This is a genomic window from Streptomyces sp. NPDC058701 (assembly GCF_042715295.1).
Taxonomy (GTDB): domain Bacteria; phylum Actinomycetota; class Actinomycetes; order Streptomycetales; family Streptomycetaceae; genus Streptomyces.
Genome location: NZ_JBHXSY010000019.1, coordinates 56387 through 113813, shown reverse-complemented (window position 1 = coordinate 113813; position 57427 = coordinate 56387). Strand labels below are relative to the sequence as shown.

At 72.9% G+C, this 57427-nt stretch carries 47 protein-coding genes and 2 pseudogenes (2 of these 49 cut by a window edge); 14 read left to right on the top strand and 35 right to left on the bottom strand.

Annotated features, from left to right (window positions below):
* On the top strand, positions 1-70 hold the end of the coding sequence (locus ACFWW8_RS21605) for a class I SAM-dependent methyltransferase (RefSeq protein WP_386530553.1). It extends 560 nt beyond the left edge of the window; 70 of the gene's 630 nt are visible here — the last part of the coding sequence; its start codon lies beyond the left edge, outside the window; its stop codon occupies positions 68-70.
* 48 nt (positions 71-118) lie between these two features.
* On the opposite strand, the gene ACFWW8_RS21600 is transcribed toward ACFWW8_RS21605, so the two are convergent.
* Complete coding sequence (locus tag ACFWW8_RS21600; RefSeq protein WP_386530583.1) at positions 119-1651, bottom strand: MFS transporter; 1533 nt, start codon at positions 1649-1651, stop codon at positions 119-121.
* A 98-nt stretch (positions 1652-1749) separates the two neighbouring features.
* Here ACFWW8_RS21600 and ACFWW8_RS21595 point away from each other — a divergent pair, with 98 nt between their 5' ends.
* A complete protein-coding gene (locus tag ACFWW8_RS21595; protein WP_386530552.1) occupies positions 1750-3912 on the top strand; it encodes a prolyl oligopeptidase family serine peptidase in 2163 nt (720 codons plus the stop codon).
* Between the two features lie 84 nt (positions 3913-3996).
* Here ACFWW8_RS21595 and ACFWW8_RS21590 read toward each other — a convergent pair whose 3' ends face one another.
* Genes ACFWW8_RS21590 through ACFWW8_RS21570 form a run of 5 tightly spaced genes read right to left on the bottom strand, consistent with a single transcriptional unit; the run spans position 3997 to position 9730 of the window.
* The gene (locus ACFWW8_RS21590; RefSeq protein WP_386530551.1) at positions 3997-5016 is read right to left on the bottom strand and encodes an ABC transporter ATP-binding protein; all 1020 of its coding nucleotides are present in this window, start codon (positions 5014-5016) and stop codon (positions 3997-3999) included.
* Positions 5013-6023 carry an ABC transporter ATP-binding protein gene (locus ACFWW8_RS21585; protein WP_386530550.1) on the bottom strand — a complete coding sequence of 337 codons (1011 nt, stop codon included), beginning with the start codon at positions 6021-6023 and terminating at the stop codon, positions 5013-5015. The genes ACFWW8_RS21590 and ACFWW8_RS21585 overlap by 4 nt, the downstream gene beginning before the upstream one ends.
* Complete coding sequence (locus ACFWW8_RS21580) at positions 6023-7009, bottom strand: ABC transporter permease (protein WP_386530549.1); 987 nt, start codon at positions 7007-7009, stop codon at positions 6023-6025. The genes ACFWW8_RS21585 and ACFWW8_RS21580 overlap by 1 nt, the downstream gene beginning before the upstream one ends.
* Entirely contained in the window at positions 7006-7956 is a 951-nt protein-coding gene (locus tag ACFWW8_RS21575) for an ABC transporter permease (protein ID WP_386530548.1), read from the bottom strand. Before ACFWW8_RS21575 ends, ACFWW8_RS21580 begins: the two co-directional genes overlap by 4 nt.
* Positions 7957-7984: 28 nt before the next feature.
* Positions 7985-9730 (bottom strand): ABC transporter substrate-binding protein, encoded by a 1746-nt coding sequence (locus ACFWW8_RS21570; RefSeq protein ID WP_386530547.1) that lies wholly within the window; start codon positions 9728-9730, stop codon positions 7985-7987.
* Between the two features lie 349 nt (positions 9731-10079).
* Between ACFWW8_RS21570 and ACFWW8_RS21565 the strand changes: the two genes are divergently transcribed.
* Positions 10080-11003, top strand: coding sequence for an NADP-dependent oxidoreductase (locus ACFWW8_RS21565; protein WP_386530546.1), 924 nt, complete (start codon positions 10080-10082; stop codon positions 11001-11003).
* 72 nt (positions 11004-11075) lie between these two features.
* Here the strand turns inward: ACFWW8_RS21565 and ACFWW8_RS21560 are convergent, their stop codons facing one another.
* The 9 genes from ACFWW8_RS21560 to ACFWW8_RS21520 all read right to left on the bottom strand — a co-directional run bounded on the left by ACFWW8_RS21560 (position 11076) and on the right by ACFWW8_RS21520 (position 21436).
* Positions 11076-11786: a GntR family transcriptional regulator gene (locus ACFWW8_RS21560; RefSeq protein ID WP_386530545.1), complete on the bottom strand. Its 711-nt coding sequence runs from the start codon at positions 11784-11786 to the stop codon at positions 11076-11078.
* Positions 11787-11827: 41 nt separating this feature from the next.
* Positions 11828-12793 carry an ornithine cyclodeaminase family protein gene (locus ACFWW8_RS21555; protein ID WP_386530544.1) on the bottom strand — a complete coding sequence of 322 codons (966 nt, stop codon included), beginning with the start codon at positions 12791-12793 and terminating at the stop codon, positions 11828-11830.
* Positions 12790-13824: a proline racemase family protein gene (locus ACFWW8_RS21550; RefSeq protein ID WP_386530582.1), complete on the bottom strand. Its 1035-nt coding sequence runs from the start codon at positions 13822-13824 to the stop codon at positions 12790-12792. The genes ACFWW8_RS21555 and ACFWW8_RS21550 overlap by 4 nt, the downstream gene beginning before the upstream one ends.
* Complete coding sequence (locus ACFWW8_RS21545) at positions 13812-14816, bottom strand: proline racemase family protein (RefSeq protein ID WP_386530543.1); 1005 nt, start codon at positions 14814-14816, stop codon at positions 13812-13814. Before ACFWW8_RS21545 ends, ACFWW8_RS21550 begins: the two co-directional genes overlap by 13 nt.
* A 17-nt stretch (positions 14817-14833) precedes the next feature.
* Complete coding sequence (locus ACFWW8_RS21540) at positions 14834-15760, bottom strand: dihydrodipicolinate synthase family protein (protein ID WP_386530542.1); 927 nt, start codon at positions 15758-15760, stop codon at positions 14834-14836.
* A 146-nt stretch (positions 15761-15906) separates the two neighbouring features.
* Positions 15907-17466: an NAD(P)/FAD-dependent oxidoreductase gene (locus tag ACFWW8_RS21535; protein WP_386530541.1), complete on the bottom strand. Its 1560-nt coding sequence runs from the start codon at positions 17464-17466 to the stop codon at positions 15907-15909.
* The gene (locus ACFWW8_RS21530) at positions 17447-17758 is read right to left on the bottom strand and encodes a (2Fe-2S)-binding protein (RefSeq protein ID WP_386530540.1); all 312 of its coding nucleotides are present in this window, start codon (positions 17756-17758) and stop codon (positions 17447-17449) included. Before ACFWW8_RS21530 ends, ACFWW8_RS21535 begins: the two co-directional genes overlap by 20 nt.
* A complete protein-coding gene (locus tag ACFWW8_RS21525) occupies positions 17758-18936 on the bottom strand; it encodes an NAD(P)/FAD-dependent oxidoreductase (protein WP_386530539.1) in 1179 nt (392 codons plus the stop codon). The genes ACFWW8_RS21530 and ACFWW8_RS21525 overlap by 1 nt, the downstream gene beginning before the upstream one ends.
* Before the next feature lie 103 nt (positions 18937-19039).
* Complete coding sequence (locus ACFWW8_RS21520; protein ID WP_386530538.1) at positions 19040-21436, bottom strand: collagenase; 2397 nt, start codon at positions 21434-21436, stop codon at positions 19040-19042.
* A 239-nt stretch (positions 21437-21675) separates the two neighbouring features.
* Here ACFWW8_RS21520 and ACFWW8_RS21515 point away from each other — a divergent pair, with 239 nt between their 5' ends.
* Positions 21676-23055, top strand: a complete 1380-nt coding sequence (locus tag ACFWW8_RS21515; protein ID WP_386530581.1) for an aminopeptidase P family protein — start codon at positions 21676-21678, stop codon at positions 23053-23055.
* Between the two features lie 106 nt (positions 23056-23161).
* Here the strand turns inward: ACFWW8_RS21515 and ACFWW8_RS21510 are convergent, their stop codons facing one another.
* Positions 23162-23560, bottom strand: coding sequence for a RidA family protein (locus ACFWW8_RS21510; protein ID WP_386530537.1), 399 nt, complete (start codon positions 23558-23560; stop codon positions 23162-23164).
* Positions 23557-24777 (bottom strand): acyl-CoA dehydrogenase family protein, encoded by a 1221-nt coding sequence (locus tag ACFWW8_RS21505; RefSeq protein WP_386530536.1) that lies wholly within the window; start codon positions 24775-24777, stop codon positions 23557-23559. The genes ACFWW8_RS21510 and ACFWW8_RS21505 overlap by 4 nt, the downstream gene beginning before the upstream one ends.
* Positions 24778-24921: 144 nt before the next feature.
* On the opposite strand from ACFWW8_RS21505, the gene ACFWW8_RS21500 reads away from it, so the two are divergent.
* The 3 genes from ACFWW8_RS21500 to ACFWW8_RS21490 all read left to right on the top strand — a co-directional run bounded on the left by ACFWW8_RS21500 (position 24922) and on the right by ACFWW8_RS21490 (position 28338).
* On the top strand, positions 24922-26544 hold the full coding sequence (locus tag ACFWW8_RS21500) for an AMP-binding protein (RefSeq protein ID WP_386530535.1): 1623 nt from the start codon (positions 24922-24924) through the stop codon (positions 26542-26544).
* A 4-nt stretch (positions 26545-26548) separates the two neighbouring features.
* The gene (locus ACFWW8_RS21495) at positions 26549-27349 is read left to right on the top strand and encodes a PaaX family transcriptional regulator C-terminal domain-containing protein (RefSeq protein WP_386530534.1); all 801 of its coding nucleotides are present in this window, start codon (positions 26549-26551) and stop codon (positions 27347-27349) included.
* Positions 27350-27498: 149 nt separating this feature from the next.
* Positions 27499-28338, top strand: a complete 840-nt coding sequence (locus ACFWW8_RS21490) for a GNAT family N-acetyltransferase (RefSeq protein WP_386530533.1) — start codon at positions 27499-27501, stop codon at positions 28336-28338.
* Between the two features lie 37 nt (positions 28339-28375).
* Here ACFWW8_RS21490 and ACFWW8_RS21485 read toward each other — a convergent pair whose 3' ends face one another.
* The gene (locus tag ACFWW8_RS21485; protein WP_386530532.1) at positions 28376-30724 is read right to left on the bottom strand and encodes a bifunctional salicylyl-CoA 5-hydroxylase/oxidoreductase; all 2349 of its coding nucleotides are present in this window, start codon (positions 30722-30724) and stop codon (positions 28376-28378) included.
* A 4-nt stretch (positions 30725-30728) separates the two neighbouring features.
* A complete protein-coding gene (locus ACFWW8_RS21480) occupies positions 30729-31556 on the bottom strand; it encodes an enoyl-CoA hydratase family protein (protein ID WP_386530531.1) in 828 nt (275 codons plus the stop codon).
* Between the two features lie 241 nt (positions 31557-31797).
* Between ACFWW8_RS21480 and ACFWW8_RS21475 the strand changes: the two genes are divergently transcribed.
* Positions 31798-32268 carry an ATP-binding protein gene (locus ACFWW8_RS21475; protein ID WP_386530580.1) on the top strand — a complete coding sequence of 157 codons (471 nt, stop codon included), beginning with the start codon at positions 31798-31800 and terminating at the stop codon, positions 32266-32268.
* Positions 32269-32359: 91 nt separating this feature from the next.
* Here ACFWW8_RS21475 and argF read toward each other — a convergent pair whose 3' ends face one another.
* The 4 genes from argF to ACFWW8_RS21455 form a co-directional block, all read right to left on the bottom strand.
* Positions 32360-33379 (bottom strand): ornithine carbamoyltransferase, encoded by a 1020-nt coding sequence (gene argF, locus ACFWW8_RS21470; RefSeq protein WP_386530530.1) that lies wholly within the window; start codon positions 33377-33379, stop codon positions 32360-32362.
* Between the two features lie 83 nt (positions 33380-33462).
* Positions 33463-34689 (bottom strand): arginine deiminase, encoded by a 1227-nt coding sequence (locus ACFWW8_RS21465; RefSeq protein WP_386530529.1) that lies wholly within the window; start codon positions 34687-34689, stop codon positions 33463-33465.
* A gap of 55 nt (positions 34690-34744) precedes the next feature.
* Positions 34745-35248: a hypothetical protein gene (locus tag ACFWW8_RS21460; protein ID WP_386530528.1), complete on the bottom strand. Its 504-nt coding sequence runs from the start codon at positions 35246-35248 to the stop codon at positions 34745-34747.
* 192 nt (positions 35249-35440) lie between these two features.
* Positions 35441-37987: a polynucleotide kinase-phosphatase gene (locus ACFWW8_RS21455; RefSeq protein WP_386530527.1), complete on the bottom strand. Its 2547-nt coding sequence runs from the start codon at positions 37985-37987 to the stop codon at positions 35441-35443.
* 372 nt (positions 37988-38359) lie between these two features.
* Between ACFWW8_RS21455 and ACFWW8_RS21450 the strand changes: the two genes are divergently transcribed.
* From ACFWW8_RS21450 to ACFWW8_RS21435, 4 genes and pseudogenes are all read left to right on the top strand, one after another.
* Positions 38360-38908, top strand: a complete 549-nt coding sequence (locus ACFWW8_RS21450; protein ID WP_386530526.1) for a hypothetical protein — start codon at positions 38360-38362, stop codon at positions 38906-38908.
* Positions 38905-41085, top strand: a complete 2181-nt coding sequence (locus ACFWW8_RS21445; RefSeq protein ID WP_386530525.1) for an ATP-binding protein — start codon at positions 38905-38907, stop codon at positions 41083-41085. Before ACFWW8_RS21450 ends, ACFWW8_RS21445 begins: the two co-directional genes overlap by 4 nt.
* A gap of 11 nt (positions 41086-41096) precedes the next feature.
* Positions 41097-43241 (top strand): hypothetical protein, encoded by a 2145-nt coding sequence (locus ACFWW8_RS21440; RefSeq protein WP_386530524.1) that lies wholly within the window; start codon positions 41097-41099, stop codon positions 43239-43241.
* Positions 43242-43265: 24 nt separating this feature from the next.
* Positions 43266-43363, top strand: a pseudogene (locus tag ACFWW8_RS21435) (IS5/IS1182 family transposase); the annotation flags it as partial.
* A gap of 126 nt (positions 43364-43489) precedes the next feature.
* Here the strand turns inward: ACFWW8_RS21435 and ACFWW8_RS21430 are convergent.
* The 8 genes and pseudogenes from ACFWW8_RS21430 to ACFWW8_RS21395 form a co-directional block, all read right to left on the bottom strand.
* A complete protein-coding gene (locus tag ACFWW8_RS21430; protein WP_386530523.1) occupies positions 43490-43903 on the bottom strand; it encodes a hypothetical protein in 414 nt (137 codons plus the stop codon).
* A complete protein-coding gene (locus tag ACFWW8_RS21425; RefSeq protein ID WP_386530522.1) occupies positions 43900-46047 on the bottom strand; it encodes an integrase in 2148 nt (715 codons plus the stop codon). Before ACFWW8_RS21425 ends, ACFWW8_RS21430 begins: the two co-directional genes overlap by 4 nt.
* On the bottom strand, positions 46044-47696 hold the full coding sequence (locus tag ACFWW8_RS21420) for a hypothetical protein (protein ID WP_386530521.1): 1653 nt from the start codon (positions 47694-47696) through the stop codon (positions 46044-46046). Before ACFWW8_RS21420 ends, ACFWW8_RS21425 begins: the two co-directional genes overlap by 4 nt.
* Before the next feature lie 77 nt (positions 47697-47773).
* A complete protein-coding gene (locus ACFWW8_RS21415) occupies positions 47774-49306 on the bottom strand; it encodes a site-specific integrase (RefSeq protein WP_386530520.1) in 1533 nt (510 codons plus the stop codon).
* Positions 49290-49637 (bottom strand): annotated as a pseudogene (locus ACFWW8_RS21410) (AAA family ATPase); the annotation flags it as partial. The gene ACFWW8_RS21415 and the pseudogene ACFWW8_RS21410, both read right to left, overlap by 17 nt.
* On the bottom strand, positions 49634-51211 hold the full coding sequence (locus tag ACFWW8_RS21405; RefSeq protein ID WP_386530519.1) for a 3' terminal RNA ribose 2'-O-methyltransferase Hen1: 1578 nt from the start codon (positions 51209-51211) through the stop codon (positions 49634-49636). The pseudogene ACFWW8_RS21410 and the gene ACFWW8_RS21405, both read right to left, overlap by 4 nt.
* A 42-nt stretch (positions 51212-51253) precedes the next feature.
* Positions 51254-52162 (bottom strand): homocysteine S-methyltransferase, encoded by a 909-nt coding sequence (mmuM, locus tag ACFWW8_RS21400; protein ID WP_386530518.1) that lies wholly within the window; start codon positions 52160-52162, stop codon positions 51254-51256.
* Positions 52163-52178: 16 nt separating this feature from the next.
* Positions 52179-53102 carry an LLM class F420-dependent oxidoreductase gene (locus tag ACFWW8_RS21395; RefSeq protein ID WP_386530517.1) on the bottom strand — a complete coding sequence of 308 codons (924 nt, stop codon included), beginning with the start codon at positions 53100-53102 and terminating at the stop codon, positions 52179-52181.
* Positions 53103-53302: 200 nt separating this feature from the next.
* On the opposite strand from ACFWW8_RS21395, the gene ACFWW8_RS21390 reads away from it, so the two are divergent.
* Positions 53303-53545 (top strand): hypothetical protein, encoded by a 243-nt coding sequence (locus tag ACFWW8_RS21390; protein ID WP_386530585.1) that lies wholly within the window; start codon positions 53303-53305, stop codon positions 53543-53545.
* 75 nt (positions 53546-53620) lie between these two features.
* Here ACFWW8_RS21390 and ACFWW8_RS21385 read toward each other — a convergent pair whose 3' ends face one another.
* The 4 genes from ACFWW8_RS21385 to ACFWW8_RS21370 all read right to left on the bottom strand — a co-directional run bounded on the left by ACFWW8_RS21385 (position 53621) and on the right by ACFWW8_RS21370 (position 56608).
* Positions 53621-54106, bottom strand: a complete 486-nt coding sequence (locus ACFWW8_RS21385; RefSeq protein ID WP_383922555.1) for a DUF6099 family protein — start codon at positions 54104-54106, stop codon at positions 53621-53623.
* A gap of 123 nt (positions 54107-54229) precedes the next feature.
* Positions 54230-54613: a nucleotide pyrophosphohydrolase gene (locus ACFWW8_RS21380; protein WP_386530516.1), complete on the bottom strand. Its 384-nt coding sequence runs from the start codon at positions 54611-54613 to the stop codon at positions 54230-54232.
* Positions 54610-55830 (bottom strand): ATP-binding protein, encoded by a 1221-nt coding sequence (locus ACFWW8_RS21375; RefSeq protein WP_386530579.1) that lies wholly within the window; start codon positions 55828-55830, stop codon positions 54610-54612. The genes ACFWW8_RS21380 and ACFWW8_RS21375 overlap by 4 nt, the downstream gene beginning before the upstream one ends.
* A gap of 382 nt (positions 55831-56212) precedes the next feature.
* The gene (locus ACFWW8_RS21370) at positions 56213-56608 is read right to left on the bottom strand and encodes a cell division protein SepF (RefSeq protein ID WP_030012729.1); all 396 of its coding nucleotides are present in this window, start codon (positions 56606-56608) and stop codon (positions 56213-56215) included.
* Positions 56609-56778: 170 nt separating this feature from the next.
* Here ACFWW8_RS21370 and ACFWW8_RS21365 point away from each other — a divergent pair, with 170 nt between their 5' ends.
* A protein-coding gene (locus ACFWW8_RS21365) for a DUF2470 domain-containing protein (protein WP_386530578.1) crosses the window boundary here: on the top strand, positions 56779-57427 show its 5' portion. 86 nt of this gene lie beyond the right edge of the window; the window shows 649 of its 735 coding nt (coding positions 1-649); its start codon is at positions 56779-56781; its stop codon lies off the right edge, out of view.

Sequence of the window (57427 nt, the reverse complement as noted above, 5' to 3'; positions counted from 1 at the left end):
CCGGCTGCTCCACGACCCCGCCTCCGAACGCGGCTTCCTGGACGCCCACGTACTGGCCCGCCGGCCCTGACGGCTCTGCCGGCTCTTCTGTCTCTTCCGGCCCTGGCGGCTCTTCCGGCTAGACCGCCGTCGGGGTGTGGTCGCCCTTGAGGCGTTCGAGGTCCGACGACCTGACCTGGATGACGAAGAGCGCGATCAGGGCCGTGGCCAGCGTGAAGACCGCCGCCGCCACGAAGGCCGCGCTCACGCCCGAGGTGAGGATCTGGTCGCTCCACGGTTTCGGGAGCTGACGGGTCTGTACGAAGGTCGCCTTCTGTTCCGGGGTCGCCGTGCTCAGGAAGGACCCCGCCTGCTCCTTGGCCTCGTGGCGGCTGGCGGTTCCGAACACCGTGACGAGGATGGACAGACCCAGCGAACCGCCCACCTGCTGCATGGTGTTCAGCAGTCCGGAGGCCGCGCCGGACTCGCGGTCGGGCACGTTGGACAGCGCCATCAGCGTCAGGGAGACGAACTGCATGCCCATGCCCGCACTGAACAGCAGCATGGGGCCAAGGATGCTGCCCAGGTAGGTCGAGTGCACATCGGTCTGCGTGAGCCACGCCAGGCCCGACGCCGCGAGCACCGAGCCGGTGACCATGAACGGCTTCGGCCCGTACTTCGGCAGGAGCTGGGAGGTGAGGCCGGCCGTCAGCGCGATCATCGCGCTGACCGGGAGGAAGGCGAGCCCGGCCTGGATGGGCGTGAAGCCCAGGACGTTCTGCACGAACAGGGTCAGGAAGAAGAACATGCCGAAGATCGCGCAGGCGAAGAAGAGCATGATCGCGTACGTTCCGGCCCGGTTGCGGTCGGCGAACATGTGCAGCGGGGTGATCGGCTGGGGCGAACGCCGCTCGTTGAACACGAAGAGGGTCAGCAGGACCACGGCGGCTCCGAAGGAGGCCAGGGTGAGCCCGTCCGACCAGCCCTCCTGGGACGCGCGGATGAACCCGTAGACCAGCGCCACCATGCCGACCGTGGACAACAGGGCCCCCGCGGCGTCGAAGTGGCCGGGGTGCCGCGCGGACTCGCGGATGACCCGGGGGGTCGCGAGGGCGATCAGCAGGGCGATGGGGACGTTGACGAACAGCACCCAGCGCCAGTTGAGCCACTCCACGAGGATGCCGCCCGCGAGCAGCCCGATCGCGCCGCCGGCCGCCGATACGCCGGCGAACACGCCGAACGCCCGTGTGCGTGCCGGGCCTTCGCGAAAGGTGGTGGTGATCAGCGCGAGCGCGGTCGGCGAGGCGATGGCGCCGCCGACGCCTTGCAGGGCCCGGGCGGCCATCAACTGGCCGGAGTTCTGGGCGAAGCCGCCCAGCAGCGAGGCGAGGCCGAAGAGCAGGACGCCGAAGATGAACACGCGCCGCCGGCCGAGGATGTCGCCGGCCCGGCCGCCGAGCAGGAGCAGTCCGCCGAAGGTGAGGGTGTAGGCGTTGACGACCCAGGAGAGGCTCTCGGTGGAGAACCCGAGGTCCGTCTGGATGTGCGGAAGCGCGATGTTCACGATGGTGATGTCGAGAACGACCATGAGCTGGCAGGAGGCGATCACGAACAGCGCAAGCCCGTTCCCGCCCCCTCGGACCTTGCCGTCGGTCCCGTTGCTGGTCGGCAGTGCGTTCGGGTCCACCTAGTCGACGCTAAGCCCGCACCCCGGGGGTCACCACTCGAACGGCCTAGTGGCAGTGATATTTCACATGTCACACTACGGTTATGGACGACTTCCTCCGGCTCTCCGCCGACACGGCCCGCTTCACCTACGGCGCCCCGCGCGCGTTCGCGTTCGGGGACGACGGCCGGCTGCTCTGGTTCCTCCGCTCCACCGGCCCGGCCGACGCCTCGGACAGCCTCTGGGTGCTCGACACCGCCACCGGAGCCGAGACCCGGCTCGCCGACCCGCGGCAGCTGTGCCCTCCACCCGGGCCGGGCTCCCGAGTCGGCGCGAGGTCCGGGCCCGTGCCCGACGGCCTCCCGGACGACCGCCGCTACGCCCTTCCCCTCGCCGAGCGCAGACTGCGCGAGCGGATCAGGCTCGTCGCCGCCGGCATCGGCTCGTACGCCCTCTCCGGCGACGGACGCAGCGCCGTCTTCGCACTCCACGGGCGGCTCCACCGGGTCACCGCCGATACCGCCGGCGCCGCCGAGGCGGCCGGCCCGGGCCGCCCGCCCGAGGAGCTCCCCACCGCGGGACCCGCCTTCGACCCCCGTCCCAACGCGGACGGTTCCCGCACCGCGTACGTCACCGGGGACGCCCTCCACGTCACCCCGGGCGGACGGATAAGCCCCGACGACGGAGCCCGGTGGGGCGTGGCCGAGTTCGCCGCCGCCGAGGAACTGGGCCGCTCCCGCGGACACTGGTGGTCCCCCGACGGGCAGACGCTGCTCGCCGCCCGCGTCGACGAATCCGCCCTCCAGCGGCGCTGGTTCACCGACCCCGCCCACCCCGAACTCCCGGCCGAGGACTTCGCGTACCCGGAGGCCGGCGGCCCCAACGCGGACGTCCAGCTGTGGGTGCTCGGCCCCTCGGGCACCCGGGTCCGCGTCGACTGGGACGCCGAGGCGTACCCGTACGTCTCCGACGCGGGCTGGCACGCCGGCGAGACGGCCGCCGGCGAGATCCTGCTGACCGTCCAGGACCGGCTCCAGCGGACCGTCCTGCTGCTCTCCGCCGACCCGGCCACCGGCCGCACCCGGGAACTGTCGCGCACCGAACACCCGCGGTGGGTCGACCCGATGGTCCCCGGAACCCCGGCCCGGCTGCCCGACGGGCGGATGCTGACCGCCGCCGACACCCCGGGCGGGGCGGCGCGCGGCCTCGCCGTCGACGGCGTCCCGCTCACGGGGGACGGGATCCAGGTCCGCCGCGCGGCGGGCGTCCACGGGGGACGGCTGCTGGTCGAGGTCGGCCTGCGCGACCCCTCCGGACAGCAGGTCCTGCTGCTCGACCCGGAGACCGGAGCGGCGACCCCGCTCGCCGACGGGCCCGGGGTCAACAGCGTGCTCGCCGACGCCGGCACGCTGCTGCTGACCCGCGCCGACGCCGACGGGATCCGGCGGACCGTGCGCACCCCCGACGGGCGGGAGTTCACCCCCGCCGACCTGTCGCAGCCGCTGCCGTACCGGGTGGTTCCGGTGCTGGAGCGGGTCACCGAGCACGGGGTTCCGACCGCCCTGGTGCTGCCCCGCGGCCACGTGCCCGGGCGGCGGCTGCCGGTGCTGGTGGACGCGTACGGCGGTCCCGGCTACCAGGACGTCAGCGCCGAGCCGCGCCGCTGGCAGGCCAAGCAGTGGTGGGCCGACCAGGGCTTCGCGGTGGTGACCGTCGACAACCGCGGAACCCCGTACGTCTCGCCCGCCTTCACGCACGCCGTGTACCGCGGCTTCTCCGAGGTCACCCTGGAGGACCAGGTCGCGGCCCTCCACGCGCTCGGGGCCCGGCACCCCGACCTCGACCTCGGCCGCGTCGGGGTGCGCGGCTGGTCCTACGGCGGTTACCTGGCCGCGCTGGCGGTGCTGCGCCGCCCGGACGTGTTCCACGCGGCGTCGGCCGGGGCCGCGCCGACGGACTTCCGGCACTACGACACCGCGTACACCGAGCGGTACCTCGGTCTGCCGCAGGAGGAGCCCGGGGTCTACGAGCGGGATTCGCTGATCCCCGACGCCCCGAAGCTGACCCGGCCGCTGCTGCTGACCACGGGCCTGGCCGACGACAACGTGCACCCGTCCCACACGCTGCGCCTGTCCCGGGCCCTGACGGACGCGGGCCGCCCGCACCGCCTGCTGGCGCTGCCGGGGGTCACCCACATGACGCCGGGCGGGACGCGGGAGAAGGTGATGGCGCTGGAGCTGGAGTTCTTCCGCGAGGTGCTGGGCTGAGGCACCGAGCCACCGGGCGGAGGGTGCGGCGGGGCCCCGGAGACGCCATCGGCTCCGGGGCCCCGCCTCTTCCCGTGATCCCCGTCAGTCACCCGGGAAGTGACAGGCCACCTCCCGGGAGGCGGCGAGCTGCAACACCGGCCGTTCGGTGCGGCAGATGTCCCGCGCCTTGGGGCAGCGGGGGTGGAAGGTGCAGCCCGGGGGCGGGGCGGCCGGGCTCGGCGGGTCGCCGAGCAGCACGATCCGCTCCCGCCGCCGTTCCGCCGCCGGGTCGGGCAGCGGGACGGCGGACAGCAGTGCCCGCGTGTACGGGTGCTGCGGGGTCCCGTAGAGGGAGGCGCGGTCCCCTATCTCGACGATCCGGCCGAGGTACATGACGGCGACGCGGTCGCTGACCCGCTTGACCACCGACAGGTCGTGCGCGATGAAGACGTACGCGAGCCCGAGCTCGGCGCGCAGCCGCTCCATCAGGTTCACGATCTGGGCCTGCACGGACACGTCGAGGGCGGACACCGGCTCGTCGGCGACGATCAGCCGCGGGCTGGTGGACAGCGAGCGGGCGATGCCGATGCGCTGGGCCTGGCCTCCGGAGAACTCGTGCGGATAGCGGTCGATCTGCTCGGGGATGAGCCCGACGAGCTCCATGAGCTCGGCGGCCCTGCGGCGGGCGTCTGCGGCGCTCCAGCCCTGGACCAGCAGCGGGTCGGAGATGATCCGGGCGACCGTCTGGCGGGGGTTGAGGGACGAGTGGGGGTCCTGGAAGACCATCTGGACGTTCCGGCGCAGCGGCCGCAGGGCCCCCTGGGAGAGCCGGCTGATGTCGCGGCCCTCGAAGGCGACGGTGCCCGAGGTGGGCTGCAGCAGCCGTACGAGCATCCGGCCCGTGGTGGACTTCCCGCAGCCCGACTCCCCGACCAGACCGAGGGTGCGGCCGGGCATCAGGTCGAAGGAGACCCCGTCCACGGCGCGCACGGGCGCCCCCCGGCGCCCGGTCACGGACCGCTTCCCGGGGAAGGTCATGGTGAGGTCGCGGACGGACAGCAGCGGCGGGGCGCCGGTGTCCCCGGGCGGGCCGGCGGCGGTGGCGGCGGCGGTACCGGTCATCGGGGTGCCTCCTCGGCGGTCCGGGCCCCGGCGAAGTGGCAGGCCGCGGTCCGCGACCGGCCGTCCCCGTACGGTTCGAGCTCCGGCCGTACGTCGGTGCAGCGCGCGGCGGCGCGGCCGCAGCGCGGGGCGAAGGCGCAGCCGGGAGCCGGGGCGAGCAGGGACGGCGGGGATCCGGGGATGAAGGGCAGGGGTCCGTCGTCGGCGTCGTCGAGCCGGGGCAGGGAGTCGAGCAGGCCGCGGGTGTAGGGGTGTGCGGGGTCGGCGAACAGCTCGTCCACCGGGGCCTGTTCGGCGGCGCGGCCGCCATACATGACGAGGACCTCGTGGGCCACGCGGGCGACGACGCCCAGGTCATGGGTGATCATCACCACGCCGAGCCCCCGCTCCTGCTGGAGCCGGGCGATCAGCTCCAGGATCTGGGCCTGGACGGTGACGTCGAGGGCGGTGGTCGGCTCGTCGGCGATCAGCAGGTCGGGCTCGCAGGCCAGGGCCATGGCGATCATCGCGCGCTGCCGCATGCCGCCGGAGAACTGGTGCGGGTACTCCCCGGCCCGGCGGGCGGGTTCCGGGATGCCGACCTCGCCGAGCATGTCGACGGCGCGGGCGCGGGCGGCGGCCCGCCGGGCCTTGAAGTGCACCCGGTAGTGTTCCGCGATCTGTTCGCCGACGGTGTAGTAGGGGTGCAGGCCGGACAGCGGGTCCTGGAAGATCATCGCGATGCGGCGGCCCCGGACGGCGGAGAGCTGCCGTTCGGAGAGGCCGGTCAGCTCCCGTCCGGCGAGGGCGACGGAACCGGTGACCTCGGCGCCGCCCCGGTGCAGTCCCAGCAGCGCGAGGGAGGTGACGGACTTGCCCGAGCCGGACTCGCCGACGATCCCGAGGGTGCGTCCGGCCTCGACGGTGAACCCGATGGAGTCGACGGCCCGTACGGGGCCGCGCGGGGTGGTGAACGTGACGCGCAGGTCGCGCACGCGGAGCAGGGGCGTGGTCGCGGCGGCGGCCATCAGTACCTCACCCTCGGGTCGATGACGGCGTACAGGAGGTCGACCGCGAGGTTCGCGACGACGATGAAGAACGCGGCGAGCAGGGTGACCCCGAGGACGACCGGCTGGTCGGAGCTGACCAGCGCGCCGTAGAACAGCCGCCCGACGCCGGGGAGTCCGAAGATGGACTCGGTGATGACGGCTCCGGCGAGGAGCCCGCCGAGGTCCATGCCGAAGATGGTGAGGACGGGGGTCATCCCGGAGCGCAGTCCGTGTTTGACGACGACGGTGCGCTCGGGCATCCCCTTGGCGCGGGCGGTGCGGATGTACGGCTCGGCCATGGCCTCGATCATCGAACCGCGGCTCTGGCGGGCGTACATGGCGGCGTACAGCAGGGCGAGCGCCGTCCAGGGCAGCAGCAGGTTGGCGGCCCAGGGCAGGGGGCCGTCGGTGAACGCCCGGTAGGTGGGGTAGGGCAGCAGTCCGGCGAGGCGGATGACGCCGTGGATGAGCAGGACGGAGGTGAAGTAGACGGGCAGCGAGGCGGCGGCGACCGCGCCGACCATCAGGACCTTGTCGGTGGCGGTGTCCTTGCGCAGGGCGGCGGTGACCCCGGCGCCGAGGCCGAGGACGAGCCACAGGACGGCGGCGCCGAGGGCGAGGGACGCGGAGACGGGGAGCCGGTCCATCAGCAGGTCCCAGACGGGCAGGGAGTTCTCGTACGAGTAGCCCAGGCAGGGGAAGTCGCAGTCCACCGCGTACGGTCCGGTGCCGAGGGTGCGCCCGGTGAAGATGCCGGTCAGGAAGTCGGCGAACTGGCGCCACATCGGCTGGTCGAGGCCGAGGTACGCCCGTACGTCGGCCAGCCGCTCGGCGCTGCAGGTCTTGCCGCAGGCGGCGGCGGCCGGGTCGGAGGGCAGGACGTAGAAGATCAGGAAGGTGACGGCGGCGATGGCGAGGAGCACGCCGGCGAGGGCGAGGAGCCGGCGGGCGAGGTAGAGGATCACGTGCGGCCGCCCCTCGGGTCGAGGATGTCGCGCAGGGCGTCGCCGAGCAGGGTGAAGGCGAGCACGGCGAGGAAGAGGAAGACGCTGGGGATGACGAAGTACATGGGGTCGGTCTCGTAGAAGGCCACGGACTCGGCGATCATCTGGCCCCAGGAGGGGGTGGGCGGGCGGACGCCCACGCCGAGGTAGCTGAGGGCCGCCTCGGTGCTGATCATGCCGGGGACGAGCAGGGTGGTGTAGGCGATGACCGGGCCGGAGACGCCCGGCAGGATGTCGCGGGTCAGGATGCGCCAGGAACCGGCGCCGCCCACGCGGGCGGCGTCGACGTACTCGCGGTGCTTGAGGGAGAGGGTCTGGCCGCGGACGACGCGGGCGACGCCGGGCCAGCCGAAGACGCCGATGACGGCGGTCATGAGCACGATCCGGTTGACGTCCTTGGCGACGGACAGCATCGCGATCATGAAGATCAGCGAGGGGAACGACATGGTCAGGTCCATGAGCCGGGACAGGACCGCGTCGGTCCGGCCGGCGAAGTAGCCGGCGGCGATTCCGGCGGCGGTGCCGGTGACCACCACGATGGCGGTGGCGGCGAAGGCGATGAGGAGGGAGACCTGGGCGCCGTGGACCACACGGGCGAACAGGTCGCGACCGGTGACGGGTTCGACGCCGAGCCAGTGCTCGGCGCTGATCCCGCCGAAGGAGCCCAGCGGCTGTCCTCCGAGGTAGGGGTCGACGGCGGTCTTGTCGAACTCCTCGGGGGACCAGCCGCCGAGCGCGCCCAGCCAGGGGGCGGTGGCGGCCATGAGGACGAAGAGGAGGACGACGCAGAGGCTGACGCGGACGGCGGGACGGCGGCGGAGTTCCCGCCGGGCGAGCTGCCAGGGGCTGCTGCCCGGCGGGACCTCCTTCGCCTCCGGTGTGCCGGCGGCGGGTGCGGTGGTGGTCATCGCGGGGTGGGGGGCTGCTCGTCCGGCCTCAGCCCTGGCCCTTGGCGGGGTCCTTGAGGCCGACGACGGCGTAGTCGATGGTGCCGGTCCACACGGGGTGGCCGAAGGCGCCCGCGATGTTGGGGCCGACGAGCAGCGGCTTGCGCTCCAGGATGAGCGGGACGGACGGGGACTTCTTCATGAGCTCCGCGTCGAGGTCGATCCAGGCCTGGTTGGCCTGCCGGGCGTCGGCCATGGCGTTGATCTCGTCGATCCGCTTCATCGTCGCGTCGTCGCGGAACTGGCTGTAGTTGCCCTGGTTGCCCTTGTCCTTGACGGTGCGTCCGTCGAAGACGAAGGGGATCCAGGTGGATCCGGAGGGGTAGTCGGGACACCAGCCGCTGAGCGTCATGTCGGGCGTGGTGGACAGGTCGCCGATGACGTCGTAGTAGGCGCCTGGGTCGACGGTGTCGACGACGACCTCGATGCCGGCGCGGGACAGGCCCTGCTGGAGGGCCTCCGCCTTGCCCTTGTCTCCGGTGGAGACGGACAGGGAGACCTTCAGCTTCTCCTTGCCCGCGGCCTTGAGGAGTTCCCTCGCCTTGTCCGGGTCGCCGGCCGGGGCGATCTTCAGGGTGTCGGCCTGCCGGCCGCCGGACAGCGCCGGGGGGAGGTAGGCGGTGGCGACCTCGTTGAGGGCCGGGCCGCCGCCCGCGGTGACCACGGCCTCCTTGTCGACGGCGTACTGCACGGCCTCGCGGACCTTGGGGTCGTCGAACGGGGCCCGGGAGTTGTTCAGGTGGAGCATCTCGGTACAGCCCTGCGACTCGGCGAGCAGCCGCGCCTTGACGTCCGCCTTGGGGAGGACCTTGGGGGCGCTCTCGGGACGCATGTCGGCGTACTGGACGGTGGAGGCGTCGGCGCCCTCGCCGGCGATGATCCGGTCGTCGATCTGGCCGCCCTTGAGGCCCATGACGACGACGAACCGGTCCGGGTAGGCCTTGCGCACGGTGTCGGTGGCGGCGTCCCAGTGCTCGTTGCGGACCAGGACCAGCTTCTTGTCGCGGTCGTACGACTCGATCTTGTACGGGCCGGAGGAGAACGGGCGGGCGTCGTACTGGGTGCCCTTCTCCTGGGACTGGGGGACGGGGGCGAAGGTCGGGAGGGTGGCGGTCGCGGAGAACTCGGCCACGGGGCGCTTCAGTTCGAAGACGATCGTCCGGTCGTCGGGGGTCTTCACGGAGTCGAGGTGCCGGCCCTGGAGGGGGCCCTTGTAGCCCTCGGTGCCGGCCAGGTACTGGGCGGCGTAGTCGGGGCCGCCGGTGAGGTCGGGGGCGAAGGAGCGCTCGACGTTGTACTTGACGTCTTGGGCCCTGACCGGCGAGCCGTCCTCGTACTTCACGCCCTCCTTGAGGGTGAAGGTCCAGGTGCGGCCGCCGTTGGAGGGGGTGCCGAGGTCGGTGGCGAGGTCGGGGACCAGCTCGCTCCCGGCCTTGCCGGGCTCGGCCTTGAAGGTGACGAGCGTGCGGTAGAGCAGGCGGGTGCCGAAGTCCATGGCCGGCATGACCCAGTTGCGGGCGGGGTCGAGGTGGGCGAAGTCCTGGTTGGACAGGACGGTGAGCGTGCCGCCCTTGACCGGGGTGCCGCCGAGCACCTTCCCGTCGTTCGCGGCGGCCGGATTGGCGGCGCCCGCGCCGGCGGAGCCCTTCTTGCCGGTGTCGGAGCAGCCCGAGGCGCCGAGTGCGAGTGCGGCCACCACGGCGGTGGCGAGGGCGAGTTGGGTGCGCTTGGTCATGGGTCACTCCAGTGAAGGGCCGCGCTCTACGATGTGACCGGTAACATAGTAATGTGAAATTGCACTGACAAGGGGTGGGCGCCGCCGTTATCCAGCCGTGTCCGAACCCGCGCTGACGGAACGTGGGAAACCGGGGCCCTGAGCCGGATCCGGAGCGGCCGCGCATCCGGGGCGGCCTCGCATCCGGGGCGGCGGCGCATCCGCGGTGGCCTCGCATCCGGCGCGGCGGCGAGCGCCGTTCAGGGGCATCCGTGCGCGCGGCGCGCGGCGGCGCGTCCGCCGGACGGGGCCCGTCCCGCACCCTGTATCCCGCACCGGCCCCCGACCACCACCCCCCTGGAGTTCCCCGATGCCGAAGGCCATCCGTTTCAGCGAGTACGGCGACGCCGACGTCCTGCGCCTGGAGGAGGTGCCGCTGCCCGAGCCCGGAGCGGGCCAGGTCCGCGTCAAGGTCGCGGCGGCCGGGGTCAACGGCTTCGACTGGAAGGTCCGCCGGGGCTACTTCAGCGGCGGCGAGCCCCTCGCCGCGCCGACGGGCACCGGCATGGAGCTCTCCGGCACCGTGGACGCGGTCGGTCCCGGCGTACACCAGTGGCGCCCCGGCCAGGCGGTCTTCGGCGGCTCCGCCGACCGCGGCGCCGCCGCGGAGTACGACCTCGCCGCCGCCCGCGACCTCGTCGCCAAGCCCGACTGGCTCGGCTTCGAGGAGGCCGCCGCCCTGCCCGTGGCGACCGAGACGGCCTACCGCACCCTGCGCCTGCTCGACGTCCGGGAAGGGCAGACCCTGCTGATCCACGCCGCGGCGGGCGGCGTCGGCCTGCTCGCCGGACAGATCGCCCGGGCCCGGGGCGCCACGGTGATCGGCACGGCCGCCGTACGGAACCACGCCTTCCTCCGCGAGATCGGCGTCAGCCCGGTCCTGTACGGCGACGGCCTGTTCGACCGGGTCCGCGCCATGGCCCCGCAGGGCGTCGACGCCGTGCTCGACTGTTCCGGCCGCGGCGAACTGCCCGGCTCCGTCGCGCTCGCCGGCGGCCCGGACCGGGTCGTCACCCTCGTCGACCCGGCCGGCGCGGCCGAGCACGGCGTGCGGTTCTCCGGCGAGGCCGGCTCGCTCGCGGAGGCCGTCACCGAGGTACTGCCGCTCGTCGAGGCGGGCCGGGTCCGGATCCCGATCGACGCGGTCTTCCCCTTGGAGGAAGCCGCCGACGCGCAGCGCCGCAGCGAGAACGGCCATCTTCGGGGCAAGGTCCTGATCAGGCCCGGCGCCTGACCTTCCGTCCGGCCCGGCCTTCCGTCCGCGTCCCGGGCCCTTCGGCCCTCGGGCGCCCGGTGCCGGGTGTCCCTAGATCCCCGAGCCGAGGCGGCCCGGGACGCGGCCGACCGGTTCGTCGCGGCCCTGGGCCCAGAGCGAGCGGACGTGGCCGAGGTGGCGGACCATGCAGGCCTCGGCCGCTTCCGCGTCGCCGGTGAGCATCAGGTCGAGCAGCTCGATGTGCTCCTGCGCCGAGGACACCAGCTTGCCGGCCTCGTCGAGGCCCGTGAGCCCGTACAGGCGCGAGCGCTTGCGCAGATCGCCCACCGTCTCGACCAGCCGGTCGTTGCCCGCGAGGCCGAGCAGGGTGAGGTGGAAGCGGCGGTCGGCCTCCAGGTACCCGATGAGGTTGTGCTCGCGCGCGCTGGTGACGATCTCCTCGGCGATGGGCCGCAGCGCCTCCAGCTGTTCGGCGGTGGCGATCTTCGTGATCCGGCCGATGGTCGGCACCTCGATCATCGTGCGCAGTTCGGTGTACTGGTCGAGGTCGCGCTCGCTGACCTCGGTGATGCGGAAGCCCTTGTTGCGGACCGGCTCGACCAGTCCCTCGCGGGCCAGGTCGAGCATGGCCTCGCGCACCGGGGTGGCCGAGACGCCGAGCTCGGCCGCGAGGCCCGGGGCGGAGTAGACGCTCCCGGGGCGCAGTTCACCCGCTATCAGGGCTGCTCGGAGGGCGTGGCCGACCTGGTCGCGGAGCCGTTCCTGGGCCTTGATGAGACTGTGCTGCTTCAGGTCACCCATTGCATTTCCTCCGGAACATCGCAGAGGAACAGCGTACAATGTCACGTTGCGCTGTTCGCCCCGGCGGCCTGGAACAAGGCGACCGCCACGGCAAGATCCTCCCAGGCCATGCCCACGCTCTTGAAGAGCTGTGGACAACCAGGTGCGCGCCCGCCCGGCAGCCGCCCGGCGACCAGGTCGCCGAGGGTACCGGTGATGTGGCCGGGCCCGATGGCGCCCTCCGCCTCCGGGATCAGCAGGTCCCCCGCCTCCCGCAGGGCCGCCGCCCGGGATTCGACGTACACGGCCGACCTCCGCACGAGACCGGTGTCCGTCTCCCGGGCCGTCGGCTCGTGCGAGCCGACGGCGACGACGGTGGCGCCCGGACCGACCAGGCTCCCGTCGAAGAGCGGTGCGCGGGACGAGGTGCAGCACACGACCAGATCGGCGCCGGCCACGTCACCGGGCACGCCCGTCCGGGCGGGCGTGCCGAGGGAGCGGGCGTGGGCGGCGAGCTTCCGCGCGCCCGCCGGATCGCGGGCCACGACCACCACACCGGCCACCTCCCGTACGGCGAGCAGCGCGTCCAGGTGCCCGTACGCCTGCGGCCCCGAGCCGAAGAGCACCAGCCGCAGCGGCCGTCCGGCGGGGGCGAGGTGGCGCACGGCGAGGGCCGAGACCGCCGGGGTGCGCAGCGCGGTCAGGGCCGCGCCGTCGAACAGGGCCAGCGGCCGCAGGGTGGGGCCGTCCAGCAGCAGGTAGGAGCCGGTGATCCGGGGCAGCCCGCGGGCCGGGTTCCCGGGCGCGACCCCGGCGACCTTGACCCCCGCGTACGCGGCGGTCGCCGCCGGCATCAGCAGCAGCTCCCCGCCGGGCACGGCGACCGCGGTGCGCTGCGGGCAGTCCTCCGGGTCCGGTCCGTCCCGCAGGGCCGCGGCCAGCGCCCCGATCGCGTCGGCCGGGGTGATCAGCCGGGCCGTCTCTTCGGCGCCGAACTGCGGGAGCCCCGTCCCCCCGGGCCCGTTCACAGCGCGAAGCCGGTGCCGAGGGGGTCGTACGGGTCGCTCAGGAAGGTGTGCTCCCCGGTCCGGTAGGCGGTCCCGGTGACCTCGGTGACGGAGCCCGGCAGCATCCGGCCGGTGAACACGGTTCCGGTGACCGACTCGTGGAGCAGGTCCTCCCCCGGACCGAGTCGCCCGTCCTGCGCCAGCAGCGCGAGCCGGGCCGAGGTGCCGGAGCCGCAGGGCGAACGGTCGACCTGTCCGTCGGCGAAGACGGTGGCGTTGCGCTGGTGCGGCCCGAAGGGCGTGTCGGGCATCTCCTCGTGGAGGATCACCCCGTACACGCCGGAGAGCAGCGCTCCGCCCGGGTGCCAGGTGGCGGGGTGGCCGGCCAGCGCGGCCCGGATCTCCCGGCCGGCCCGGACCAGGGCGGGCAGCGCCTCGCGCGAGACCTCCAGGCCGAGGTCCCGGGCGGCGACGGAGGCGTAGCAGGCCCCCGCGTGCGCGAGGTCCACCTCGGCGACGCCGGCCGAGGTGGCGACGGGGACCTTGCGGGCGCCGACCCGCGCCGGGACGTTGCGGAAGGTGATCCCGGTGGTGCGGCCGCCGCCCCGGTGCACGGTGGCGGTGACCCGCCCGGACGGCACGTCGATGCGCACCTGGGCGTCGCCGTCGTCGGGGGCGGCGACCCGGCCGGTGTCCACGGCCCAGGCCCCGAGCGCCATGGTGCCGTGGCCGCAGGCGGTGGAGTAGCCGTCCTTGTGCCAGAACAGGACGCCGAAGTGGGCGCCGTCGTCGTCGGGCGGCACGACGAACCCGCCGTACATCCCCGCGTGCCCGCGCGGCTCCCGCGCGAGCAGGCGGCGGACGTCGTCCAGCGGCCCCCGGCGCGGCGCGGTCGCGGACCCCCCGGGGCCGATGGCGGTGGCGCAGCGCTCGGCGACGGTGTCGCCGGGCACGGCCACGACCGGGTCACGGGTGAGGTCGACGATCCGGAAGGGCTCGCCGGCGGCGTGGTAGTCGGTGGTCCGCACCGGGGGGACGGTCACAGGAGGAATCCTCCGGGGAAGGGGTCGGCCGGGTCGAGGAAGTACTGGGCGGTGCCGGTGATCCAGGCCCGTCCGGTGACGGTGGGGACGACGGCCGGCACGCCGCCGACGGTGGTCTCCCCGATCAGCCGGCCGGTGAACTCTGTGCCGATGAACGACTCGTTGGCGAAGTCCGTGTCCAGCGCCAGGAGTCCGCGGGCGTGCAGCTGGGCCATGCGCGCGCTGGTCCCCGTACCGCAGGGCGAGCGGTCGAACCAGCCGGGGTGGATGGCCATGGCGTGGCGGGAGCGGCGGGCGTCGGACCCCGGGGCGGCGAGGTAGACGTGCTTGAGGCCCGCGATGGCGGGATCCTCGGGGTGGACGGGCCGGTCGTCGGAGGCGTTGACCGCGTCCATGACGGCGAGGCCGGCGGCGAGGAGGTCGTCCTTGCGGGCGCGGTCGAACGGCAGCCCCAGGTCGTCCAGTTCGACGAAGGCGTAGAAGTTGCCGCCGTAGGCGAGGTCGTAGGTGACGGTGCCGTACCCGGGGACGTCGGCCTTCAGGCCGAGGCCGGCGCTGAAGGAGGGGACGTTGGTGAGGGTGACGGCGGTGGCCGCGCCGTCCTCGACGCGGACGTCGACGCTGACCAGCCCGGCCGGGGTGTCCAGCCGGACGGTGGTGACCGGCTCGACGACGGGCACCATGCCGGTCTCGACGAGGACGGTGGCGACCCCGATGGTGCCGTGCCCGCACATGGGCAGCAGGCCGGACACCTCGATGTAGAGGACCCCGAAGTCGGCGTCCGGGCGGGTGGGGGGCTGCAGGACGGCGCCGCTCATCGCGGAGTGGCCGCGCGGCTCGTACATCAGCAGGGTGCGGATGTGGTCCGAGTGCTCGATGAAGTGGAGCCGCTTCTCGGCCATGGTGGCGCCGGGGATCACCCCGACTCCCCCGGTGACGACCCGGGTCGGCATGCCTTCGGTGTGCGAGTCCACCGCGTGGTAGATGTGGCGCGTACGCATGGGATCCCCCCGGACGGCTAGTTGAGACCCTCGGCGAGGGCCTTCTCGGTGGCGGCGCGGACGGCGGCCTCGGTCTCGCCCGTGAGCGGGAAGCGGGGCGGGCGGGTGGCGCCGCCGGGGCGGCCGGCCAGGTCCATGGAGAGCTTGATGGCCTGGACGAACTCGGTCTTGGAGTCCCAGCGGAGCAGGGAGTGCAGGGACTTGTAGAGCGGCAGCGCGGTGGTGAGGTCGCCGGCGACGGCCGCGCGGTAGAGGGTGGCGCAGGACTGCGGCAGGGCGTTCGGGTAGCCGGCGATCCAGCCGACCGCGCCGGCGAGGGCGAGTTCGAGGAGGACGTCGTCGGCGCCGATCAGCAGGTCCAGGCCGGGGGCGAGTTCGGCGATCTCGTAGGCGCGGCGCACGTCCCCGCTGAACTCCTTGACGGCGACGATCGATCCGTCGGCGTGGAGGCGGGCGAGGAGGGCCGGGGTCAGGTCCACCTTGGTGTCGACGGGGTTGTTGTACGCGACGACGGGCAGCCCGGCCGCGGCCACGTCGGCGTAGTGGGCGCGGACGGCTTCCTCGTCGGCCCGGAAGGCGTTCGGGGGCAGGAGGAGGACGGAGCCGGCGCCGGCCTCGGCGGCCTGGTCGGCCCAGCGGCGGGCTTCGGCGCTGCCGTAGGCGGCGACGCCGGGCATGACCCGGCGTCCGTCGCCGGCGGCCTCGACGGCGGTGCGGACGACGCGGGCCCGCTCCTCGTCGGTCAGGGTCTGGTACTCGCCGAGGGATCCGTTGGGGACCACGCCGTCGCAGCCGTTGGCGATGAGCCAGGCGACGTGTTCGGCGTAGGCGTCGTGGTCGACGCTGAGGTCCTCGCGCAGGGGAAGCGCGGTGGCGACCATGATGCCGTGCCAGGGGCGGGTGCGGGCGTCGCTGCGGGGCGCGGGGGTGGGCGCGTGGTTCATGGGGTGACTCCCTCGTGTGGTGTGTGACATTTTACTAAAGGGTGTGAGGCGGCCACAAGGGCCGGGACGATCAGGATCAGCGCCAGGGCGTGCTTGGGACGTCCCGCCTGGCCTTCGGGGGCCCGCCGCTCCTTCTAAGTCACGCCCTAGGCGGGCGGCTGCGGGGCGCCGGGCCCCTCGGCGGAGGGCGGCACGCGGGACGTCGGTGCGGGCGGGCGGAGCTCGGCGAGCCGGCCCAGCGTGACCGGGCAGGACAGCGGGCGCCGGTCGGCGGCCGGCTCCTCCCCGGCGAGGGCGGCGACCGCCGGGCCGCACATCCGGCCCTGGCACCAGCCCATGCCCGCCCGGGTGAGGAGCTTGGCCGTACGGGCGTCCCGCGCGCCGAGGTCGCGGACGGCCTCGCGCACCAGCCCGGCCGGCACCTCCTCGCAGCGGCACACGGGCGTGTCGTCGCGCAGCCAGCCGGTCCAGCCGGCGCCGGGCCGGTGGGCGGCGCCCATGGCGTCCGCGAAGGCCCGCAGCCGTGCGCGGCGGCGGACCAGGTCGGCGGGGACCGGGCGTCCGGCGATCGCGTGGGCGGCGATCTCCCCCTCGGTCAGGGCGAGGTCGGCGCCGCCGATGCCGCCGGTCTCGCCCGCGGACCAGATGCCGGGCACGGACGTGCGCTGGGCGGCGTCCAGGCGCAGGGCGACGGCCCCGTCGGCGGTGCGGCGGGTGGCGCACCCCAGACCGGTGGCCAGCTCCAGCTGGGGCACCAGCCCGTGGCCCACCGCGAGCGCGTCGCAGGCGATCCGGCGGCCGGTGCCCGGCAGCGGCCGCCAGTCCCGGTCGAGGCGGGCCACCGTGACCGCCTCGACCCGGTCGGCGCCGTGGACCTCGGTGACGGCGGACCGCCCGAGGAGACGGACGCGGTGGCGCAGCAGGGCGCCTCCGTACCCGGCGCCCTCGGCGAGCTTGCGGGGGTTGCGCAGCAGGGTGCCGGCCCGCCGGGCGTACCCGGTGTACGCGGCGGCCTCCACCACGGCCGGGACCTCGGCCCCGGCGGCGGCGAGGGACCCGGCCACGGCGAGCAGCAGCGGCCCGCTGCCGGCGACGACGACGCGGCGGCCCGGCAGGACGAGCCCGGCCTTGAGCATGGCCTGCGCCCCGCCGGCCCCGACCACCCCCGGGAGGGTCCAGCCGGGGAAGGGCAGCTGGCGCTCGTGGGCGCCGGTGGCGATCAGGACGGCCCGCGCCGGGACGTCCGCGGCGCGCTCCCCGGGGCCGTGGCCGACGACCGCGTGCAGGAGCCAGCCGTCGCCATCCGGGACCACCGTCCAGACGTGGTGTTCGGGGAGGTGGGCGATCCGGCCGGCCGACGCGTGGGCGCGCAGGGCGGCTTCACGGGCGGTGAACGCGGCCCAGCCGTGGTGCAGGGCCCCGGGACGGGCGGCGCCGAGCCCGGGGGCGGGATGGCGGTAGAACTGGCCGCCCGGCCGCTCCCCCGCGTCGAGGAGGGCGACGCGCAGGCCGAGCCCGGCGGCGGTGACGGCTGCGGCCAGGCCGGCGGGACCCGCGCCGACGACGGCGAGGTCGACGGGGGCGGTGGAGACCGGGGCGGCGGAGAGGGCGGGGGTGGGGGCGGCGGAGACGGCGGGAGCGGCGTCGGCGTCGGCGGCCCCCGGGGCACCGCCCGCTCCGGCGGGCTCAGACGGCGAGGTCGGCATGTCCGGTGCCCTCCTGGGTGGTGACGTCGTCCCCGGGGCGGGCCGGGACGAGGCAGGCGCGCTGGTTGGGGCGGCCGTTGACGACGACGAGGCAGTCGTAGCAGGACCCGATGCCGCAGAACGCGCCGCGCGGGGCTCCGCCCTGACGGGTGGCCCGCCAGGCGAGGATGCCGGCGGCCCACAGCACGGCGGCGATGGACTGGCCGGACTGCGCCGGGAGTTCACGGCCGTCGAAGCGGAGGGTGTGCTCAGCGGCCGGGGCGCCGCCGACCAGTGAACGGGGGCTGCGCATCAGGGGGTCCTCCTCGGGGGGCGGGGCGGCGGCGGGGCCTGGTCGAAGCGGTCTGGCCGGAACGGCTCCCAGGGCAGCGGGGGTTCGGCGCCCGTCAGGGCGGCGGTGACCAGCGCGCCGGTGCCGGGCGCCAGGCCGATGCCGGCGCCCTCGTGGCCACAGGCGTGCAGCAGGCCGGGGACGCGGGGGTCCGGGCCGATCGCCGGGAGGTGGTCGGGGAGGTAGGGGCGGAAGCCGTGGTAGGCGCGCAGCACCCGGACGTCCGTCAGTACGGGGAACAGGGCCGCCGCCTGGGCGGCGAGGCGGCGCAGCGCCTCGGTGGAGAGGGTGCGGTCGAAGCCGACCCGTTCGCGGGTGGCGCCGATCAGCACCGGGCCCGACGGGGTGCCCTCGACCACCGCCGAGGACTGCAGGGCCGCCGAGCCGCTGGCGACGTCCGCGATGTAGTCGGCGGCGTACACCTTGTGCCGGACCACCCGCGGCAGCGGTTCCGTCACCAGGACGAAGCCGCGGCGCGGGAGTACGGGCAGGCCCGTCCCGGCGAGGGCGGCGACGTGCCCGCCCCAGGTTCCCGCGGCGTTGACCACGGCGGGGGCGGCGAGCTCGCGCCGGGCCGTGCGGACGCCCCGGACCGCGCCCGAGGCGTCCCGCAGGACCGCGGTGACCTCCTCGCCGAGGTGGAGCTCCGCCCCCGAGGCGGCCAGCAGGCGGGCGGCCGCCTGGGCGGGCTGGACCTGGGCGTCCTGCGGGTAGTGGAACCCGCCCGCGAGGCCGGGGGCCAGGTGCGGCTCCAGCTCGCGCAGGGCGCCGGCGTCCACGTCGAGGGCGGTGACCCCGGCGGCGCGCTGCCCCTCGGCGAAGGCGCGGAGCGCCTTCAGGGCCCGCTCGTCGGGGGCGACGACCAGTCCGCCCTTGGCCTCGTACTCGACGGGGGCCGGGAGTTCGGAGGCCAGGTCGCCCCAGAGCCCGGCGGACAGGAGGGCGAGGTCGAGCTCGGGTCCGGCCTCCTTGTCGGAGACGAGCAGGTTGCCCTCGCCCGCGCCGGTGGTGCCGCCCGCGACGGGGCCCCGGTCGACCACGGCCACGGAGAGGCCGGCGCGGGCCGCGTAGTAGGCGCAGGCCGCTCCGACGACGCCGGCGCCGATGACGACGGCGTCCAGGGAGTGTCTCTTGAGCACGGCAGTAATATGTCACATTCTTTTGGGGCTGCCCAGACCGGCCGGGTGGCCCCGCGCCCGGTGGGGGCGCGGGACCGGTCCGGTGTGCGGCGGCCGTGGAGGATCAGCCGCGGAGGGGGCCCTCACAGCTGTACGGGGACGATCCGGCGACCTTGTTGGTCCAGATCTCGACCGGCCCGAAGGAGCAGTTCATGTCGGCGAGGTTGTTGGAGGCCGCTCCGGCCCGGTCGAGGATGAAGTAGTCGACCGTCTCGGACATGTCCTTGAAGTTCTGGTCGTCACTGCGCCAGTTCTTCAGGTTCGCGGTGATCCGGCCGGTACAGGTGAACCGGCGCTTGCCGGCCTCGCCGTTCTCCACGCAGTCCGGGGTGTTGTAGGTCGCCGTGGCGAACGAGGACTTCACGGAGGCGAGCGCCGCGTCGCGCAGCTGACCGTTCGGCGTGAAGGTGGTGTTCGGCACGAAGAGCTGGTCGACCTTGGCGATCTGCGCGTCGAGGAAGCGGTCGTAGTCGCGCTGGAGGTAGGTGTCGGCGCCCATGCGGTGGCGCCAGGCGTCGTACGCGGCGACGTCGTTGTTGCGCAGGTGGGTGTACATCTCGCGCAGCTGCGAGGGCTTCTGGGCCCACAGGAACTCGAAGAAGGTGCCCGCGTAGCTGTAGAAGCGGAACCCGTCACCGTCGTAGGTGGCGTTCAGCAGCTGCTCCACCGTCATCCGCGGGCCGCCGCCGGCCGTGTCGCTCATGATGCTCTTGACCAGGGACTTGCGGACGGCGATGCCGTTGTCGCGGGTGGCCCCGTCGAAGAACTCGGCCGTGCCCTCGTCCATGGCGGTCGTCCGGTCACCCTCGTACCAGGGGCCCTCGCCGAAGAAGCCGGGCACCGCGTAGCGGCCGTTGAGGTAGTGCGTGTACTCGTGGCGGAAGAGCTCCTCGAGGGTGAGGGAGGAGTCCTGTGGGACGCGGCGCTGGTAGGTGTAGAACGTGGCGCCGTTCTCGATGTAGATGCCGCCGTTGTTGGTGTCGTAGCCCGTCAGGATCGGGTGGTAGTTCTCGTAGTCGGCGCGCGAGCCGTACAGCACGATGTTCAGCGTGGTGTTGGGGTCGCCGGCCAGCGGCTGGTCGGTGCCGAGGACGCGGTGGTACTGGGCCTTGACCTGCTCGCTCGCGTAGTAGAGCTGGTCCACGGTGGCCCGGTCCAGACCGGTGCGCACCTTGATGGCGCCGTTGTCGTACGCGTAGGTGTACGGGAAGATCTGCCGCTCGATGTCCTCCTTGCACACGCCGTACGGCTTGCAGGCCTGGAAGTAGTTGAGCCAGGAGACGACCTTGGCCCAGGGCTGGCTGCCGTTGCCGAAGGCCGTCCGGACGGGCTCCAGCATGGCGCCCAGGTCGGCGGTGATCTGGGCCCGCAGGGCCGGGATCTCGCCGAAGCGCCCGTACTCGCTGATCGCGTCGCGCACCACCCAGGCGTTGGCGGTGCCCTTGAGGTGGACGTAGCCGGCGAAGGCCTTGAAGGCGGCCCGGTAGCCGGGGTCGGCGGCGGCGGCCGCCTGGAAGGCCGCGTCCTGGTTGCCCGGGTAGACGCCCAGGTAGTTGACGGAGAGGGCGGCCAGTGCGGCGCCCGCCCAGCCGGCGTCGAGGTGGGTGGCCGGGTGGGCCGGGTCCATGGTGGCGAGGACCTTCTTGATCAGGCCCAGCTGGTGCTGGCGCAGGCCCGGCGCGCTGGCGGCGTAGAGGGCCTCGCGCAGGGTGTTGGCGTTGCTGCGGGTGACGTCGAAGGTGCGGGCGGCGTTGCCGAAGTCGGCGATCGCCCGGCGCATCGCGTCGACGGTCGGCGCGTCGGTGACGTCGATCTCGCCGCGCGAGTAGTCGTGGTAGGCGACGGCGTGCAGGTAGGTGAACATCTCCTCCAGGTGTGAGGAGTTGGAGCCGTCGTGGGCGGCGGACAGGCTGGATATCCGCCGGGAGACGGCCTGGACGTGCGCATCGGACATGACGGGCGCGAGGCGGGCGTCCCACGTCCAGATGAGGCCGCGCAGGCAGCCGTCGGCGAGGACGGCCTGGTCGCCGAGGAAGTCGGCGAACTGCTCGGGGCCGAGGTTCGTGATCCCGTCGAGGGTGCAGGGGACGGCGACGGCGAGGCCGCGCGTCGTGGGCGCCGCCTGCGCGGTCGCCCGGCGGCTCTTCTCGGTCCGCTCGGACGCGGCGGGCGCGGGGGTGGCGGCGCCCGGGACCTGGCCGGAGAGCGCCGTGCCGCCCGGGGCCGGTGCGGGCGCCGGGGTGTCGGCCCGGGCGTCGGCGAAGCGCTCCACCTCGTCGAACGGGTTCGGCGCCGCGGTCGCGGGAGCCCCGGAGGAGAACGTGCCGGACACCGGGGCGCCCGCGGCGGTCGGGACCGTCCGGTCGGCGGCCTGGGTCACGGCCTGGCCGGCCGTGGCGAGGAGGGTGACCGCCACGGCGGCGGAGAGGAGGGACGTGCGCACAGCTCTGTGCTGGAACACCAAGAACTCCTGTGGGGAGGGGAGGTGGGGGACGTGGCGCGGTGGTGCGTCGCGAAATGCGTGAGAACTGCCCTGCGTCACGCGGCGTTTGACGGGGATTAATCTGCCGCGGTGTGAGCTGTAACATAGTAATGTGAAATTGCACTGACAAGCCCTGTGCGCCCACCAGTTCGTTTCTTCTTGAGGGAGCCCCCGTGACCGACACCCCCTCCGGCACCGCGCACCGCACCTCGACCGGGGTGCCTACCGGCTCCGGCCCCCGGCTCAACACCGGCAGCCACGACCTGCCGGTGTCCCCCGAGTTGTCCCGGTTCATGGCGGGGAACTGGGCCGCCTCACCCCTGCCGGACTCCGCGCGCGTCGCGGCGCACGCCGTCACCCCGGCCCGCCGCGACCGGCTCTCGGCACGCTTCCCGGGCGAGCGCCTGATCGTCCCGGCCGGCGAGCTCAGGGTCCGCTCCAACGACTGCGACCACCGCTTCCGCCCGCACAGCGCGTACGCCTGGCTGACCGGTCTCACCGGCGAGGACCAGGTGGGACACGTCCTGGTCATGGAGCCGTCCGGACCGCACGCCCACGAGGCCGTGCTGTACCTGCGGCCGCGCTCGCCGCGGGCCGGCGGAAACGAGGAGTTCTACCGCGACCGCCGGTACGGGGAGTTCTGGGTGGGCCGCCGGGCCGACCTGGCGGAGGCGGAGCGCCTCACCGGCATCCGCTGCGCCCACCTGGACACCCTGGGGTCCCCGACGGGCCGGACCGCGACCACCGACACCGAACTCGCCACCGCGCTGTCGGAGTTGCGCCTGGTGAAGGACGCCTGGGAGGTCGGACAGCTCCAGCTGGCCGTCGACCACACGACGGCGGGCTTCGAGGACGTCGTACGGGAACTGCCCCGCGCCCTGGCCCACCCGCGCGGGGAGCGGTGGATCGAGGGCGTCTTCGGCCTGCGCGCCCGGGCGGAGGGCAACGGCACCGGCTACGACACCATCGCGGCCTCCGGCGCCCACGCCTGCGTGCTGCACTGGATCCGCAACGACGGCCGGCTCGACCGCGACGACCTGCTCCTCCTGGACGCGGGTGTGGAGACGGACACCCTGTACACCGCCGACATCACCCGCACCCTCCCGCTGTCGGGCCGGTTCTCCTCCGTCCAGCGGCAGGTGTACGAGGTGGTCCTGGCCGCCCAGGAGGCGGGCATGGCGGCGCTGCGGCCGGGCGCGAGCTTCCGCGACTTCCACCGGGCCGGGATGCGGGTGATCGCGGAGGGCCTGGCCCAATGGGGCGTCCTCAAGCACGCCGAGGGCGACCTGCACCGGCGCTACACCCTCTGCAGCAGCGGCCACATGCTCGGCCTGGACGTGCACGACTGCGCGCAGGCGCGGGCGGACACCTACCTCGACGGCGTGCTGGAGGAGGGCCAGGTCCTGACGGTGGAACCGGGGCTGTACCTCCAGCCGGACGACGAGACCCTGCCGCCGGAGCTGCGCGGCATCGGCGTCCGCATCGAGGACGACCTGGTCGTCACGGCGGACGGGGCCCGCCTGATGTCGGGCGCGCTGCCGCGCACGGTGGCGGGCATCGAGGAGTGGATGGGCCGCCTCCTGGACGCCACCCACTGACCCGGCCCGCCGGACCGGGCCGGCCGGACCCCACCAGGCCGGACCGGGCCGGACCGGCCCGGCCCGCCGGGCGGCCGGGCCCGCCCTGCCGGCCGGGCCGGCGCCGTCAGGGCAGGACCGCGACCCCGTCGAGTTCGACCAGCGCCTCCTCGTCCCAGAGGCGGACCACGCCGACGAGGGCCATCGCCGGGTAGTCGCGGCCCGCCAACCGGCGCCACACCCGGCCCAGTTCGGCCGCGTGGGTCCGGTACGCGGCCACGTCCGTCGCGTACACCGTCACCCGGGCCAGGTCCGCCGGGGCCCCGCCGGCCGCGGCGAGGGCGGCGAGGAGGTTGGCCAGGGCGCACTCGAACTGCTCCGGCAGGGTCGCGCCCACGACCGTGCCGGAGGCGTCGAGCGCGGTCTGGCCGGCCAGGAACACCAGCCGGGTGCCGGTCGCCGCCACGGCGTGCGAGAAGCCCGTCGGCGGCGACAGCTCGGCCGGGTTGATCCGCTCCAGGCTCATCGCGCGACCGCCTCCCCGGACGGCGCGGCCGACGGCCCGCGCGCCGGGTCCCCGGGCGGGCCGACGGGCGGGCCGGCGGGTTCGGCGTTCCGCTGCGCCGCCGCGAGGTTCCGGTACAGCTCCCTGGCGATGATCGTGCGCTGCACCTCGCTGGCCCCCTCGTAGATCCGCGGCGCCCGGACCTCCCGGTAGAGGTGTTCCAGCAGGTGGCCCCGGCGCAGGGCGACCGCCCCGTGCAGCTGCACCGCGTGGTCGACCACGTACTGGGCCGTCTCGGTGGCCAGCAGCTTCGCCATCGCCGCCCGGCGCGGCACGTCCGGGGAGCCCCGGTCGTGGGCGCCGGCCGCCGCGTACACCAACAGCCGTGCCGCCTCCGTGCGGGTGGCCATCTCCGCCACCCGGTGCGCCACCGCCTGGAGGTCGCCCAGCACCCCGCCGAAGGCGGTCCGGGCCGCGGTGTGCGCGAGCGTCGCGTCGAGGGCGGCCCGGGCCATGCCCACCGCGAACGCCCCGACGCTCGGCCGGAACAGGTTGAGGGTGTCCATCGCGACCCGGAACCCCTCGCCCGGCACCCCGAGCAGGTCCTCGGGGCCGACCGGGACGCCGTCGAAGGCCAGGGAGCCGATGGGGTGCGGGGACAGCATGTCCAGGGCCTCCCCGGTGAGGCCGGGGCGGTCGGCGGGGACCAGGAACGCCGACACCCCCTTCGCACCCGGCGCCTCACCCGTACGGGCGAACACGGTGTAGAAATCCGCCTCGGGGGCGTTCGAGATCCAGCACTTCTCGCCGCGGAGCCGCCAGCCCGCCCCGTCGGGCACCGCCGCCAGCGCCAGCGCCGCCGCGTCCGAGCCCGCCCCCGGCTCGCTCAGCGCGAAGGCGGCCACCGCCCGGCCCGCCCGCACCTGCGGCAGCCAGCGCTCCCGCTGCGCCGCGCTGCCGGACCTGAGCACCGGGTGGGCGCCGAGCCCCTGCAGGGCCAGCGCCGTCTCGGCCTCCGTACAGCCGTACGCGAGGGACTCCCGCAGCAGGCACAGGTCCAGCGCGCCCGAGGTGAACACCCGCTCCAGCAGGCCCAGCTCCCCCAGTTCCGCCAGGAGCGGGCGGTTGACCCGGCCCGGCTCCCCCTTCGCGGCCAGCGGCCCGAGCCGCTCGGCCGACAGGGTGCGCACGTGCGCGCACCACTCCTCCTGGTCCACCCCGAGCGCGAATCCGGTCATTCGAACATCCCCGCATCTATCGCGTCCTGTTGACTGCCGTCACCATCACGATACGCTCCTGGTGCACCTTCCAGCAGTGGCCGGGAGGGCGACCGCACGGCCGGCTCCACCCACCCCGGACCGTCGCAAGGGGGCGAACCCGCCTTGGACCTCAACCCATCCGCGCACGCCGACACCTTCGCCCGCGACCACCTGCCGCCCGCGGACAGCTGGCCGCACCTCGTCTTCGAGCTGCCCGAGCTGGTCTACCCCGACCGCCTGAACTGCGCGGCCGAGCTGCTGGACACCACCATCGCCCGGTTCGGCCCCGACCGCCCGGCCTTCCGCAGCGGCTCCGGGGAGGTGTGGACGTACGGCGGACTGCGCGAGCGCGTGGACCGGCTCGCCCACGTCCTCACGGCCGGCCTCGGGGTCGTCCCCGGCAACCGGGTGCTCCTGCGCGGCCCCACCGGCCCCTGGCTCGCCGCGTGCTGGCTCGCCGTGGTCAAGGCGGGGGCCGTGGCGGTCACCGTGCTGCCCCAGCAGCGGGCGCAGGAGCTGGCCACGGTCTGCGCGCTCGCCCGGGTGGGGCACGCACTGTGCCACGCCGACGTGCTGGAGGACCTGGTACGGGCCGAGGTGCCCGGGCTGCGGATCACCCCGTACGGGGGCGACGGCCCGGACGACCTGCTGCGCCGCGCCGAGCGGTTCGCGGGGGCGCCGTTCGCCGCCGTGGAGACCTCCGCCGACGACGTGGCCCTGATCGCGTTCACCTCCGGCACCACCGGGCGCCCCAAGGGCTGCATGCACTTCCACCGCGACGTGCTCTCGGTGGCCGACACCTTCTCCCGCAGCGTGCTGCGCCCCCGGCCGGACGACGTGTTCGCGGGCAGTCCGCCGCTCGGGTTCACCTTCGGCCTCGGCGGACTGGTCGTCTTCCCGCTGCGCGCGGGCGCGTGCGCGCTGCTGCTGGAGCAGGCGGGGCCGCGGCACCTGCTGCCCGCGCTCGCCGAACACCGGGTGACGGTCCTGTTCACCGCCCCCACCGCGTACCGGGCGATGCTGGACGCGCTGGGGCCGTACGACGTGGGCGCGCACGACCTGTCCGCGCTGCGCCGCTGCGTGTCGGCCGGGGAGAACCTGCCCGCCGCGACCTGGCAGGCCTGGCTGGAGCGGACCGGGCTGCGGATCATCAACGGCATCGGGGCGACCGAGCTGCTGCACATCTTCATCTCGGCCGCCGACGAGGACATCCGCCCCGGTACCACCGGCCGGGTGGTGCCGGGCTGGCAGGCCCGGGTGGTGGACCGCTCCGGGCGGCCGGTCGCCGACGACGAGCCCGGGCTGCTGGCCGTACGGGGCCCGGTGGGCTGCCGCTACCTCGCCGATCCGCGGCAGGCGGACTACGTCCAGAACGGGTGGAACCTGACCGGTGACACCTACGTGCGCGACGCGGAGGGCTACTTCCGGTACGTCGCCCGCGCCGACGACATGATCATCTCTTCGGGTCACAACATCGCCGGACCGGAGGTCGAGGAGGCCCTCCTGCGCCACCCGGACGTGGCGGAGGCGGCGGTGGTCGGCCGCCCCGACGAGCGGCGCGGCCAGATCGTGGTGGCGTACGCGGTCGCCCGCCCGGGCGCGGTGCTGTCCCAGGAGGCGCTGCGGACCTTCATGCGGGCCGAGCTGGCGCCGCACAAGTGCCCGCGGGTCTTCGTCTTCCCGCCCGCGCTGCCGCGGACGGCGACGGGCAAACTGCAACGCTTCCGGCTGCGCGATCTAGAGTGAACCCGTGGTCGAGCAGCACACCCCGCGATCCCTGATCGTCACGTTCTACGGTGCCTACGGGCGGGCCTTCGAGGGCCCGGTCCCGGTGTCCGCGCTGATCCGCCTGCTGGGCGCGGCCGGCGTGGACGCCCCGTCGGTCCGCTCGTCGGTGTCCCGGCTGAAGCGGCGCGGCCTCCTGCTGCCCGCGCGCGCGGCGGACGGCTCGGCGGCGTACGAGCTGTCCGCCGAGGCGCGGCAGCTGCTGGACGACGGCGACCGGCGGATCTACGGCAGCCCGCGGCCCTCCGACGCATGGCTGGTGGCGGTCTTCTCCGTACCGGAGCAGGAGCGGCACAAGCGGCACCTGCTGCGCTCGCGGCTGGCCCGGCTCGGCTTCGGGACGGTGGCGCCGGGGGTGTGGATCGCCCCGGCCGGACTCGCGGAGGAAACCGGCCACACCCTGGACCGGCTGGGCCTGACCCCGTACGTGGAGCTGTTCCGGGGCGCGCACCTGGGCTTCGCGCCGACCGCCGAGGCGGTGGCCCGCTGGTGGGACCTGGCGGCCCTGGCCAAACAGCACGAGGAGTTCCTCGACCTGCACGAGCCGGCGCTGCGCGCCCTGCAGTCGGGTCCGGAGCCGACCCCTGAGGAGGCCTACCGCGGCTACCTCCTCGCCCTGGACACCTGGCGCCACCTGCCGTACGCCGACCCCGGGCTCCCCCGCGAGCTGCTCCCGGCGGACTGGCCGGGCGACCGGGCGGCGGCCGTCTTCGCCGAACTGCACGCGCGGCTGCGGGACTCCGGCGGGCGGTTCGCCGGGCCGTGAGGGGCGCGGCCGGTCGGGCCCCGGGCCGCACCGGCCCGCTCCGGGTCTCCGCCCGGTCTCCTCCGGGGAGGTCCAACGGCCGGACCGGGCCGGGTGCGGAGGCGGAAAATCACGGTGCGGCGGACCGCGGTGGCGGGTGACGATGGCCCATGACCTGGACCTTCACCTCCGACCTGACGGCCTATCTGGCCGCGGCGGGCCCCGCCCTGGCCGCGCGACCCGTGCCGAACTCCCTGCTGCTGACCACCGCCGACGCGCTGGAGCGGCGCGGTCCGCACGCCTACGGGCGCGCCGATCCGCTCTTCGGCTGGTGGACCGACGCCGACGGAACTGTCGCCGCGGGCCTGCTGTGCACCCCGCCCCACCCGCTGTTGCTCGGGGCGCTGCCCGCCGAGGCGGTCCGGGCGCTGGCCGGCGCCCTGGCCACCGAGCCGCTGCTCGCCGGAATCAGCGGGTTCAACGCCCGGCGGCCCGACGCGGACGCGCTCGCCGGGGCCTGGGGGCGCGCGGCCCGGGTCGCCGGGGAGAACCGCCTGTACCGGCTGGCCGGGCTGATCGCGCCGGATCCGGCCCCGACCGGGCGGGCCCGGACCGCCGGGGAGGCCGATCTGCCGCTGCTGCTGGAGTGGACCGCGGCGTTCGACCGGGAGGTGGGGGCTCCGGGCACCACCTCCGAGGCCGCGCTGCGCGACCGGATCGCGTACGGCGGCGTCCGGCTCTGGGAGCGGGCGGGCGCCCCGGTCGCGCTGGCCTCGTTCTCCCGGCCGATCGGCGGGACCTCGCGGGTCGGACCGGTGTACACGCTGCCGGAGGCCCGGGGCCGGGGGTACGCCGCCGGGGTCACGCACGCCGTGAGCGAGGCGGCGTACGCGGCCGGAGCCGCCGAGGTCCTGCTCTTCACCGACCTGGCCAACCCCACGAGCAACGGCGTCTATCTCAGGCTGGGATACGCCCCGGTCGAGGACCGTGCGGTGGTCGTGGCGGCCTGACAGCGCCGCCGCCGCTTCCCCCGCCGGCCGCCCCGGGTCAGCCGCGCCCCGTGGGCGGGGGCCGGCTGCCCGCGCGGTAGGGGGCGGGCCAGGGGGCGGCCGGCCCCTCGTAGCCCTGCTCGGCGGCCGCGTGCAGGGTCCACTGCGGGTCGTACAGGTGGGGGCGGCCCAGCGCGCAGAGGTCGGCGCGCCCGGCCAGGAGCAGGGAGTTCACGTCGTCCCAGGAGGAGATGGCGCCGACCGCGATGACGGGGACGCCCAGCGCGTTGCGGATCCGGTCGGCGTACGGGGTCTGGTACGAGCGCCCGTACTCGGGGCTCTCGTCCGCGACCACCTGGCCGGTCGACACGTCGACGGCGTCCGCGCCGTGCTCGGCGAACGCGGCCGCGATCCGTACCGCGTCCTCGGCCGTGGTGCCTCCCGGGGCCCAGTCGGTGGCGGAGAGGCGGACCGTCATGGGGCGGTCGGCGGGCCAGACGGCGCGGACCGCGTCGAAGACCTCCAGGGGGAAGCGCAGCCGGTTCTCCAGGGGTCCGCCGTAGGCGTCCGTGCGGTGGTTGGTCAGCGGTGAGAGGAACCCGGAGAGCAGGTAGCCGTGGGCGCAGTGCAGTTCCAGCAGGTCGAAGCCGCAGTCCGCGGCCCGGACGGCGGCCGCCGCGAACTCGGCGCGGATCGCTGCGAGTTCGGCGGTATCGAGCGCGCGGGGGACGGCCGATACGCCGGGCCGGTAGGGCAGGGCGGAGGCGGCGGCGAGGGGCCAGTTGCCCTCCGGGAGCGGGTCGTCCATCCCCTCCCACATCACCCGGGTCGAGCCCTTGCGGCCGGAGTGGCCGAGCTGGACGCCGAGCGCGGTGCCGGGTGCGGAGGCGTGGACGAAGTCGGCGATGCGCTTCCAGGCCCCGGCCTGTTCGCGCGTGTACAGCCCGGCGCAGCCGGGGGTGATCCGGCCTTCGGCGCTGACGCAGACCATCTCCGTCATGACCAGGCCGGCGCCGCCGAGGGCCCGTGCGCCGAGGTGGACGAGGTGGAAGTCCCCGGGCACTCCGTCCCGGGACGTGTACATGTCCATCGGGGAGACGACGACCCGGTTGCGCAGGGTCAGCCCACGCAGGGTGAACGGGGTGAACATCGGGGGCGTCCGCCCCTGCCCGGCCTCCTCGTCCGGGCAGCCGAAGTCGCGTTCCACGGAGCGGGTGAAGCGTTCGTCGCGCAGCCGCAGGTTGTCGTGGGTGACCCGGCGGCTGCGGGTGAGCAGGTTGAAGGCGAACTGACGGGCGGGCTGACCGGTGCAGCCGGCGATCTCCTCGAACCAGCGCATGCTGGCCGCGGCCGCCCGCTGGGTGCTGGCCACCGCCGGGCGCCGCGCCGCCTCGTACGCCGCGAGCGCGGCGGGTACGTCCACCGCGCCGTCGCCCCGGGTGGCGGCGACCGCTTCGGCGACGGCTCCGGCGAGGGCGACGGCGTCCTCCACGGCGAGCTTGGTGCCGGAGCCGATGGAGAAGTGCGCGGTGTGCGCCGCGTCGCCGAGCAGGGCCGTGTTGCCGTGCGACCAGCGGGCGTTGACGACCGTACGGAACCGGGTCCAGGCCGACCGGTTGCCGTACAGCGGCCGTCCCCGCAGGGCCTCGCTGAAGATCTTGGCGCAGCGGGCGGCCGACTCGGCCTCGTCGCAGAGGTCGAAGGCCGCCGCGCGCCACACCTCCTCCCGCATCTCCACGATCACGGTGGAGGCGCCGAGCGGGCCCCGCGGTCCGGCCGGCGGGCCCGGGAGGCCCCCGCCGGGCGCCGACGGGCGGGCGTACGGGTAGGCGTGCAGCTGCATGACGCCGTGTTCGGTCTCCGCGATCTCGAAGCGGAAGGCGTCGAGGGCGAAGTCGGCGGCGAGCCAGATGTACCGGCAGCGCCCCGCGGTCACGGTCGGCCCGAAGTGCGCGGCCCCGTGCTCGCGGATCGCGCTGTGCACGCCGTCCGCCGCGACCACCAGGTCGTACGCGGCGGAGAGCGCCGCCGGGTCCGGGGCCCGCGTACGGAAGCGGAGCCGGACGCCGAGACCGGCGCAGCGCTCGTGCAGGATCTCCAGGAGCCGGCGGCGTCCGAGGGCGGCGAAGCCGTGGCCGCCGGAGGTGAGGATCCGGCCCCGGTGCACGACGTCCACGTCGTCCCAGCGCACGAACTCGGCACTCAGGGCCGCGTAGACCGCCGTGTCGGCCTGCTCGATGCCGCCCAGGGTCTCGTCGGAGAGCACCACCCCGAAGCCGAAGGCGTCCTCGGGCGCGCCCCGTTCCCAGACCTCCACGATGTGGCCCTGCCGGGCCAGCAGCGCGGCGGCGTAGAGCCCTCCGGGTCCCCCGCCCACGACGGCCACCCGCAGGGCGTGCGCGGGCATCCGGTTACCTGCCCTTCCAGTCGGGCGGCCGCTTCCCGGTGAAGGCCGCGTGGAACTCCGCGTAGTCCTGACCGTGCATCAGCAGGGCCTGGGTGTTGGCGTCCAGCTCCACGGACGCGGCGAGCGGCATGTCGAGCTCGGCGGTGAGCAGCGCCTTGGTCTGCGCGTGGGCGAGGGCGGGCCCGGCGGCCAGCTGGGCGGCCAGTTCCGCGGCCCGTTCGTGGGCCTTGCCCTCCTCGGTGAGCTCGCTCAGCAGGCCGATCCGCTCGGCCTCGGCGGCGCGTACGGGCTCTCCGAGCATCAGCAGCCGGGTGGCGTGTCCGAGGCCGACGACGCGGGGCAGCAGATAGGCGGCGCCCATGTCGCCGCCGGACAGTCCCACGCGGGTGAAGAGGAACGCGAAGCGGGCGGTGGGGTCGGCGATGCGGAAGTCCGCGGCGAGGGCGAGGACGGCACCGGCTCCGGCGGCGACCCCGTGGACGGCGGCGATCACCGGGAAGGGGCACTCGCGGACGGCACGGACCACCTGGCCGGTCATCCGGTTGAAGTCGAGGAGCTGGGCGGTGTCCATGGCGAGGGTGGCGCCGATGATCTCGTCCACGTCCCCGCCGGAGCAGAAGCCGCGGCCCTCGCCGCCGAGGACCAGCGCGCGGACGGAACGCTCGCGGGAGAGTTCGGCCAGCAGGTCCCGCAGGTCGGCGTAGGCGCCGAAGGTGAGGGCGTTGAGCTTCTCGGGGCGGTCGAAGGTGACGGTGGCCACGCCGTCCTGCCGGTTCACCCGGAGGTGGCGCCACCGTTCGGTCGCTGTCGTGGAACCGGTGAAGGGGCTCACACGGACGACGGTATCACCGGATCGTGACTGCCGTCATGGAAACGCGACACGGTGGAAGCGGCACCGCGGGGGAGCCGGGGCGCCGTGGGGGCCGGGGCGCCGTGGGGAGCCGGAGGTCCCGCCCGGCCGGTGACGGTGGTCCCCGGTGCTTCGGCCGGGGTGCCATACGCCCCGACATTTCGACTTCGTATCGTTGAAAGCGGGCCCATCTCTTCGTGGGGAGCGGGCCCCCTCCCCCCACCTGCCCCGACCCCACGGAACGGACGGACCTGCCGTGCCCGACGCCTCCGCCTGGCGGATCGCCCTGCCCCACACGCCGGCGGCCGTACCCCTCGCCCGCGCCCTCGTCCGCACCGCGCTGGCCGACGTCGAGGCGCCGGCGGCCGACAGCGGCACGGCGGAGCTGCTCACCGCGGAGCTGGTGGCCAACGCCGTGGAGCACACCGCGGCCGGGTTCCCGATCGAGCTGGTCGTGGAACTGCCGCCGAGCGGCTGCCGGGTCGAGGTCCACGACGGGGACCCGCGGCCGCCCGGAGACCTGACGGCCCGCGCGGACGACGTCCACCCCGACCCGTGGCAGGAGCACGGCCGGGGACTGCTGCTGATCCGCACCCTGAGCTCGGCCTGCGGCCACCGCCGCACCGAGCACGGCAAGGCCGTGTGGTTCACCCTCGCAGCCCGGCCCGCCCCGCCGCCGCCCGGAACGGCGTGACGGGTCCCGGCCCGGACGGGCCCCGCCCCGAAGATCCCGGGGATTCCGGCCTCACGGGCCGGGCCTGGCCCTCCTCACGCCCCGGGCATGACTATGCGGGTCTGACGGCGGGCGGGGCGAGGGTGGCGACGAGTACGGCCTTGATGGTGTGCAGCCGGTTCTCCGCCTCGTCGAAGACGACGGAGTGCACCGACTCGAACACCTCGTCCGTGACCTCCAGGGAGTCGCGCCCGTGACGCTCCAGGACTCCCCGGCCGACCTCGGTGCCGAGGTCGTGGAAGGCCGGCAGGCAGTGCAGGAACCTCACGTCCGGGTTCCCGGTCGCGCGCAGCACGTCCATGGTGACGGCGTACGGGGACAGGTCGGCGATCCGCTCGTCCCAGACCTCCTTGGGCTCGCCCATGGAGACCCACACGTCGGTCGCGACGAAGTCGGCCTCGGCGACCCCCTCGGCGACGTCCTCGGTCAGGGTGATCCGCGCCCCGCTGGCGGTGGCGAGCTCCCGGGCCCGGGCGACCACGGGCGCGGCGGGCCAGTAGGCCTCGGGGGCGACGATGCGGACGTCCATGCCCAGCAGCGCGCCGGTGACGAGGTAGGAGTTGCCCATGTTGAAGCGGGCGTCGCCCAGGTAGGCGAAGGCGATCCGCTCCAGCGGCTTGTCGCTGTGCTCGGTCATGGTCAGGACGTCGGCCAGCATCTGGGTGGGGTGCCAGTCGTCGGTGAGGCCGTTGAAGACGGGCACACCGGAGTGCTCGGCCAGTTCCTCGACGGCCCGCTGACTGTCACCGCGGTACTCGATCCCGTCGAACATCCGGCCCAGGACGCGCGCCGTGTCCTTGACCGACTCCTTGTGCCCCATCTGGGATCCGGAGGGGTCCAGGTAGGTGGTGTGGGCGCCCTGGTCGGCCGCGGCGACCTCGAAGGCGCAGCGGGTGCGCGTGGAGGTCTTCTCGAAGATCAGGGCGATGTTCCTGCCCTGGAGCAGGCGCTCCTCGCGGCCGGCCCTCTTGGCCGCCTTGAGGGCGGCGGCGAGCTCGATCAGGCCGCGGAACTCGGCGGCGGTGAAGTCGAGCTCCTTGAGGAAACTGCGGCCGACGAGGTCGGTGGCCATGGCGTCGCTCCAGCGTCACGGTGACAGGGGATGCTGGAAGTCTATACGATCCACTGTATTGATATACATACCCGGGGTGGCCCTCAGACGGCGTCCCTCTCGACCGGGCAGCTCATGCAGCGCGGCCCGCCCCGGCCCCGGCCCAGCTCGCTGCCGGGGATCTCGATGACCTCGATGCCCTGCTTGCGCAGGTGCGTGTTGGTCGTCACGTTCCGCTCGTACGCGACCACCACCCCCGGCTCCACGGCCAGCACGTTGCACCCGTCGTCCCACTGCTCCCGCTGCGCGGAGTGCACGTCCTGCGTGGCGGTCAGCACCCGGATCGCGTCCAGGCCGAGCGCCGCCGCGATGGCCCGGTGCATGTGCTCCGGCGGGTGGTCGGTCACCTTCAGCTCGTGCGCCTCCGCGCCCGGCTCGATCGTGTAGGAGCGCAGCATGCCGAGCCCCCCGTACTGAGTGAACGTATCTCCGTCGACCATGGTCATGACCGTGTCCAGGTGCATGAAGGCCCGGTGCTTCGGCATGTCGAGGGCCACGATCGTGGTCGCCGAACCGGCCGCGAACAGGCCGCGCGCCAGCATCTCCACGGCCTGCGGGGTGGTCCGCTCGCTCATGCCGATCAGCACCGCGCCGTTGCCGATGACGAGCACGTCCCCGCCCTCGATCGTCGAGGGGTAGTCCGCCTGCCCCTGCGACCAGTAGTGGAAGGCGCCGGAGGAAGTGAAGAGCGGGTGGTGGCGGTAGATCGCCTCGAAGTGCACCGTCTCGCGCTGCCGGGCCGGCCAGCGCATCGCGTTGATCGACACCCCGTCGTAGATCCAGGCCGAGGTGTCCCGGGTGAACAGGTGGTTGGGCAGCGGCTGCAGCAGGAAGTCGTCCGGCTCCATGGCGTGGAAGCGCACCGACACCGGTTCGGCGTGCCGCTCCAGGAACTCCCGCTTGGTCATCCCGCCGACCAGGGCCTCCGTCAGCTCGGCCGAGCTGAGCCCGTCGTAGGCCGCACGCAGATGGCCGGTGGCCAGCGGCCCGTACTCCTTCTCGTCGAAGACCCGGTCGAGGACGAGGTGCCTCGCCTCGGGGATCTCCAGCGCCTCGGCCAGCAGGTCGCCGAAGAGGTGGACCTCGACCCCCCGGTCGCGCAGGACGTCCGCGAACCCGTCGTGCTCCTGGCGGGCCCGGCGCACCCACAGCACGTCGTCGAAGAGGAGCGCGTCCTTGTTGCCCGGTGTGAGCCGCTTCAGCTCCAGGTCCGGCCGGTGGAGGATGACGCGGCGCAGCCGCCCGGTCTCGGAGTCGACATGGAATCCCATGCGGTACACGTTCCCAGACCGGGCGGCGTTCTCACGTGGCGTCCGCCACGCCGTCTCAGCGCAGGCCGAGAAGGGCGGCCGGGGCGCCGGTCAACTCCGGGGCGATGACGCCCAGTTTGGGGGCCGTCAGGTTCGGCAGCCCGAAGTTGGATCCGTCCGGCATCGTCAGCGGGGAGCCGACGACCGCACCCGGGGTCCGGGTGCGCAGGGTGGTGGCCTGCGCGCCCACGGAGCCCTCGCCGTCCGTCTCCGGCTTGCCCAGCAGGTTGGGCACCGGCGAGGCGACGAGGGTGTCGCCCAGCTCGGCGCCGATCGGGACGGTCGGGAGCAGAGGGGTCGGGAGCATGTCACCCGTGTGGTGGCGGGGGACGTCGGGCGCTCCGACGACCGGGACCGGAACCCCGGTCGCCACGCGCGGGGCGTCCACTCCGAGCGACGTCTCGACGGCTTCCAACGGGACACCGACCGGGACCGAGTCGGCCACGGCCGGGGTGGCCGCGCCGGCCGCGGCCAGACAGGTCATGAGCGCCGCAATGCTTCCGCGCGCGGTCATCTTCATAAGTGACGTTCCGTCCTTCCAGGTTCGCGGACATTCCGCTGCCCTGGATGAACGATCCCGCCGGTGGTATTCCCGGAGTTCTCCGCGAAAGTTCCCCCATACGACCTAATTCGCGGCCGTACGGGGGTCCTTGCTTCACGGCACGTGCCTCACGGAGCGGCGCCCCGTCGCCGGCGGTCCCGGACGGAGCCGTCAGAGCCGGGGGTCGACCGGCTCCGACTCCAGCGCCAGCACCGCGAAGACCGCCTCGTGGACCCGCCACAGCGGCTCCTGTGCGGCCAGCCGGTCCAGTGCCTCCAGCCCCAGCGCGTACTCGCGCAGGGCTAGCGACCTCTTGTGGCCGAGGGACCGGTCGCGCAGCCGCTGGAGGTTCTCGGGGCGGGTGTACTCCGGACCGTAGATGATCCGCAGGTACTCCCGCCCGCGCACCTTGACCCCGGGCTGCACCAGCCGGCCGCTGCCGTCCCGGGCGTACGCCTGGAGCGGCTTGACGACCATGCCCTCGCCGCCGGCGGCCGTCAGCTCCAGCCACCAGTCGGTGCCGGCCCGTACGGACTCCTCGTCGCCGGTGTCCACCAGGATCCGGCCGGTGCGGCGCAGCAGCCCGGTGCCGGCCGCCTCGTCCGCGGCGACCAGCCGGTCCAGCCAGAACAGCTGCTCGTCGTGGGGCACGGCCGCCAGCGAGCGCCCGGCCGCGGCCAGCAGCTGGAACGGCGCGAACCGTACGCCGTCCAACCCGTCCGTGGGCCAGCAGTAGCGGCGGTAGGCCTCGGTGAAGGACGCCGCGTCGGTGGCCCGGTCCCGCTGGCGGGCCAGCAGGGCCCCGGTGTCCACGCCGCGGGCGGCCGCGGCCTCCAGCGCGCCGAGGGCGCCGGGGAAGACATGGCGGGCGGCCGCGCCCACGGCGGCGTACTGGTGGCGGAGCAAGCCGGCGGACTTCAGGGACCAGGGCAGGAGCTCCCCGTCGACGAGCAGCCAGTCGGTGTCCAGTTCCTCCCAGAGGCCCGCGTCGGTGACGGCCGAGCGGAGCCGGTCGAGGACCTCCTCGGTGACCTCGGGGTCGTGGAAGAAGGCCCGCCCGGTCCGGGTGTAGACGGATCCGGTCGGTCCGTCCACGCCGAAGCGCTCGCGGGCGGCGGCCGCGTCCCGGCAGACCAGGACGGTGGCCCGGGAGCCCATGTGCTTCTCCTCGCACACCACCTGGACGATGCCGTCCTTGCGGTACTGCGCGAAGGCCTCCGCCGGGTGCTCCAGGTGGCCGTCCTCGCGGGAGGTCGCCGTCGGCGCCATGGTCGGCGGCAGGTACGGCACCAGCCGGGGGTCCACCGCGAAGCGGCTCATGACCTCCAGGGCGGCGGCCGCGTTCTCCTCGCGGACGGTGACGTTGCCCAGGTGCCGGGTCTCCACGATCCGGCGCCCGTGGACGTCGGCGAGGTCCAGCGGCCGCCCGTCGTGCCCGCCCGGCGCCGCGGCGGCGAGCGGCCTGACCGGCTCGTACCAGACCTTCTCGGCCGGTACGTCGACCAGTTCGCGTTCGGGCCAGCGCAGGGCCGTCATCCGTCCGCCGAACACGGCGCCGGTGTCGAGGCAGATGGTGTTGTTGATCCAGGTGGTGTCCGGGACCGGCGTGTGGCCGTAGACGACGGCGGCCTTGCCGCGGTAGTCCTCGGCCCACGGGTAGCGCACGGGCAGGCCGAACTCGTCGGTCTCGCCGGTGGTCTCCCCGTACAGCGCGTGCGAGCGGACCCGGCCGGAGGTGCGGCCGTGGTACTTCTCGGGCAGGCCGGCGTGGCAGACGACCAGCCTGCCGCCGTCGAGCACGTAGTGGCTGACGAGGCCGCGGATGAAGTCGCGCACCTCCCCGACGAACTCCTCGGACTCGCCCTCCAGCTGCTCGATCGTCTCGGCCAGCCCGTGGGTGCGCTGGACCTTGGAGCCCTTCAGGTAACGGCCGAGCTTGTTCTCGTGGTTGCCCGGTACGCACAGGGCGTTGCCGGACCGGACCATGCCCATGACCCGGCGCAGGACGCCCGGGCTGTCCGGTCCGCGGTCGACGAGGTCGCCGACGAACACGGCGGTACGGCCCGCGGGGTGGACGCCGTCCTCGTACCCCAGCTTGGCGAGCAGGGTCTCCAGCTCGGAGGAGCAGCCGTGGATGTCACCGATGATGTCGAAGGGGCCGCTGAGGTGCGTGAGGTCGTTGAACCGCTTCTCCAGGACCACTTCGGCGCGCTCGGCCTCCTCGACGGTGCGCAGTACGTGCACCTTGCGGAAGCCCTCGCGCTCCAGGCCCCGCAGCGAGCGGCGCAGGTCCCGGCGGTGGCGCTGGATGACGGCGCGGGGCAGGCCCGCCCGGTCGGGACGGGCCGCGTTGCGCTCGGCACAGACCTGCTCGGGCAGGTCGAGGACGATGGCGATGGGCAGCACGTCGTGCTCGCGGGCGAGCTGGACCAGCCGGCGGCGGGCGTCGGCCTGGACGCTGGTGGCGTTCCCTGTCAAGTCGTTGTGTTCAGTGAGCTCATTCAGCTTGGTTGCGTGGAAGAGGCAGAGACGGTCCCACAGCTCGTCCCACGTCTCCGGTGCTTCCTCTCGCTCCACCTGATCCAGGAGCAGTGGCACTCGCCCAACCGACCCGTGAGCATCGACCACCTGCGTCCAGTCCGTCACGAGGGCATTCAACTGTTCCCACAGCCTCGCTGCCAACCTGCAGAAAGGCAGGGCCACGAGCTCCCGAATCATTGCGGGGCAGCCCTTAGGTATCCGTTACATGCCACACCCGTTACATTGGGTCTCCGAGCGTAATGGGTGGTCGCGTCGGCCCAATGTGGTTACGGCGTGATCACACGCCGCAACCCTGCCGCCCGTGATCACCTGGCGGTCGTTCTGGTGAAGGTCGTCCGGTCGAGTAGCGGTGCTTCTGGGGGGAATGCCAGGTTGGACGAGATGGCTACCGGTGCGGAGTCCGCAGGTACAGATGGTCGCCCTGCTTCGACGCGAACTCAGCACGCCATTCGATTGCTAGTTCTGCTCGATGGATGTGGTACGCCGAGTGTGGATGGAGACCCACCCGGAACGATCAGGTCGGTACGAAGCGAGCTGCGGCTCCAAGCGATGGACTTCTGGCTGCGAAACCCGGACTACCTCGCCGATGAGCTGGTGTCGATGGTGGAAGCCAGCACGGCCGACGCTGGTCACCTGAACACAGCGCGGTCGCTCTTGGACGATCCAGAACCTGACCTGCGCTGGTACCCGATGCCGCGCTGGTTCTTCGGCGCATACGAGCAGCTCGATGATGCTTTCTCCATCCTCGAAACGTACGGCCTCGCCACGTTGCGCCGTGCCGGGCAGCCAGGCAAAAAGAGCAAGCGCAACCAGTTCTTCCTGACGCAGGCCGGGGCCGCTGCGGTCGCTGAGCTCGCGAAGGATCCGACTCTGGGCTGGTACGCCAAGCAGGTGAAGCTGGTCGCATTGGTCGCGGGGGACGACGGTGGGCAGGCACTGAAGGACCGGCAATACCGGCAGGCCGCGTACGCGGGGACGGAGCTGGGGGTGGCCATTGCGCCGATCGCTCCGCGGGTGCGCGAACGGCTGGATGCGCTGAGCGCTTCCGCGCCGGCATCGGCTACTGGAGGAGTAGGTCAGGAAGGAGACCAGACGTGAGTGCTCTCGGCAAAGAGGTTGTTGACATCCTGGCCAGGCGACGGGCAGGCGGTTCGCTGAGCCTCACTGTTGACGAGGTTGACAAGATCCTCAGCGGACTCGGCGTGCCGCTCGGCGGCACCAAGGCAGTTCCCGTGCCGCTACGCGCGACCCGGATGCACTTCCGTGGGACGAAATGGCTCGAACCGGATCACCCCGGCGCCCATGGACACCCGTTGGTCGATGTAACCGATCTCCCTGAGTGGATCCGACCGGTCGTCGACAAGTACTCACCCGCAGCGATCTCGGCCGGAGAGGGCGAGGCGGCGGAGGTCGATAAGCAGGCAGGACCGAAGGCGCGGGTCCCATTTGACTTCGAATGGTCGCCGCAGCCCGGTGTCAACGGGATTGGCTCGGGCCGGAATCTACGCGGCAAGTCAACCCTCTTGAACGTTCTCATGTGGTCGCTGACCGGCCGGTGCCCGCAGTTCCAGAACGATGTCCGCAGCTGGATCGAGCACGTTGAAGTCGATTGGCAGGTCGGCGCGGAGCGGCTGCGGGTGGCTTTCGATGCGGTGGACGGGGCGGCCACCGGACAAGTGATCAGGATCATGGGGGTGGACTCGGACTCCAGATCCACGGTCCTCGGGCAGTTCGACGGCGCGGACTTCGAGGGCGTCATGGGCTCGCTGATGATGACTCGGCTGAGGTTGGAGAACATCCCGGTCTGGACGGACACGGCGGCTCGGGTGCACGCGTGGCCCTCGTACTCCAGTTCGTTCGTGGTCCGCGCGAACCAGCTCGATCCGATCGTCGGCAACGAGCAGACCATCGGCCTCCGAATGATGCAGATGTTCATCGGTACGGACTGGGCACCGGTGCAGGCTGCGGCAATGACGGCGCGGCGCGGCATGGACACGGCACGGGACGCCGCGAAGGGCAAGGCGCAGGCGGCTGGCGAGGCGGTGGAGGCGAGCCGAATCGCGGCGGAGAAGCAGGTCCAGGATCTTCGAACGAAGATTGGGAACCTGCCCGCCGGGACGCCGGACATGCAGGTGGTGCTCGACGCCGCAACCCGCGCATCCGACCTCGCACGAGAGAATTACAGGCTTGAGACAAAGCTGATCGCGCAGACTTCGCTGGCCGGAACAGCACGTCAACAGCTCAAGGCGGCGAAGGCTCGGGTGCACACCAACTACGAGGACGTGCTCGCCGCCAGGTTCTTCCATCACATGCGTCCGTCGGTGTGCCCACGCTGCGCGGCGCAGGTCACTCCAGAGCGACAGGCAGCGGAACCGGACAAACATGAGTGTTCGGTGTGCACCAGTGAACTGAATCTGGAGGCCCTCCAGTCCGATGTCATCGTGGCCGCGTCCGCGCCGGATGAGTTCGTGACCGGCCTGGTTGCGCGGACGTCCGGAAGTGACGGCGACGACGCGGATGCCGAAGAGGGCCCCCTGGACGAAGTTGCAGCGGCGCAGGCCGCGGTGGCCGCGGCCGAAGCCGCGGTGGCGCAGTTGACTGCCGAGATCGCGGCGCTGACGACGGAGCGGGAAAAGGCGGCGGCGCGGGCAGAGGTGGGGAGCGAACTTCTCACGGTCGCGGGTGAGCGTCGCGTGCTCGAACTCGACTTGGCCCGCGCCGAAGGCGCCCTGGGGGCGTTGACCCGGTCAAGCGACCCGGAGGTGATTGACCCGGTCGATTCGACGCACCTCGCCGTCGTGGAAGCAGCCGAGCAGGTGCTGAAGAAGTGGGTGAAGAACGACCAGGATCCGATGCTGGTCCAGATCTCCGCCGACATCGAACGCCTGACGCAGAGCTTCGGCGCCGATAACCTCAGTGGCTTTACCCTCAGCGGCGCAGCGAACATGACGCTTCGAGAGAACGGCGTCAAGCAGACCTACTCCGGGCTCACAGCCGGCGAGAAGCTGCGGGTCAAGATCGCGACCGCCATCGCCCTCATCCAGCACGGTTACGTCGAGGGGATCGGCCGCCACCCCGGGTTCCTCGTCCTGGACTCGCCCGCCGCCGAGGAAATGCCGGAGGAGGACCTTGCCACCATGGTCAGGGCACTGCGGGAGGTCGCAGGCGAAGCCGAGATGCAGATCTTCGTCGCTACCCGCAACGCCGCTCCCCTCCTTGATCTTCTTCCGCAAGCCAACCGGGTTGTCGCGGAGGGTAACTCCTACGTGTGGTGAGAAGCTGAACGGTGGTTGCTGACGAGAGGAAAGCCATGAGCGGCAGTGCGGCGGTCGAGCTGGAGAAGGACCTCACCGCGCTCCTCTCGGCAAACGCTGGAGGCCCGCCGGTCGAGGGCGCTTTCGCGGCGCTTGGTGGCTGGGACCGACTGGCTCGGGAAGCCTCTGACCTCACCGACAGTCCGGTGCTTCCGCCTCTCGTCCACCTGGTCGCGCACGAGGCAGCCAACTCCGGCAGCCGAACCGGCAGCTATCCGGCAGCTTTGCGCCGCGTATCAGCTGCTGTCACATCCACCACGAGTCCGGCCATCCTCACCGACAGCTTGGAGGCTCTGCTCACCAGTGGACCCGCGCTGAACGAGGTCGGCGCGGGTCTGGCCAAGGCCCTGGAGGATGCTGTCCAGGAATTCCTTGACGTGCCGGATCCGGACAGCCGTGCCGCCCTGAGAACGGCAAGCGCACTGGAGGCCCGCACCCGACTTGCCCTATGCGGGATCGGATCACCATTCGCACTGCTGGCCCTTCTGGAACGCTTCGATGCACCGGTGCCGAAGCCGCTCGGCACCGCAGTTGTCCGCGCCGTCGGTGTTGCCGTCGACCACTGGCCGCACGCCGCGAGCCTCGCCAGCGTTGTCCGCCTCGTCGCTGGCATTGACCCCCCAGCTGGCCAGCCGCGCCCAGGTGCCGACCCCGAGGGCGTCGCCTCCGACGCCGCATGGGTGCTGGCGGGTATCGAACTGGTCAGCGCACTCCGCGCCGCGGACTTGCCGCTCATGCTGAACAACCTCGAAGCCTCCGCAAGGTACTTGCAGGTCGCCTGGGACACCTACGAGCGTGAGGACGCGAGCATCCTCTTGACCGTAGTCGAAGTGCTGTGTGCGCTCCTCGCCGAGTCCTCGCCGAGGCTGCACGTGGCCGCCCTGTCGGCCCCTCGGCTCGAACCACACGCATTGGCCGACCTGGCTGAGCGGATTCGCCGGCTCAACGTGACGTCGATTGGGCTGAACCACTGGTACGGGGATCCGAAGCGAGCGGCGCTGCTGGCGTGGACTCAACTGGCCGACGACCTGGGAAGGCTCCGGGAAGAGTTTCAACGGGATAGCTTCTACAAGGCCGAGGTCGTTGTCGACGACCTACTCCAGATATACCTGGGCTCGCGCTCCGCGGCTGTCGTCTCTCACAAGGAGGACATTGACGGCCTGCTCAGGCTCGTTCAGCCGGTCATCGAGTCGGGGTTCGCCAGAACGGCGGGCCTTCTGTGCAACCTCGAAGATCATACCCACGCCTTGGAGCAGGAAGCCGCGACCGCGGCGGGCGACCGTGAACGCGAGGTCACCGAGAAGCTCGCCGCCGCGCAAGCGGTCCTTCGAGGGGCGAGGGCGCAAGCATTGGCAGGTGCAGGGCCGGGAAAAGGCCATAGTGGCACGGCGACCGAGTCGCTGCCGCAACCCCTCAACCAACTCGTCCTGCCCGGATCCGCAGCAGCGATCGAACTTGCCGAGAAAGTGTCGCCCGAGACCCTGGCTGAACTCGCTAAAGCGGTCAGCGACAAAACCATCGGCAGGCACAGCCTCAACCTGATCGAGGCCGAGGTCCACTCCGGGATCCGAACGTGTCTGGAGACGAGCCCCGACTATGTCGGGGATCCGAAGGATGCAGTGGACGACGTTCTTCGGCTGATCATCCAGTTCGTCAGCTCACGGACCAATGCCCAATCGGACCTGTACCCGTATCTGTTCGATCCGAAGGCCGTCGAAGGCCACATCCACAAGGACCTCCTCGACTACTTGAAATCCAGTAGCCTCGGCGCGATCGTTGAGTTCGAGGTCCAGCACGTCGGCGGCGGGCGAATCGACCTGCGACTCAAGTTCAGCGGATTCAGCATCTGCATCGAGATGAAGGTCGATTCGATGAAGCAGCCCTTGAGTGACAAGCAGGCGTACCTCAAGCAGGCGGTCACATATCAGACCACGGACATCCGAATCGGATTCCTGGTTTCACTGCGCCACAAGGCGTTCGATCCCACCGGGGCGCCGCCACACCTGAGCGCGCTCATCGGGCATACGGCTTTCGATGTGCCAGGCGACGCAGTCCCGAGGCACATCGTCACCGTCGGCGTTCCTGGCAGCCGGACCAGACCGTCGGACATGAGGTAGGGCCAGCTCGGTCCAGTCGGTGGAACCGGTCGCATCCTCCGCGACTGCCGCCTGAAGGGCGACGGCGTGCACCACGCCACGCTCGGCATCGCCGCTTGCACAACCTCGCCCTCACGGGCTGAGCGAGCGCCCCGCCCAGCAGACAGCCGCACTCATGCCGCCCGGAAGATCATTTACGGGACAACCCTTAGGTGAAGGCTCAGGGCCGGTCCCGGTTAGCCTCGGGATCAGGCCCGGCAATACCAGACCTATCGGGCCGTTGGTGAGCGGAAGGAGACGACGTTTTCTGATGCGGGTGCGCCGTCTTCGCGACTCTCGCTCCTTTGAGTGAGCACGGCGCTGGCGAGGGCGAGTCTCGCGACCTGCTGCCGCAGCTCTTCGATCTCGACCTTCTGGTTGGCGATGGTCTTCTTCAGCTTGGTGACGGTTTCCCGGAGTCGTTTCTCGGTCTCCGGGACCTGTCGGGTTTCTGTGCGGACGCGCTCGTAGAACTCGTTCTTCAGGTCGACGTGTCGTTTCAGGATGGCCATGCGGTGGACGCCGGCCTCGGCGGCGAGGGCGACGACGGTGAGGCTGCCGTTGGAGGCGGTGGCCTGTCCGGCCAGGAGTCGGTCCATGGCCTCGCGGATGCGGGCGCGTTCGTCGTGGTGCGGTTGGTTCATGTGAGGGCCTCGGCGGAGTGAGCGGTGGCGTCGTGGGTGTCGGCCGTCTCGCGGAGACGGTTGGCGTTGGCCCGCAGACGTTTGCTGACCGGGTCGGGGGTGTGGGCTGCGAACTGGTCCAGTTCGTCGGCGCGTTCACGAAGAAGGCGGGCGTGGGTGTCCGTGCGGACCGCGTTGCCGCAGCCGGGCAGGCAGTCGTACTGCCGTGGGGCGATGGCGCTGGGTTCTGGTTCGCAGAGCGCGTTGTCGTGCTTGAAGGCGCAGATCAGGAGCGCATCCGGGTTGTCGTAGAGCACGATGCCGTCGCGGGCCAGAAAGGTGCTGGCCTTCCTGGCGAAGGTGCGGGGGACGATGCGCCCCTCGAAGCGAGGGGTGTGGGCGGCAGCGGTCAACGCTCGGCGGGCTGCGGGCCCAGAGACCTTCTCTCCGGCGGCGACGCGGTCACGGAGTCGAGCAGCGGTGTCGGCGGCGGCGAGGGCTGTTTCGACGTCGAGGATGGCGTGGATGCCGCGGCGGCCGCGGGCGCCGTAGCCGCTTGAGGTGCGGGCATCGAGGACGGTCCGCATGTGCCCGTACTGAATGGCGAGCGCGATCAACCCTCCGGGACGTCGGGCAATGTGCCAGGCAAGAGATCTTCTGAACCGCCCGAGACCGATCGCGCCGTGGGGATCGTTCGGGATGGCCTGGTCGGACAAATCCTGCGCCCTGGCCTCGCGGTTCACCCAGGTCACGAAGGCTTCGATGCGCAAGGCCAACGTGGTCTTCTTCAGCGCGCCCCCATATCCGTGGCGCGAGTGGAACTCGTGGTGGGCGGTGCCGAGGAGGAGTTCCCCTTCGGGAACCATCCGCTCCAGCACGCGGATGGCGTGGACCACCGGCGTGATCGCGACCCAGGGCACTTGGCGTACTTCACCAGCGGAGATGTGGTTGCCGTCGTCGTCGGTGACGGTCTTGTAGTGATGGCTGTGGATCAGGTGCTGTCCCTCGGCGGCGTCAACACCTGGTTCGGGGTCGGGGCAGCAGCCGGAACGCAGTCCCTGCACCTCCTGCGGGCGCATCCCGGTCAGGTAGAGCAGGACGATCGTCGCGGCCGTACCCAGGTTCCGCATCAGTTCGGCGGCCTCGTTGAAGTCCACATGCTCGCGCCATGGCTTGCCGTTGATCTGCCCGGTGACCGGCACCCGCAGCGGACAGGGCCCTGGCCGCGATGCGGCGATCTCCGCCAGCCCGTGTTGCTTGACGAACCTCCAAACCTGACCGCGGTTGGAGCCGGTGAGTGCGGCGATGTAGGTGGCGGACACCTGGATCTCGCGTTTGCCGGAGCTGGCCGGCAGCGGGTGACCGGCCCGCACCATGGGCAGCAACCACTCCTCAAGCCCGGCCCATCCGGCTGGCGTGGCCTTCGTGGCGGCGGCAACGGCGATCAGGCGGCGGCGCTCGGCCCAGGCCGCCAGGATGTCGTCGGCGAAGTCGTCGACAAAGCGGATCGCCCAGATCAACAGCGGCCCGAGAACAAGCGGGTCCAACGGCTCCGTCGTGTTCTCCCCGCCCGCGGCCGTCCTGGCCGGGGGCAGGAAGTCGTCGACTCCTATGGCCTCCCATGGAGGTGGGGTGATGCCCGTGGGGCGGGCGCTGAGCCGGTCGTACGCCCACAGGTTCGTTAACCGGACAGCGATGATCGCTGCGGTGTCGCGGGACACTCGGACCATGCGCTCGCCTGCATAGGCCCGCCACTGTGTGTCGGTGCAGGCGCGCAGGCTCGTGATCTGGCGTTCGTTCAACCAGCGGGCGAGGCGCATCCACTCCAGGCAGGTGGCGAGCATGTCGGTGCCGCCCGAACGTGATCGCGCCTGGACGCCTCGGGTCTGGAGGTAGGTGGGCCTCAACTGGCCGTTGATCATTGTCCAGGTGGCTAGTTTCACCTGGTCCCGAAGGGGGCCCGGGCAGTTCTTCCAATGGAGGTTGACCAGACCGGTGCCAGGATTGTCGATGAGCGGCGCCATGGACCACACCTCTTCCTGGTATCGCGAGTTCGGGTGCGTGTTGCCGGGGCTGATCCACTCAGGCAGCACCACGGGACTGTCCGGGCGGGGCATGGCGAGCACGTACGTATCGGTCTCGGCAGCGGTGCCGACGGCGGTCATGGGGCGAGCTCTCCCTTCAGCAGCAGGTGGACCAGGGTGCGGTCCTCGTCGTTCACGCGCGCAAGCGCCGCGTTCCAGGCCACCGGGCCGACCTTGTCGCGCAGGTCCTCAAGACGGAGCACATGTTCGCTCCACCGCTCGTGCCACGACCGGTCGGGCAGGACGGAGCGGAGACTGGTCAGCTCTCGGTGCAGGTGGGCGAGCCGCGGGTGATGGCCGGGATGGACACGGGCGTTGGGGCAGGCCAGGCAGAGCATGAAGTCCGCTCCGCAGCCGCCTTGCGCGTCGGGCCAGGGGCTGGACGTCTCGTCCGCGCAGTCCGCGGCCACGGTCTGTCCGTGCCCCGGGTCCGGGGTGTCGGCGATGTCGCCGGCGAACATCACGGCCTGGGCCTGCGCGAGGGCCTCTTTGGCGCCGGCCTCGAAGACGCTCCGCGAGGCCCTTTGAACATGCTCATCTGGCAGCATGTAGATGCTCTCGTGCGTGCCCTGCGCGTGCTGAAGGGGGCGCCCCTCTCGTGTCACCGCGGTTCTGCGGGTCCGCTGGAACGGCGCCCCTCCCAGACCGTGCCTGATCCCCCACTGCTGTGCGTCGCCGTTTCCGATACCGAATGACAGAGGGCCCACCGGGCGGGGCCGTTCCGTGTGCTGATGTCGCTTGCTGGGGTAGTGCATGCGCGCGACCATCAGGAAGCCGGTGCCGGGCTCCATCTGGGCGGCAAGAGCCCGTCCGTGTGCGGTGGCCTCCAGCCCCAGAGTGATCAGCCTGCCGGCCGAATCAGCCCCGGAGTCGGTGGCGTTCTCCGTGGAGAACCACCAGCCTCCGCCTTGCCTGCGCTTCTCCACCTGAATCTGGTAGGTCACCGTGGCCGTTCCTCCGGCCGACGGGGCCGTGGTCGGGGCCGGCAACCGGTCATAGACCGACAGATTCCAGCCGAACCGGGCGGTCAACAGCACGGCCAGCGCCGTGAGCTCGGAACGGGAGAGAAACAGCCTGCCCCACGTGCACTCCGAGCCGGTGCCGCCCAGAAGTCGGCGTTCTCTCACGTTCACCGCTCCGCTCGGCGAGACCGTGTGCGGGACGTAGCCGGTCCGCGCAAGGTGGTCGAGAATCTCACCGATGCGCCCTTCCCGACTGCCGTCCGTCAGGTCACCGGCCCGCCAGCTCTCCAGCAGGCGTGTGTTCTCACGGATCCGCAGCAGAGCGGTTCGGAACTGCCGCTGTGCCGCCAGCAGCACCCGCTCCCGCTCATCCTCTCCGTACGACTGCTTGACCGGCACCTGCTTAGGAATGCGGCGGGCCAGTTCCTCCCCCACCGGCCCGTCGGCCAGCCTCGGATCCGCCCGCAGCAACGGCCTCACCTGACGCAGAACACTCTTCCCGCTGTTCGTGCCGATGTGCGCCGCGCGCCAGCGCTTGAGCATGGCGGTGGTCAGATCCCCCAGGTCTTCCGGGGGATGCTCCAGTTCGGAGACGAAGCGCGCGAACGCCTTCACCGTGATCCAGGAAGCCTGCGCGGTCATATGGCTGTTCCAGCCCGCGGACCGGGCCGCGAAGACCCTGGCCAGTGACCGCTGCATCAGCTCGGCGACCGGCAACTCGGCGAAGTCGAACGGCATCTCGTATCCGGCCTTGTTGACGACCGTCACCACGAGTCCGTCGGGAGCCAGCGGCGGCTCGGTGCGGTGATCCGCCGGCGGCAGGACGGCTCGCCGTCCCCGCCCGGTCACCGGGCCGCCTCAAGGACGGCGTCGACGTCCTGGATGCCCCGCGACTCCCGGGCAAGCCGGGTGAACACACCGTCCAGGTCCTCGACCTGTTGTTCCTCCTCGTTGGCGGGCTCGGCCGCGGCCAGGATCGACTCCAGTTGCAGGTGCGCGACCGGCGCGAGGTAGTGCCGCTTCGTCACCTCCACGTCCGCGTGACCGAGGAGGGTCTTCACCAGCCACCACGGATCGCCGAACAGCAGGGCGAAGTCCCGCCGGTCCGCGGTCGAGAGCCCATAGCGGGTCTCCACCAGCTGGTTCAGTAAGACCAGCATGTAGAGGGCCATCGAATGACGCGCGGCATGCGGCGTGGCGTACGGGCTCTTGCCGCGTACCTCCACCAGCCGGAAGTCCCTTTCGACCTCCCGTTCTCCCACGGTGAGCAGGACTTCTTCGCAGCGCAGGTTCGCCGCCCTGAACACACCGTTCCACCGGTCCGGGGCCATCGGCAGGCCCTGCTCGGTCAGCCACAACCACGCCGGCTCCGGCCCGTCCGGGCCCTCCAAGAACAGCCACTGCCGCTCGCGCCATCCCAGGCGGCTGAGTGCTTGCTCACCGACTACGCCGTTCGCGTCGACCCACTCGATCTTTGGTCTCAGACCCCGCGTCACCTTCGTGACCAGCCGCATCATGGGCAGCCGGTCGTAGCGGCCTTCCGCCTGGGCTCGTTGCACCGCCCACGCGCGCTCCGACTCGACGTATGCCTCGGCCTGGCCGACCGCGTCCACCGACACGTAGAAGACCCGGCTCTGCTTCGACCGGGTGACCGCCGCGGCGACGCGGCCATGGCAGTAGCGGCCGAACCGCAAGTGCTGGCCGGGCAGTTCGAAGGTGAGCAGTGAACCACCCTCCTGCCGGCGCAGGCCGGAGCTGAGCAGCAGTTGCACGAAGCTGGTGTTACGCAACTCCGTCCGCGACTCCCACCCCGGCGCCGGCATTCCTGTACGACTTTGGCCGCGGAGCCCGATGTCCGACCACAAACCCCAGGTCCGCGGCGTCAGCCACAGCACCCGCGAGCTCACCGAGTCCGCCGCCCGGTCCCCTCGCCGCACGATGTCCACCGGCAGCGGGGACACCTTCGCCCACCGGAACAGCTTGGTGAACGCGGCCGCCTCACGGTTCCACTTCGTCCCGCTGATCCGGCGCGGATTCTGCGGAGCCCGGCATCTCCAGTGCCGGTAGTCCGCCAAGTCCTGCCTGGTCGCCTGCCTCCATAGAACTCCGCGCGAGGACAGGAAAGTCAACAGCGGCCGGATATCCGTCGCGTAATTCCGCTTGGTTTCCCGCTCCAGATCCCGGAATTCGACGGACCGAACGAAATCCAGCAGGTCCCGGTCCACCGTTCCGTCCGGCGCCACGAACACCGGATCACCCGGCCGCAGACCGATCCGAGCCACCTCAGCCGGCAGGTCCTGTACCCCCAGGACCCCCTCAGACGGTAGCGATCCCCACTGCCCCGGATCGGGCACCCACACCACGTTCCACTCGTGCAACTGACGCCTCCCCTGACGCTTGAACACGCCCAATCATCAGGGAAGTGGCGTCCACGACGGTGAGGCGGCCGGCGGCGAGGCGCTTGCCGGCGATGTAGTGCAGGACCTCGAAGGCGTCCTTGCTGGCGCTCTGGTCGTTCTCGTCGTCCGCGACCAGGCCCCGGCAGTAGTCGGAGGAGAGGACCTCGGTGGCCTTGAAGTGCTTGCGGGCGAACGTGGACTTGCCCGATCCCGTGGCCCCGATCAGGACGACGAGGGACAGGTCGGTGACGGGAAGGACGCGGTGCCGGTCGCTCTCCGCGGCGCTGGTCGTGGTGGTGGTGCTGATCATGCCGCCTCGCCCTCCTTCGGGGTGTCGGTGGTGCCGGCGGGGGCGTCGGCGGTCGTGGTGGTGTCGGCGGTCGTATCGGTGTCGGCGGTCGTATCGGTGTCCGCGGTCGTATCGGTGTCCGCGGTCGTATCGGTGTCCGCGCGGGTGAAGACGCCCATCTGGGTCGGCGGCCCCACCTCGGGGTCGTCGTCCCCGACGGGGACGAACTCGACCTCGTACCCGTGCCGGACCGCGACCTCGTGCGCCCAGGCCCGGAACTCCTCCCGGGTCCACTCGAAGCGGTGGTCGCCGTGCCGGACGTGCCCGGCGGGCAGGGTCTCCCAGCGGACGTTGTACTCGACGTTCGGGGTGGTCACGAGGACGGTGCGCGGGCGGGCCGATCCGAAGACGGCGTACTCCAGGGCGGGCAGCCGGGGCAGGTCCAGGTGCTCGATCACCTCGCTGAGCACGGCCGCGTCGTAGCCGGCCAGCCGCTTGTCGGTGTAGGCGAGCGACCCCTGGACCAGTCGGACGCGGGAGCTCTGCCGCTCCCCCATCCGCTCCAGCCGCAGCCGCTTCGCGGCGAGGTGCAGCGCCCGCATGGACACGTCCACCCCGACGATCTCGGTGTACGCCGGGTCCTTGAGCAGGGCCTGGACCAGCTGTCCCTGTCCGCAGCCGAGGTCCAGCACCCGCCGGGCGCCGGCGCCGCGCAGTGCGGCGAGGACGGCCTCGCGGCGCAGTACGGCGAGCGGGACGGGCCGCTCCTCGGTGTCCCGGTCCTCGTCGACGGCGTTGTCGAGCTCCTCGACCTCGGTGCCGTCGGACTCGGCGAGCCGGACCAGCTCCAGGCGCTGCAGGGCGTCCCGGGTCAGGCCCTTGTGCCGTGCCAGGTAGCGCGAGCTGATCAGGCCGTTCTCCGGGTGGGCCGCGAGCCAGCCCTCCCCGGCGCGCAGCAGCTTGTCGACCTCGTCCTGGGAGATCCAGTAGTGCTTGGCGTCGTCCAGGACCGGCAGCAGGACGTACAGCTGCCGCAGGGCGTCCGCGAGCCTCAGCTCCCCCTCCAGCACGAGCCGTACGTACCGGGAGTCCCCCCACTCGGGGAACCGCTCGTCCAGCGGCAGCGGCTCCGCCCGTACGAGGTCCCAGCCGAGCGGCCCGAACAGCCGGTGCACGAGCTCGGCGCCGCCGCGCGCGGGCAGCACCGGGATCTCGACCCGCAGCGGACGCGCCTGCTCCGGCAGCTCCGGGCGGGCGGTGCACTGGCCGCCCAGGGCGCTGCGGAACACCCCGCTGAGCGCGACGGCGAGCAGCGAGGACGCGGCGTACGGGCGGTCGTTGACGTACTGCGCCAGCGCGGCGTCGGGCGCCCCGCCCCGGCCCTTGCCCTGGCCGCGCCGCACGAGTGCGACGGGGTCCACCTCCAGCAGCAGGGCCGCCGTGCACCGTTCGGCCGTGGCCTCGGGGTAGAACACGTGGGCGGTGCCGTGGGAGGTGGAGAACTCCTGCGCCTTGCCGGGATGCTTGTGCATCAGGTAGCCCAGGTCGGTGGCGGGACGTTCGGGGGAGCCGGTGGTGGAGATCGTCAGGAACACACGACCGAGTATTGACCGCGCCCCCGCCCCCCGACCAGGGATTTATCCGGCCTGCGGGCCCCGGGTCAGGGCGGTGACGCCGGCGGGGCCGATGCGGCAGCAGCCGCCGATGAGGCGGGCGCCGGCGCGGTGCCAGGCGGCGGTGGGCCAGGGGGCCCGGGCGGGCGGCGGGTCCCAGGTGCCGGTGGCCGCGTCCCAGACGGAGCCGTCGTTGGGGTAGGCCAGCAGCGGCTTGGCGGTGACGCCCGCCGCCGTTTCGAGGGCGGGCAGGACGTCCGCCGGGTCGCAGCAGTTGACGCCGAGCGCGATGACCTGCGGCGCCCGCGCGGCGAGCGCGAAGGCCTCCGCCAGGGGCGCCCCGGAGCGAGTGCGGCCGCCGGCGACGGTGTAGCTCAGCCAGGCCGGCGCCCCGGTCTCGGCGAGGACCGCGAGCAGGGCCTCGGCCTCGTCGGGATCGGGCACGGTCTCCAGGGCGAGGACGTCGGGGCCCGCGGCGAGCAGGGCCTCGACCCGGGGACGGTGGAAGGCGGCGAGCTCCCGCACCGTCAGGCCGTACCGCCCGCGGTACTCGGAGCCGTCCGCGAGCACCGCCCCGTACGGTCCGACCGAGGCGGCCACCCACACCTCGTGGTCGGCGGCCTCGGCGGCGCGGGCGGCGAGGGCGACGCCGCGGTGCAGCAGGGCGGTGGTCGCCCGCCGGTCGTGGCCGCGGGCGGCGAAGGCCTCGTATCCGACCTGGTAGCTCGCGGTGGTCAGCACCTGTGCGCCGGCCCGCGCGTACGCGGTGTGGGCCGCCGCGACCTGCTCGGGCTCCTCGGCGAGGACCCGGGCCGTCCACAGGCCGCCGGACAGGTCGCAGCCCTGGGCGGCGAGCTGGTTGCTCAGCCCGCCGTCCAGGACCACCGTCCCCCGGGCCAGTGCTCCGGCGAGCGGGCCGGACGCGCGCGTCATCGGTGCGGACCCCCCGTCAGCCCAGCTGGGACAGGACCTGGGCCGAGATCAGCTCCAGGTGGTCCAGGTCGTCGAGGTCGAGCACCTGGAGGTAGACGCGGGAGGAGCCGGTCTCCGCGTACGCCCCGATCTTCTCCACGACCTCGGCGGGCGAACCGGCCAGCCCGTTGGCCCGGAGGTCCCCGACGTCGCGGCCGATGGCGGCGGCCCGGCGGGCCACCTCCGCGTCGTCCTTGCCCACGCACACCACGAGGGCGTTGGAGTAGACGAGGTCGTCGGGCTCGCGGCCGGCCTGCTCGGCGGCCTCGCGGACCCGGTCGAACTGCCGCGCGCTGTCCGCGATCGAGGCGAACGGCATGTTGAACTCGTCCGCGTACCGCGCGGCGAGCCGCGGGGTGCGCTTGGCGCCGTGGCCGCCGATGAGGACGGGCACCTTGGCCTGGGCGGGCTTGGGGAGCGCCGGCGAGTTCTCCACCTGGTAGTGGCTGCCCGCGTAGTCGAAGGCGGAGCCGGGCGGGGTGGCCCACAGGCCGGTGACGATGGCCAGCTGCTCCTCCAGCCGGGCCATCCGCTCCGCCGGGAAGGGGATGCCGTACGCCTTGTGCTCGTCCTCGAACCAGCCGGCTCCCAGCCCCAGTTCGACGCGCCCGCCGGACATCTGGTCGACCTGCGCCACCTGGATGGCGAGCACCCCGGGCAGCCGGAAGGTGCCGGCCGTCATGAGCGTGCCCAGCCGGATCCGCCGGGTCTCGCGGGCCAGGCCCGCGAGGGTGATCCAGGCGTCGGTGGGCCCCGGCAGGCCGTCCGCCGAGCCCATGCGCAGGTAGTGGTCGGAGCGGAAGAACGCGTCGAAGCCCAGGTCCTCGGTGGCCTTGGCGACGCTCAGGAGGGTGTCGTAGCTCGCACCCTGCTGGGGCTCGGTGAAAATGCGAAGATCCATGCCCCCATCCTGCCCCTCGCGCCCCCGCGGGGTGAATCTGCGTCGACCGGACGGCTCACCGCCGACCGCGCCAGTGACCAGCCCGGACGGAAATCGTTGCTCCGACGGAGCCGGTCGCCCGGCCCGCGCGCCGGCGGCTTCACCCCGGTGCGTCCGCCGCCCCCTTCCTTCCCGGAGGGGCCAGGGCCGAGGAGGCCGCCATGTCCCACGAGGCCGTGCCGGAGAACCCCCGACACACAGCACAGACCGGACGGGCCGCACACGACCGGGCGGGCGAGGAGTCCGCGGTGCCCGCCCGGGGCGGGGCGCCCAAGGGCCTGCTGCGGCAGATGGAAGAGCTGATGGCGGCCCTGAACGCGGACCTCACGCAGCTCGACGCCGATCTCCGCTCCTGCGCGGACCACGTCCCGGAAGGCCCGAGCACCGCCCAGCGGTCGTACTGACCGCGCGGGTCCCGTCGCCCGCGACGGGACCCGGAACCGCGACGGGAGCCGGAACCGCGACGCCGACCGGCGGCCTCAGACCACCCCGGAGGCGGAACCCCGCTCCCGGACCGTCATCCGGCGCAGGATCGCCCGGACCCGGTCGCTCGACTCGTCGGCCGCGTCGATCGACTCGATGCACTGCCAGTACAGCGTCTCGTCGTCCGTCCCGCAGGCCACCCCGACCAGGGCTATGCCCACTTCTCCCAGCAGCGCCTGGAGCCCGAGCAGTGCCTGCCGGACATCCGCCACCCCGGCCAGCTGCGCCGCCCGCGGCGGCTGCTCCGGGGCGCTGCCCTCACCGCGCAGCGCGGCCCGGTCGAGCACCCCGCAGCCTCTGCCTCCCGCTTCGCCCAGTCCCCGTGCCTCCGCTCTCATCTCCGGCGGTCCGGTGACCGCCAGATAGCCGCCTATGCCCTGCGCGAGCGCCTGTGCCTGCCAGGCCTCGCCCACGATGTCCCACGCAGCCCCACTCTGTGCCAGCGCGTGCCGGCCGGCCGCGATGAGCCGTACCGCATCCATATGCCGTCCCCCGTCCGCACGACATCCCGCCGTTCCCATCACTACCCAGAGTGAGGGCAACGGGCCAGTAAAGCCAGGGGTATTCGGAAAATGTGGACACAAACGTGATTGTGAAAGGGGTCATCACTCCGAAGAGTGACGATTTGGGGTCTGCGTACCCGTCACCGGGAAACGCAGCTCGTTCCTTTCGATCTTCGCGGCGAGCGCATCCAGCACATCCACCCCGAGGACCTCACAGAACTGCAGGAGATACGCGAGCACGTCGGCCACCTCGTCGGCCACCCGGTGTGCGCTCTCCGGCTTCTCCATGACCTTCGCGGACTGCTCGGGCGTCAGCCACTGGAAGATCTCCACGAGTTCGGCCGCTTCCACGCTCAGCGCCACGGCCAGGTTCTTCGGCGTGTGGTAGGGCGCCCAGTCCCTTGCCTGCGCGAACGCGGCGAGCCGCCGCTGGAGCCGGTACAGCCGTTCGTCGTCGCGGGGCCCGCGGGTGTCCGTGTCGTTCATGGGGTCAGGTCTACCACCGCGACGCCGGCGAGCCCGCGGGCCGCCTGCGCGGTCCCCTCGCCCACGGCCGCGGTCAGCCGCAGGTGGCCGCGGCCGCAGGACAGCAGCGCCAGGCGCAGCAGCTCGTCACCCTGGCACCGGTCCAGTCCGCGGTCGAGACCGTCGGCCAGCACCGTCAGGACCTGCCGTGCGGAGGGCAGTTCGGCTGCCGGGTCCACCGCCAGCACTCCCGGCCCGGTCAGCAGGACGAGCGCCAGGGCGAGGAACCGCAGCTCGCCCGAGCCGAGCCGGGCGAGTTCGGTGGCGGGCCGGCCGGGGCCCCGGTCCAGCACGGCGGCGAGCAGGCCGTCGGCCCGGTCCCGTACGTCCAGGCCGGCCACGGGCCCCGCGCAGCCGGTGCGGGCCGCCGCCGTCAGCAGCGCGTGGCGGGTGCCGCATTCGTGGCGGGTCCGGCGCAGCACGTCCGCCAGGTTGGCGCAGTCCTCCGACAGCCGGCCCTCCCCCGGCCGTACGGGGGCGCGCATCCGGTCCGGTCGGGGGTCGCACGGGAACACCGAGCGCAGGGCCACCACCACCTGCTCGGCGGCGGCCAGCACCTGCCGCTGGCCGGCGGTGGCGCCGGCGACCCGGAGCGGCAGCAGGGCGGTGCCGAGCCGGTCGTCGGGGAGCGGGGCCCGGGTGACGCCGATCGTGCCGCCGGTGAGCCAGGCCGCCTGTACGGAGCGCCGGCCGGGATCGCGCAGGGCGGTGCCGAGCAGGATCTGCCCGTCCTGCGAGAGCCGTTCGCCGACGATCCGCAGCGTCGGCTCGGCCTGGACGGCGAGGTCGAGGCGGACCGGCCCGGCGGGGCCGTCCACCGTGCAGCCGATGCGGAACCCCCGGCGGCGCTCGGCGTCGGGGGCGGCCCGGTCGGGGATGCGGGCGGCCGGGTCCGGGAAGGCCTCCTCCAGCGTGGCGCCGGAGCCCAGCGCGGCCAGGGCCGTGTAGGCCGCCAGCACCTGGGACTTGCCGCTGCCGCTCGGCCCGGCGAAGAGGGTGACGGGCCCCAGGGGGAAGGCGGCGGCCCGGTGCGAGCCGAAGGCGGAGAGCCGCAACTCGGTGAGCACGGGCCGGTGCCGGGCGCCCGCCGCCCGCCCCACGCCCCCGGTACCGGCCTGCGCGGGCACCACCGGATCGGCGTCGGGGTCCCGCCCCGCACGGGGACGCCCGGCGGGCACCGCCCCGGCACCGGCGGGGGCGTTCGGCCCGGCGGGCGCGGTGCGCGCCGCGGGCACGGCGGGGGCGAACCCGCCGTACGCCGCGGCGTCGACGCCGCCGGCGGCGGGCCCCGCGGGCAGGGCCGCGGACGCCTGCGCGGCGGCGGGTCCGGCGGCGTCGATGCCGTCACCGGCGGCGGGTGCGGCATAGGCGGCGGCGGTGAGCGCGTCGGGCGCGTCGGCTAATGCGACGGCGAGTGCGGCGACGGCGGCGGGTGTGAGACCCGGTTCCCCGTACGGGGTGGCGGCGTCGGGAGCGGTGGCGGTGGCGTCCATGCGCGGGACGGTACGGGCCGCCGGACCCCCCGAGGGCCGGGCGAACCGTTCCGTCGCGGCGGTCTTCCTACGATCGGGGGACGGCGGCGGCCGCGATCCCCTCGACCTCGGTCCCGACCGGGGCCAGCAGGAAGACGTTCCGGTCGACCCGGTGCATGCCGCTGCCGAGCCCGAAGACCACGCCACTGCTGAAGTCCAGGATCCGCTTGGCCACCTCGCTGTCGGCGCCGGTGAGGTCGAGCAGCACCGGGATCTGCGCGATCAGGTACTCCGCCACCTCCCGCGCGTCCGCGAAGATCTGAACCCGGATCACCACGAAGCGGCGCTGCTCGGCAGCGGAGGCCCCGGGCGCCGTGGGGATCGTGCGGTGGTCCACCCGCGAGGGCCACTCGTTGCGACTGCGCAGGGGGACCACCTGCGCGAGCCCCTCCCACTGTTCGTCGGTGACGTCGTACCTGCTCACCGGACCGCCTCGGCCCTGCGCTTCATGTGCATCCCCCCATCCTCTCGCGTTTCACTCGTTCAGCCCAACAGCGACACGAACCGTGCGGGTACCCCACCCCCCGCCGGATCGGCTAAGTTAGGTTAGGCATACCTAACTAGCCCGGGACGATGGAGAAGATCTGCATGCGCATGTCCGGTGACCCCGCCCACCCGTCCGTCCGGTCCGCGCCCGGCGCCCGGCCCACCGACGCCGAGCGGGTCCGGTCCGTCCTGGCCGCCGCCCACTCCATGACCGTGGTCACCGACGGCTTCCGGACCGAGGTGCGCCACCTCGACGGCACGGACGTCCTGGGCCGGCTGCACCTGCACCCCGCGGCGCCCGCGGCGGGCAGCCCGCTCGCGCACCGCGAGCGGCCCGCGATCCGGCTGGAGTTCACCGACATCGCGCCCACCCCCGTGCGCGACCGGGTGCGCGCCCGGGTCACCCTCCTCGGCCGGCTGCTCACCCCGTACGCGGAGGCGGGCACCGGGGACAGCACCTGCGTGGAGTACGGCCGGGTCATCCTGGAGACCGCGGACGGCTTCTCCCGCATCGACCTCGACGAGCTCGACCGGGCCTGCCCCGACCCCCTGGCCCCGTACGAGGCCGGCATGCTCACGCACCTCCTCGACGACCACCCCGACCTCGTCACGCTGCTCCTGCGCCTGGTCGAGCCGCTGCCCACCGCCGCCGTCCGGCGCGCGCTGCCCGTGGCCATGGACCGGTACGGGATCACCCTGCGGCTGGAGGAGCGGCGCCGCCACCACGACGTGCGGCTGGCCTTCCCCTCCCCGCTGG

What these genes read in the sequence shown, in the direction of transcription:
- ACFWW8_RS21390 (WP_386530585.1), top strand. Translation starts at nt 53,303, where the DNA reads ATGTCCCACGAGGCCGTGCCGGAGAACCCCCGACACACAGCACAGACC.
- ACFWW8_RS21455 (WP_386530527.1), bottom strand. Translation starts at nt 37,987, where the DNA reads ATGATTCGGGAGCTCGTGGCCCTGCCTTTCTGCAGGTTGGCAGCGAGG.
- ACFWW8_RS21565 (WP_386530546.1), top strand. Translation starts at nt 10,080, where the DNA reads ATGCCGAAGGCCATCCGTTTCAGCGAGTACGGCGACGCCGACGTCCTG.
- ACFWW8_RS21535 (WP_386530541.1), bottom strand. Translation starts at nt 17,466, where the DNA reads ATGCCGACCTCGCCGTCTGAGCCCGCCGGAGCGGGCGGTGCCCCGGGG.
- ACFWW8_RS21380 (WP_386530516.1), bottom strand. Translation starts at nt 54,613, where the DNA reads ATGAACGACACGGACACCCGCGGGCCCCGCGACGACGAACGGCTGTAC.
- ACFWW8_RS21570 (WP_386530547.1), bottom strand. Translation starts at nt 9,730, where the DNA reads ATGACCAAGCGCACCCAACTCGCCCTCGCCACCGCCGTGGTGGCCGCA.
- ACFWW8_RS21490 (WP_386530533.1), top strand. Translation starts at nt 27,499, where the DNA reads ATGACCTGGACCTTCACCTCCGACCTGACGGCCTATCTGGCCGCGGCG.
- mmuM (WP_386530518.1), bottom strand. Translation starts at nt 52,162, where the DNA reads ATGACGCGCGCGTCCGGCCCGCTCGCCGGAGCACTGGCCCGGGGGACG.
- ACFWW8_RS21540 (WP_386530542.1), bottom strand. Translation starts at nt 15,760, where the DNA reads ATGAACCACGCGCCCACCCCCGCGCCCCGCAGCGACGCCCGCACCCGC.
- ACFWW8_RS21450 (WP_386530526.1), top strand. Translation starts at nt 38,360, where the DNA reads ATGGACTTCTGGCTGCGAAACCCGGACTACCTCGCCGATGAGCTGGTG.
- ACFWW8_RS21385 (WP_383922555.1), bottom strand. Translation starts at nt 54,106, where the DNA reads ATGGATGCGGTACGGCTCATCGCGGCCGGCCGGCACGCGCTGGCACAG.
- ACFWW8_RS21545 (WP_386530543.1), bottom strand. Translation starts at nt 14,816, where the DNA reads ATGCGTACGCGCCACATCTACCACGCGGTGGACTCGCACACCGAAGGC.
- ACFWW8_RS21590 (WP_386530551.1), bottom strand. Translation starts at nt 5,016, where the DNA reads ATGACCGGTACCGCCGCCGCCACCGCCGCCGGCCCGCCCGGGGACACC.
- ACFWW8_RS21560 (WP_386530545.1), bottom strand. Translation starts at nt 11,786, where the DNA reads ATGGGTGACCTGAAGCAGCACAGTCTCATCAAGGCCCAGGAACGGCTC.
- ACFWW8_RS21575 (WP_386530548.1), bottom strand. Translation starts at nt 7,956, where the DNA reads ATGACCACCACCGCACCCGCCGCCGGCACACCGGAGGCGAAGGAGGTC.
- ACFWW8_RS21505 (WP_386530536.1), bottom strand. Translation starts at nt 24,777, where the DNA reads ATGACCGGATTCGCGCTCGGGGTGGACCAGGAGGAGTGGTGCGCGCAC.
- ACFWW8_RS21485 (WP_386530532.1), bottom strand. Translation starts at nt 30,724, where the DNA reads ATGCCCGCGCACGCCCTGCGGGTGGCCGTCGTGGGCGGGGGACCCGGA.
- ACFWW8_RS21460 (WP_386530528.1), bottom strand. Translation starts at nt 35,248, where the DNA reads ATGAAGATGACCGCGCGCGGAAGCATTGCGGCGCTCATGACCTGTCTG.
- ACFWW8_RS21595 (WP_386530552.1), top strand. Translation starts at nt 1,750, where the DNA reads ATGGACGACTTCCTCCGGCTCTCCGCCGACACGGCCCGCTTCACCTAC.
- argF (WP_386530530.1), bottom strand. Translation starts at nt 33,379, where the DNA reads ATGGCCACCGACCTCGTCGGCCGCAGTTTCCTCAAGGAGCTCGACTTC.
- ACFWW8_RS21585 (WP_386530550.1), bottom strand. Translation starts at nt 6,023, where the DNA reads ATGGCCGCCGCCGCGACCACGCCCCTGCTCCGCGTGCGCGACCTGCGC.
- ACFWW8_RS21510 (WP_386530537.1), bottom strand. Translation starts at nt 23,560, where the DNA reads ATGAGCCTGGAGCGGATCAACCCGGCCGAGCTGTCGCCGCCGACGGGC.
- ACFWW8_RS21465 (WP_386530529.1), bottom strand. Translation starts at nt 34,689, where the DNA reads ATGGGATTCCATGTCGACTCCGAGACCGGGCGGCTGCGCCGCGTCATC.
- ACFWW8_RS21530 (WP_386530540.1), bottom strand. Translation starts at nt 17,758, where the DNA reads ATGCGCAGCCCCCGTTCACTGGTCGGCGGCGCCCCGGCCGCTGAGCAC.
- ACFWW8_RS21425 (WP_386530522.1), bottom strand. Translation starts at nt 46,047, where the DNA reads ATGACCGCCGTCGGCACCGCTGCCGAGACCGATACGTACGTGCTCGCC.
- ACFWW8_RS21430 (WP_386530523.1), bottom strand. Translation starts at nt 43,903, where the DNA reads ATGAACCAACCGCACCACGACGAACGCGCCCGCATCCGCGAGGCCATG.
- ACFWW8_RS21395 (WP_386530517.1), bottom strand. Translation starts at nt 53,102, where the DNA reads ATGGATCTTCGCATTTTCACCGAGCCCCAGCAGGGTGCGAGCTACGAC.